At 60.9% G+C, this 55,827-nt stretch carries 54 protein-coding genes, 2 tRNA genes and 1 pseudogene (2 of these 57 running past the window's edge); 25 read left to right on the top strand and 32 right to left on the bottom strand.

The genetic code is table 11. The annotated features are described in order from the left end of the window. From MIC97_RS06605 to MIC97_RS06580, 6 genes are all read right to left on the bottom strand, one after another. Positions 1-730, bottom strand: the 5' portion of a protein-coding gene (locus MIC97_RS06605; RefSeq protein WP_239799362.1) for an ABC transporter permease. The gene continues 107 nt to the left of window position 1, outside the view; only the first 730 of its 837 coding nucleotides appear in the window; the start codon lies at positions 728-730; its stop codon lies off the left edge, out of view. 9 nt (positions 731-739) lie between these two features. Beyond that, a complete protein-coding gene (locus MIC97_RS06600; RefSeq protein ID WP_239799361.1) occupies positions 740-1,708 on the bottom strand; it encodes an ABC transporter permease in 969 nt (322 codons plus the stop codon). Between the two features lie 96 nt (positions 1,709-1,804). Continuing rightward, positions 1,805-3,397 carry an ABC transporter substrate-binding protein gene (locus MIC97_RS06595; RefSeq protein WP_239799360.1) on the bottom strand — a complete coding sequence of 531 codons (1,593 nt, stop codon included), beginning with the start codon at positions 3,395-3,397 and terminating at the stop codon, positions 1,805-1,807. Between the two features lie 497 nt (positions 3,398-3,894). After that, positions 3,895-5,346: an aldehyde dehydrogenase family protein gene (locus MIC97_RS06590; RefSeq protein WP_239799359.1), complete on the bottom strand. Its 1,452-nt coding sequence runs from the start codon at positions 5,344-5,346 to the stop codon at positions 3,895-3,897. 113 nt (positions 5,347-5,459) lie between these two features. Further along, entirely contained in the window at positions 5,460-6,905 is a 1,446-nt protein-coding gene (locus MIC97_RS06585) for an aldehyde dehydrogenase family protein (RefSeq protein ID WP_239799358.1), read from the bottom strand. A 77-nt stretch (positions 6,906-6,982) separates the two neighbouring features. Continuing rightward, the gene (locus MIC97_RS06580; RefSeq protein WP_239799357.1) at positions 6,983-8,362 is read right to left on the bottom strand and encodes an aspartate aminotransferase family protein; all 1,380 of its coding nucleotides are present in this window, start codon (positions 8,360-8,362) and stop codon (positions 6,983-6,985) included. Between the two features lie 285 nt (positions 8,363-8,647). Between MIC97_RS06580 and MIC97_RS06575 the strand changes: the two genes are divergently transcribed. Further along, positions 8,648-9,610, top strand: a complete 963-nt coding sequence (locus tag MIC97_RS06575) for a LysR family transcriptional regulator (protein ID WP_239799356.1) — start codon at positions 8,648-8,650, stop codon at positions 9,608-9,610. A gap of 15 nt (positions 9,611-9,625) precedes the next feature. Here MIC97_RS06575 and MIC97_RS06570 read toward each other — a convergent pair whose 3' ends face one another. After that, positions 9,626-11,218 carry an AMP-binding protein gene (locus MIC97_RS06570; protein WP_239799355.1) on the bottom strand — a complete coding sequence of 531 codons (1,593 nt, stop codon included), beginning with the start codon at positions 11,216-11,218 and terminating at the stop codon, positions 9,626-9,628. A 162-nt stretch (positions 11,219-11,380) separates the two neighbouring features. Here MIC97_RS06570 and MIC97_RS06565 point away from each other — a divergent pair, with 162 nt between their 5' ends. The 7 genes from MIC97_RS06565 to MIC97_RS06535 all read left to right on the top strand — a co-directional run bounded on the left by MIC97_RS06565 (position 11,381) and on the right by MIC97_RS06535 (position 17,293). Further along, the gene (locus MIC97_RS06565) at positions 11,381-12,118 is read left to right on the top strand and encodes an enoyl-CoA hydratase/isomerase family protein (protein WP_239799354.1); all 738 of its coding nucleotides are present in this window, start codon (positions 11,381-11,383) and stop codon (positions 12,116-12,118) included. Positions 12,119-12,190: 72 nt separating this feature from the next. After that, positions 12,191-13,393 carry an ABC transporter substrate-binding protein gene (locus MIC97_RS06560; protein WP_239799353.1) on the top strand — a complete coding sequence of 401 codons (1,203 nt, stop codon included), beginning with the start codon at positions 12,191-12,193 and terminating at the stop codon, positions 13,391-13,393. Between the two features lie 10 nt (positions 13,394-13,403). Next, positions 13,404-14,201, top strand: coding sequence for an ABC transporter ATP-binding protein (locus MIC97_RS06555; RefSeq protein ID WP_183831726.1), 798 nt, complete (start codon positions 13,404-13,406; stop codon positions 14,199-14,201). Positions 14,202-14,253: 52 nt separating this feature from the next. Continuing rightward, positions 14,254-14,943, top strand: a complete 690-nt coding sequence (locus MIC97_RS06550; protein WP_239801054.1) for an ABC transporter ATP-binding protein — start codon at positions 14,254-14,256, stop codon at positions 14,941-14,943. 1 nt (position 14,944) lies between these two features. Then, a complete protein-coding gene (locus MIC97_RS06545; RefSeq protein WP_183831724.1) occupies positions 14,945-15,832 on the top strand; it encodes a branched-chain amino acid ABC transporter permease in 888 nt (295 codons plus the stop codon). A 31-nt stretch (positions 15,833-15,863) separates the two neighbouring features. Continuing rightward, a complete protein-coding gene (locus tag MIC97_RS06540) occupies positions 15,864-16,805 on the top strand; it encodes a branched-chain amino acid ABC transporter permease (RefSeq protein ID WP_239801053.1) in 942 nt (313 codons plus the stop codon). After that, entirely contained in the window at positions 16,802-17,293 is a 492-nt protein-coding gene (locus MIC97_RS06535; RefSeq protein ID WP_239799352.1) for a thioesterase family protein, read from the top strand. Before MIC97_RS06540 ends, MIC97_RS06535 begins: the two co-directional genes overlap by 4 nt. Positions 17,294-17,359: 66 nt before the next feature. Here MIC97_RS06535 and MIC97_RS06530 read toward each other — a convergent pair whose 3' ends face one another. Genes MIC97_RS06530 through MIC97_RS06515 form a run of 4 tightly spaced genes read right to left on the bottom strand, consistent with a single transcriptional unit; the run spans position 17,360 to position 20,411 of the window. Then, positions 17,360-18,562, bottom strand: coding sequence for an acetyl-CoA C-acyltransferase (locus tag MIC97_RS06530; protein ID WP_239799351.1), 1,203 nt, complete (start codon positions 18,560-18,562; stop codon positions 17,360-17,362). A 14-nt stretch (positions 18,563-18,576) separates the two neighbouring features. Then, positions 18,577-19,032 carry a thioesterase family protein gene (locus MIC97_RS06525; protein ID WP_239799350.1) on the bottom strand — a complete coding sequence of 152 codons (456 nt, stop codon included), beginning with the start codon at positions 19,030-19,032 and terminating at the stop codon, positions 18,577-18,579. 18 nt (positions 19,033-19,050) lie between these two features. After that, positions 19,051-19,965 carry an SDR family NAD(P)-dependent oxidoreductase gene (locus MIC97_RS06520; protein WP_239799349.1) on the bottom strand — a complete coding sequence of 305 codons (915 nt, stop codon included), beginning with the start codon at positions 19,963-19,965 and terminating at the stop codon, positions 19,051-19,053. After that, a complete protein-coding gene (locus MIC97_RS06515; RefSeq protein WP_239799348.1) occupies positions 19,965-20,411 on the bottom strand; it encodes a MaoC family dehydratase in 447 nt (148 codons plus the stop codon). Before MIC97_RS06515 ends, MIC97_RS06520 begins: the two co-directional genes overlap by 1 nt. 182 nt (positions 20,412-20,593) lie before the next feature. Between MIC97_RS06515 and MIC97_RS06510 the strand changes: the two genes are divergently transcribed. Together MIC97_RS06510 and MIC97_RS06505 are read left to right on the top strand one after the other, a co-directional pair. Then, entirely contained in the window at positions 20,594-21,310 is a 717-nt protein-coding gene (locus MIC97_RS06510; RefSeq protein WP_239799347.1) for a TetR/AcrR family transcriptional regulator, read from the top strand. Between the two features lie 104 nt (positions 21,311-21,414). Beyond that, positions 21,415-22,581, top strand: a complete 1,167-nt coding sequence (locus MIC97_RS06505; protein WP_239799346.1) for an iron-containing alcohol dehydrogenase — start codon at positions 21,415-21,417, stop codon at positions 22,579-22,581. Positions 22,582-22,825: 244 nt separating this feature from the next. Here MIC97_RS06505 and tig read toward each other — a convergent pair whose 3' ends face one another. Then, positions 22,826-24,298, bottom strand: coding sequence for a trigger factor (tig, locus tag MIC97_RS06500; RefSeq protein WP_239801052.1), 1,473 nt, complete (start codon positions 24,296-24,298; stop codon positions 22,826-22,828). A gap of 363 nt (positions 24,299-24,661) precedes the next feature. Between tig and MIC97_RS06495 the strand changes: the two genes are divergently transcribed. From MIC97_RS06495 to MIC97_RS06460, 8 genes and pseudogenes are all read left to right on the top strand, one after another. Next, positions 24,662-24,746: transfer RNA gene (locus MIC97_RS06495), tRNA-Leu, on the top strand. 119 nt (positions 24,747-24,865) lie between these two features. Beyond that, a complete protein-coding gene (locus tag MIC97_RS06490; protein WP_239799345.1) occupies positions 24,866-25,570 on the top strand; it encodes a hypothetical protein in 705 nt (234 codons plus the stop codon). Between the two features lie 357 nt (positions 25,571-25,927). Continuing rightward, positions 25,928-27,027, top strand: a protein-coding gene (locus MIC97_RS06485; protein ID WP_239799263.1) for an IS3 family transposase whose coding sequence is annotated in 2 segments (ribosomal slippage) — positions 25,928-26,180 and positions 26,180-27,027 — 1,101 coding nt in all. Because the reading frame shifts where the segments join, the coding sequence is not laid out codon by codon here. A 69-nt stretch (positions 27,028-27,096) separates the two neighbouring features. Next, entirely contained in the window at positions 27,097-27,984 is an 888-nt protein-coding gene (locus MIC97_RS06480; RefSeq protein ID WP_239799344.1) for a LysR family transcriptional regulator, read from the top strand. 264 nt (positions 27,985-28,248) lie between these two features. Beyond that, positions 28,249-28,494: a type II toxin-antitoxin system prevent-host-death family antitoxin gene (locus MIC97_RS06475; RefSeq protein ID WP_019173848.1), complete on the top strand. Its 246-nt coding sequence runs from the start codon at positions 28,249-28,251 to the stop codon at positions 28,492-28,494. Continuing rightward, entirely contained in the window at positions 28,491-28,946 is a 456-nt protein-coding gene (locus MIC97_RS06470; RefSeq protein ID WP_019173847.1) for a PIN domain-containing protein, read from the top strand. Before MIC97_RS06475 ends, MIC97_RS06470 begins: the two co-directional genes overlap by 4 nt. A 122-nt stretch (positions 28,947-29,068) precedes the next feature. Next, positions 29,069-29,314, top strand: a complete 246-nt coding sequence (locus MIC97_RS06465) for a hypothetical protein (protein ID WP_239799343.1) — start codon at positions 29,069-29,071, stop codon at positions 29,312-29,314. A gap of 18 nt (positions 29,315-29,332) precedes the next feature. Beyond that, a pseudogene (locus tag MIC97_RS06460) lies at positions 29,333-30,346 on the top strand (recombinase family protein); the annotation flags it as partial. A 96-nt stretch (positions 30,347-30,442) separates the two neighbouring features. Here MIC97_RS06460 and MIC97_RS06455 read toward each other — a convergent pair. Together MIC97_RS06455 and MIC97_RS06450 are read right to left on the bottom strand one after the other, a co-directional pair. After that, positions 30,443-30,682, bottom strand: coding sequence for a hypothetical protein (locus MIC97_RS06455; RefSeq protein ID WP_239799342.1), 240 nt, complete (start codon positions 30,680-30,682; stop codon positions 30,443-30,445). Positions 30,683-30,914: 232 nt separating this feature from the next. Next, positions 30,915-30,991: transfer RNA gene (locus MIC97_RS06450), tRNA-Met, on the bottom strand. Between the two features lie 226 nt (positions 30,992-31,217). On the opposite strand from MIC97_RS06450, the gene MIC97_RS06445 reads away from it, so the two are divergent. Further along, positions 31,218-32,180 carry a Gfo/Idh/MocA family oxidoreductase gene (locus tag MIC97_RS06445; RefSeq protein WP_239799341.1) on the top strand — a complete coding sequence of 321 codons (963 nt, stop codon included), beginning with the start codon at positions 31,218-31,220 and terminating at the stop codon, positions 32,178-32,180. Positions 32,181-32,259: 79 nt separating this feature from the next. Here the strand turns inward: MIC97_RS06445 and mnmA are convergent, their stop codons facing one another. Then, positions 32,260-33,447 (bottom strand): tRNA 2-thiouridine(34) synthase MnmA, encoded by a 1,188-nt coding sequence (gene mnmA, locus MIC97_RS06440; protein ID WP_239799340.1) that lies wholly within the window; start codon positions 33,445-33,447, stop codon positions 32,260-32,262. A 291-nt stretch (positions 33,448-33,738) separates the two neighbouring features. On the opposite strand from mnmA, the gene MIC97_RS06435 reads away from it, so the two are divergent. Continuing rightward, positions 33,739-34,014, top strand: coding sequence for a DUF1153 domain-containing protein (locus MIC97_RS06435; RefSeq protein ID WP_183831664.1), 276 nt, complete (start codon positions 33,739-33,741; stop codon positions 34,012-34,014). Positions 34,015-34,354: 340 nt separating this feature from the next. Here MIC97_RS06435 and MIC97_RS06430 read toward each other — a convergent pair whose 3' ends face one another. Beyond that, positions 34,355-34,735 carry a flagellar export protein FliJ gene (locus MIC97_RS06430; protein ID WP_183831663.1) on the bottom strand — a complete coding sequence of 127 codons (381 nt, stop codon included), beginning with the start codon at positions 34,733-34,735 and terminating at the stop codon, positions 34,355-34,357. A 442-nt stretch (positions 34,736-35,177) separates the two neighbouring features. Between MIC97_RS06430 and ctrA the strand changes: the two genes are divergently transcribed. Continuing rightward, the gene (gene ctrA / locus MIC97_RS06425; protein WP_183831662.1) at positions 35,178-35,873 is read left to right on the top strand and encodes a cell cycle two-component system response regulator CtrA; all 696 of its coding nucleotides are present in this window, start codon (positions 35,178-35,180) and stop codon (positions 35,871-35,873) included. 78 nt (positions 35,874-35,951) lie between these two features. On the opposite strand, the gene MIC97_RS06420 is transcribed toward ctrA, so the two are convergent. Both MIC97_RS06420 and MIC97_RS06415 read right to left on the bottom strand, forming a co-directional pair. Next, the gene (locus MIC97_RS06420; RefSeq protein WP_345773539.1) at positions 35,952-36,356 is read right to left on the bottom strand and encodes a response regulator; all 405 of its coding nucleotides are present in this window, start codon (positions 36,354-36,356) and stop codon (positions 35,952-35,954) included. Positions 36,357-36,505: 149 nt separating this feature from the next. Next, positions 36,506-37,135 carry a histidine phosphotransferase family protein gene (locus tag MIC97_RS06415; RefSeq protein ID WP_239799339.1) on the bottom strand — a complete coding sequence of 210 codons (630 nt, stop codon included), beginning with the start codon at positions 37,133-37,135 and terminating at the stop codon, positions 36,506-36,508. Positions 37,136-37,434: 299 nt separating this feature from the next. Here MIC97_RS06415 and MIC97_RS06410 point away from each other — a divergent pair, with 299 nt between their 5' ends. Together MIC97_RS06410 and MIC97_RS06405 are read left to right on the top strand one after the other, a co-directional pair. Continuing rightward, complete coding sequence (locus MIC97_RS06410; RefSeq protein WP_239799338.1) at positions 37,435-38,016, top strand: EipA family protein; 582 nt, start codon at positions 37,435-37,437, stop codon at positions 38,014-38,016. 206 nt (positions 38,017-38,222) lie between these two features. Further along, complete coding sequence (locus MIC97_RS06405) at positions 38,223-39,326, top strand: hypothetical protein (RefSeq protein WP_239799337.1); 1,104 nt, start codon at positions 38,223-38,225, stop codon at positions 39,324-39,326. Between the two features lie 43 nt (positions 39,327-39,369). On the opposite strand, the gene MIC97_RS06400 is transcribed toward MIC97_RS06405, so the two are convergent. The 5 genes from MIC97_RS06400 to MIC97_RS06380 form a co-directional block, all read right to left on the bottom strand. Next, entirely contained in the window at positions 39,370-40,173 is an 804-nt protein-coding gene (locus MIC97_RS06400) for an RNA methyltransferase (RefSeq protein ID WP_239799336.1), read from the bottom strand. Between the two features lie 138 nt (positions 40,174-40,311). Then, positions 40,312-40,635, bottom strand: coding sequence for a metalloregulator ArsR/SmtB family transcription factor (locus MIC97_RS06395; RefSeq protein ID WP_183831657.1), 324 nt, complete (start codon positions 40,633-40,635; stop codon positions 40,312-40,314). Between the two features lie 151 nt (positions 40,636-40,786). Continuing rightward, positions 40,787-41,548, bottom strand: coding sequence for a HugZ family protein (locus MIC97_RS06390; protein ID WP_239799335.1), 762 nt, complete (start codon positions 41,546-41,548; stop codon positions 40,787-40,789). A gap of 135 nt (positions 41,549-41,683) precedes the next feature. Then, positions 41,684-42,445 carry an SDR family NAD(P)-dependent oxidoreductase gene (locus MIC97_RS06385; protein ID WP_239799334.1) on the bottom strand — a complete coding sequence of 254 codons (762 nt, stop codon included), beginning with the start codon at positions 42,443-42,445 and terminating at the stop codon, positions 41,684-41,686. 78 nt (positions 42,446-42,523) lie between these two features. Further along, entirely contained in the window at positions 42,524-43,036 is a 513-nt protein-coding gene (locus MIC97_RS06380; RefSeq protein ID WP_239799333.1) for an N-acetyltransferase, read from the bottom strand. A gap of 262 nt (positions 43,037-43,298) precedes the next feature. On the opposite strand from MIC97_RS06380, the gene MIC97_RS06375 reads away from it, so the two are divergent. Further along, positions 43,299-44,294 (top strand): glutathione S-transferase family protein, encoded by a 996-nt coding sequence (locus MIC97_RS06375; protein WP_239799332.1) that lies wholly within the window; start codon positions 43,299-43,301, stop codon positions 44,292-44,294. On the opposite strand, the gene MIC97_RS06370 is transcribed toward MIC97_RS06375, so the two are convergent. Further along, complete coding sequence (locus MIC97_RS06370) at positions 44,285-44,785, bottom strand: NUDIX domain-containing protein (protein ID WP_239799331.1); 501 nt, start codon at positions 44,783-44,785, stop codon at positions 44,285-44,287. The genes MIC97_RS06375 and MIC97_RS06370 overlap by 10 nt on opposite strands. Before the next feature lie 78 nt (positions 44,786-44,863). Here MIC97_RS06370 and MIC97_RS06365 point away from each other — a divergent pair, with 78 nt between their 5' ends. Beyond that, positions 44,864-45,829, top strand: a complete 966-nt coding sequence (locus MIC97_RS06365; RefSeq protein ID WP_239799330.1) for a metallophosphoesterase — start codon at positions 44,864-44,866, stop codon at positions 45,827-45,829. On the opposite strand, the gene MIC97_RS06360 is transcribed toward MIC97_RS06365, so the two are convergent. The 8 genes from MIC97_RS06360 to MIC97_RS06325 all read right to left on the bottom strand — a co-directional run. Next, on the bottom strand, positions 45,804-46,424 hold the full coding sequence (locus tag MIC97_RS06360; protein ID WP_239799329.1) for a hypothetical protein: 621 nt from the start codon (positions 46,422-46,424) through the stop codon (positions 45,804-45,806). The genes MIC97_RS06365 and MIC97_RS06360 overlap by 26 nt on opposite strands. Positions 46,425-46,551: 127 nt before the next feature. Next, a complete protein-coding gene (locus MIC97_RS06355; RefSeq protein WP_239799328.1) occupies positions 46,552-48,246 on the bottom strand; it encodes a hypothetical protein in 1,695 nt (564 codons plus the stop codon). Between the two features lie 133 nt (positions 48,247-48,379). Next, entirely contained in the window at positions 48,380-50,095 is a 1,716-nt protein-coding gene (gene leuA / locus MIC97_RS06350) for a 2-isopropylmalate synthase (protein ID WP_239799327.1), read from the bottom strand. Between the two features lie 378 nt (positions 50,096-50,473). Next, a complete protein-coding gene (locus tag MIC97_RS06345; protein ID WP_239799326.1) occupies positions 50,474-51,571 on the bottom strand; it encodes an AbrB family transcriptional regulator in 1,098 nt (365 codons plus the stop codon). A gap of 152 nt (positions 51,572-51,723) precedes the next feature. Continuing rightward, entirely contained in the window at positions 51,724-52,017 is a 294-nt protein-coding gene (locus MIC97_RS06340) for a putative quinol monooxygenase (protein ID WP_239799325.1), read from the bottom strand. Positions 52,018-52,138: 121 nt separating this feature from the next. Then, positions 52,139-53,071 carry a cation diffusion facilitator family transporter gene (locus tag MIC97_RS06335; RefSeq protein ID WP_239801050.1) on the bottom strand — a complete coding sequence of 311 codons (933 nt, stop codon included), beginning with the start codon at positions 53,069-53,071 and terminating at the stop codon, positions 52,139-52,141. 11 nt (positions 53,072-53,082) lie between these two features. After that, positions 53,083-55,272 (bottom strand): anthranilate synthase, encoded by a 2,190-nt coding sequence (locus MIC97_RS06330; RefSeq protein ID WP_239799324.1) that lies wholly within the window; start codon positions 55,270-55,272, stop codon positions 53,083-53,085. A gap of 262 nt (positions 55,273-55,534) precedes the next feature. Then, positions 55,535-55,827, bottom strand: the final stretch of a protein-coding gene (locus MIC97_RS06325; protein WP_239799323.1) for a formate--tetrahydrofolate ligase. It continues 1,387 nt past the right edge of the window; the window shows 293 of its 1,680 coding nt (coding positions 1,388-1,680); its start codon lies off the right edge, out of view — the gene reads right to left on this strand; its stop codon occupies positions 55,535-55,537.

Below are 55,827 nucleotides of genomic sequence, written 5' to 3'. Positions count from 1 at the left end.
TCATCCACCACGCTTCCCGCAACATGGTTCGGGCCGCACCGATCATGAAGCCCCAGCTCATCGTGTTGCGGTCTCCGAGACCAAGGAAAGAAAGGGCGCTTTCGGTCAGAATGGCAGTTGCGACCATTAGCGAGGCGGTGACGATGATGGGAGAGACGGCGTTCGGCAGGATTTGTGTCAGGATGATGCGCGGGCCGCTCTGCCCGATGACCACCGCTGCCTGCACGAACTCACGCTGGCGCAGGGAGAGAAACTCCGCGCGCACCAGCCGGGCGACACTTGGCCAGGATACCACCGCTATGGCGAGTGTGATGGAGATGAAGCTGGGGCTGAAGATCGCCACCAGAACCACCGCCATGGCAAAGGCCGGAATGATCTGAAAGAACTCGGTGAAGCGCATGAGCAGATCGTCGACGAGGCCGCCATAGAAGCCGGCCAGCGCGCCGATCGTCACTCCGATCAGCACTGCAACAAGCGTGGAGACCACGCCGATGAGCAGCGAAACCTTGGCTCCGTGGGCTATGCCGGCCGCTATATCGCGCCCCAGCATGTCTGTGCCGAGAAGATAGCTGGGGTCCTGCATGGGACGCAGGAGCGGCATGGCAACCGTCTTCCACGGGTTGCCCGGAAACAACAGGGGTGCGGTTATCGCCATCAGGATGATGAGGGTCAGAATGAGTAGCCCGATGACCGCGCCATAGTTGAGCGAGAAGCGTTTCATGAAATCCATGATCTGTCCTCAGGAGATGCCGATACGCGGATCGACGAAGCGGTAAAGAAGATCGGTGATGAAGTTGACCACCACCACGACCATGGCGGTGATCAGGAACACGCCGAGCAGCACCGGATAATCGCGCTGCATCAGCGCATCGAACATGAGGCGTCCGATCCCCGGCCATGCGAAAACGGTTTCGGTTAGAATGGCGCCGCCGACGAGCTGGCCTGTCTGCATGCTGGCAAAGGTGAAAACCGGCAGGACCGCATTGCGCAGCACATGACGTCTGATGATCCGGCTGTTGGGAACGCCCTTTGCATGCGCGGTCTTGACGAAGTCGAGGCTCATCACCTCCAGCATCGATGCGCGGGTCAGGCGGGTGTAGACGGCGGTGTAGAACAGGCCCAGCGTGATGGTGGGCAGCACCATGTGATGCGCGATGTCCAGAACCCGGCGCCAGCCTGTGTAGCCCGCACCGATGGTTTCCATGTCGAAAGGTGGCAGCCAGCCGAGATTTATGGAGAACAGCAGCACCGACATCAGTGCAATCCAGAAGAGCGGCGTGGCATAGAAAAGCAGAGCCAGTGCAGTGATCACGCTGTCGAGTACCGAACCCCGGTGGCGCGCGGCCAGCACACCAAACAGAACGCCTGTGATCAGAGAGAAAATCAGGGCTGCGCCAGTCAGCAGCAATGTCGCAGGCAAACGGCCCAGAATGAGATCGAGAACGGGAACCTGATTACGGTACGAGAAACCGAGATCTCCCGTGAGAACGCCAGACAGATAGTTCCAGAGCTGGACCACGACAGGCTTGTCGAGCCCGAACTGCTGGCGCAGGTTTTCAACATACTGAGGATCGCCCGAGCCGGCTTCGCCAGCCAGAATGGCAGCCGGATCGCCGGGTGCCAGCTTGATCAGGAGGAAGTTGAGGACAACCACGGCGACTATTACGACAAATGCCTTGCCTGTTCGCTGCAAGGTGAAATTGAGCATAGGAAGTGGCTCCGAGATTGTCGTGAAATGGGGATGAGGGCATCCCGAAAGGAAACCCTTCGGGATGCCAGATGCATGATCTGAGGGATGCAGGAATTACCTGGCGATCCAGACCTCATCCATCGGCTCGTTCAGGCCGATGGCCGTGCGAACCGGGTTCCTGATCTTGTCGCGGTAGATGGTGGTGTTCTTCATATCGAACATCCACAGCACCGGCACTTCTTCCGCGAGGATCTGCTGGACCTTGGTGTAGGCCTCGGCGGCTTCGGCCTCATCGATGGCGTCGGCGGCTTTGCGGAACATCGCATCGACCTCGGGGTTCTCATAGCCGCCATTGTTGCCGGCATGGGTGCCCTTGACCTGATTGTCGCTGAAGTAAATGCGCGAGACCCCCTGAGCCGGATGGCCGAACTGGTAGAGGAAGCTGAAAGCAAGATCGAAGTCGAAGTTGCCCATGGCCTGCAGCCATCCGCCGGCATCGACGGCCTGAATGCTGACCACGAAACCGAGTTCCTCAAGCTGCTGCTTGACGTACTCCGTCATGCGATCCCAGGTCGAACCGTAAGGCAGACCGAGAAGGCGAATGGGATGCTTCGAAAGGTCCACGCCCGAGTCAGCGATCAGCTTCTTTGCCAGCTCCATGTCATATGGATATTGCTGGATGTTCGGATCGTGGAACAGCATGCTTTCCGCAAAGGGGCCGGTAGAGACCTTGCCCTGCCCGAAGAAGATCGCATTGACGATGAAATCGCGGTCAAGGGCATGATAGACCGCTTTGCGGACATCCTTGTTCTTGAAGACCTCAAGGCGAAGATTCGGCTGCAGGAACATCTGCGGGGAGAAATATTCCCATCCGGCTGTCGTCGTCTCCACGCCCGGCAGGGACGTCAGGCTATTGATGGTGAAGCCTTCGACGTCACCGCCGCGCAGCAGATCGACAGTGCCCTGTTCAAAGGCGATGGCGCGTGACGCGGCGTCCGGGATCACACGGAAGTAGAGATCATCGATGTAGGGCTGGCCTTCCTTCCAGTACTGTTCGTTGCGAACCAGATGGATGTAGCTGCCGCGCTGCCAGTCCGCAAATTTGTAAGGGCCGGTACCGATCGGGCGGGTGTTGTTCGCATTGGTGCGGTAGTCGGTGCCCTGGTACAGGTGAGCCGGCATGATCGGGAACGAGCTCAGTTCGAAACCGTACAGAAATGCCGAGAAAGGCTTCTTCAGCCTGAAGACCACGGTCAGGTCGTCAGGGGCGGTGACACTTTCGACATAGGCCTCCCGGATGAGGCGCCAGCGAGGATGGGCGTCCACCAGAAATTCCTCAGCCGCGAACACGACGTCCTTTGATGTGAAAGCTTCCCCATCATGCCATTTTACACCTTCCTGCAGATTGAAGGTGTAGGTCAGGCCGTCTTCGGACACGGTCCAGCTCTTCGCAAGCTGCGGCAGGGGCTTCAGGTCTTCACGATATGTCAGCAGGCTCTGATAGATCTGGCCCGCCACATAGAGGGTGGGACCCTGTGTGTTCAGGCCCACTATCAGCATCGGAGGCTCGGGCTGAACGATCATGTTGAGGGTTCCGCCACGGGTGATTTCGGCGGAGGTGGCGCCATCCTGCGCCATGGCCACGCCGGACATCGACGCGCAGCCCAAGAAAACGGCTGCAACCAGCCGGGTAAGTGTTTTCCTCATGTAATTTTCTCCCAGCAAGAGGCGTTTTTGACGAGTCCTTGCTGTCACCCCTTGTTGGCCCAGATTAAGATGCATCTTAATGTGCTGTCAATGAGTGGCTGAGAACTTTGGAAAAAAGCTGTTATTCGCCAGTTTCAACCGGGATTTGATCTGTTTTGAACAGTTCATGAGTGAACATTATTCGTTTTGATGCATCATCCTGATCGAGGGCAGTTTGCATCCAGGCGGATACCGCGAAAAGCGGGTTCCAGACCCTGCAAAACATGCATCTGCGTGATGAGGCGCCGATCCGGATTCTGCGATCGCAGATCACCGGGAAATCGGATCTGAGGATACCGTATGGCACGGTTTAAGGCCGGTATGAGGTTCTGTTTTCCCTACCGAATTGAGGCAGATATCGATGCGATATATGCCAGGGACCGCAGCCCGGATGTCGGGCTGCGGTCCCGGAAGGTCACGTTTTCATTCAGGGCCCGGGTCTTCCGGGCCGCAGCTCATCAGTCGTTCAGGCTCCAGCCGGAGATGAACTTGGAGTCCATGAACTCCTCAAGTCCCATCCAGCCGCCTTCGCGCGCCCGGCCGGACGCCTTGACGCCACCGAAGGCCGAGCCAGCACCGCGCGACTCTCCGTTCATCTCGATCATGCCGGCGTTCAGCTGACGCGCCAGTCGGTTGCGGCGGGCGCCGTCCTGCGTCTGCACGTAGTTGGTGAGGCCATAGGGCGTGTCGTTGGCGATCTCGACGGCTTCCTCTTCGGTGTCGAAGGGGATGATCGACAGGACAGGCCCGAAAATCTCCTGCCTTGCGATGGTCATGTCGTTGTTGACGTCCGCAAACACGGTGGGCCGCACGAAATAGCCACGGTTGACGTTTTCAGGCAGGCCGGGGCCGCCGGCGACCAGACGCGCACCTTCCTCGATGCCTTTCTGGATGAGGTCCTGAATCTTGTCCCACTGTTGCTTGCTCACCACCGGGCCGATATGCGCGCCGGGCAGATGCGCGCTGGCCACGGCGGTCTCCCCGGCAACGCGGGCAGCCGTTTCCACCGCCTTTTCGTAAACCTCGCGCTGCACCAGCATACGGGTGGGCGCGTTGCAGGACTGGCCGGAATTGTTGAAGCAATGGCGGGTGCCCCGCACCACCGCGTCCGCATCGGCGTCCGCGAAGATGAGGTTCGCGCCCTTGCCGCCGAGTTCCAGCGCCACCTTCTTCAGGGATGCCGCGGCCGCCTTGGAAATGGCGATACCGGCACGGGTGGAGCCGGTGAAGCTGATCATCTCGATGTCGGGATGGACCGAAAGCTGCGTTCCGACACCTACGCCATCACCATTGACGAGGTTGAACACGCCGGCGGGCAGGCCAGCCTCATGCACGATCTCGGCAAACAGCATGGAGGAGAGCGGGGCGATTTCGGATGGCTTCAGAACGGCCGTGTTGCCGCCCAGTATGGCCGGAATGACCTTGAGGGTGACCTGGTTCATCGGCCAGTTCCACGGCGTGATCAGGCCGACAACGCCGATCGGTTCCCATGCGACCATGGTGGTCGGTGCATGCGGCCCCAGCGGGCGGATGAACTCGAAATTCCTGTAGGCTTCGATGAAGGTCTCGATATGATAGGTGCCGGCGCCCGTCTGCGAGGCAAGCGACATGTCCTGCGGGGCGCCCATTTCGAGCGTCATGGACTGGGCCATTTCCGCTGCCCGGCGCTTGTAGATGGCGAGAATTTTTTCGACATAGGAAAGCCGCTCGGCCGGCGAGGTCTTCGACCATGATGCGAAGGCTGCTTTCGCAGCCGCGACCGCACGGTCGGTGTCGGCCTGCGCGCCAATGCTGATGACCGCGACGGGCTCTTCGGTCGAGGGATCGATCACTTCAAGGTCATTCGCAGCGACAGGGTCTACCCATTTGCCGTCGATATAGAATTTGCGCTTGTCCAAAAGCTCACTCATGTCTTCCTCCATGCTGCGTACGACAGATAACGATATAGGCTTGTGTTCGGTGTGACACAAATCGACCGGCAGCGAAAATCCCCTGGGAGGGCTCCGCTGCCGGTCCGTTTATATCAAAGCGGGTTGGTGTAGGCCGTTTTGGAGCTGGTGAAAAATTCGCGCGCGGCGCGGCCCTGCTCGCGCGGGCCATAGCTCGACGCCTTCTTGCCGCCGAACGGAACATGGTAGTCGACGCCTGCGGTCGGCAGGTTGACGAACACCATGCCCGATGCGGAGCGGGTCTTGAAGTCCTCGGCATATTTCAGCGATTTCGTGCAGATTCCCGAGGAAAGGCCAAGGTCCGAATCGTTGGCGATGGCGAGCGCTTCCTCATAGTCGGCGGCCTTGATCACGCTGACGACCGGCCCGAAGATTTCCTCGCGCACATGCACCATCTGATTGGTGCAGTTGGCGTAGACCGCCGGCGACAGGTAGAAGCCGCGCTGCGGCCGTTCCAGAATCTCGCCACCGCAAAGACGCTCGGCGCCCTCGTCATCGGCGATCGCGATGTAGCGCAGGTTGGTGTCGAGCTGCTTCTGGTCCACCACGGGGCCGATATGGCTTGCGGGATCGAGGGCATTGCCGACCACCAGCGCACGCGTGCGCTTCGCCATTCCTTCAACCAGCGCATCGTGAATGGCCGGGGTGGCGATGATGCGGGTGTTCGACGTGCAGCGCTGGCCGGTGGAAATCACCGAGCCGCCAATGGCGCAGTCGATGGCGTTGTCGAGATCGGCATCGTCGAGCACCACGAGAGGGCTCTTGCCGCCCATTTCCTGCTGCACCTTGCCGCCGCGCTCGGCAACGATGCCGCGAATGCCGCGGCCGGTTGCTTCCGAACCGGTGAAGGTGACGGCATCGACGAGCGGCGAACGGGCGATGGCATCGCCAACGATACGGCCCTTGCCCATGACGAGGTTGAAGACCCCGGCAGGCAGGCCGGCGCGCGAGAGGATTTCAGCCAGCGCCCATCCGCAGCCGGGTGTCAGGTCGGCGGGCTTGAAAACCACCGTGTTGCCATAGGCGAGGGCGGGCGCGATCTTCCATGCCGGAATGGCGATGGGGAAATTCCACGGCGTGATCATGCCGATGACGCCGACTGGCTCGTGGCGTACCTCGACGCGCACGCCGGGCCGGATCGAGGCGATGGCGATGCCTTCCACGCGCAGGGCTTCCTGCGCATAGAACTTGAAAAGCTGTGCTGCACGGGTGGCTTCCCCGATGCCTTCGGCGCGTATCTTGCCTTCCTCGCGGGAGAGCAATTCGCCAAGCTCTTCGCGGCGTGCCATCAGCTCGGTGCCGACCCGCTCCAGAATTTCCGCGCGGAACTGCGGCGTTGCCGCCGCCCATTCCGGCAGTGCAGCGCGCGCGGCGGCAATGGCATCCCCGGTCTGTTGTGCACTCGCCTGAGCGTAGTGGCCGATCACGTCATCGAGATCCGACGGGTTCCGGTTTTCGGTGAATTCGGCGGCGGCCACCCATTCCCCGGCGATGTAGTTGTGCTTTTCGTTGCGGGACATTCGACGGATCCTGTTCCTGAAAGCGCGGCGCCATCCCGGACAAGGACGTGCCGCGCTATGGTTTGCTGGCGGCTTCTTCAGGCTGCGCCGATTTCGCTTTCGACCTCGCGCAGAGACTTGGCGATGATCTCAAACATCTCGTCGGCCTGGGCCATCGTGATGATGAGCGGCGGGCAGAAGGCGACCGCGTCGGCCATGTTGCGGGAAATCAGGCCGTTGCGCTGCATGGCGGCATTCATCAGCCCGCCGAGCTTGCCGACCGTGCTGACCGATTTCGTCGCCTTGTCGTTGACCAGCTCGATGGCCGAGATCAGGCCGACGCCGCGCACTTCGCCGATCAGCGAGCTGTCCTTTAGCGTTTCGAGGCGCTGCAGGAAGTGCGTGCCGATCTCGCGGGCATTGGCGACGAGATCGCGTTCCCTGATGACGGCGATGTTCTCCAGCGCCACGGCAGCGCCAAGCGGGTGGCCGCCGCCGGTGAAGCCATGGCCGAAGGTGCCGATGCTGTGGCTCTCGTCGGCAAGCGGCTGGTAGAAGCGGTCGTTCATCATGATCGCGGAGAAGGGGACGTAGCTCGATGTGATCTGCTTCGACATTACGATCACGTCGGGGCGGATGTCGTAGGTGATCGAGCCGAACATCTCGCCGGTGCGGCCGAAGCCGCAGATGACTTCGTCGGCGACGAAGATGATGTCATACTTTGCAAGAACGGCCTGGATCTTCTCGAAATAGGTTTTCGGCGGAACGACGACGCCGCCCGCACCCATGACCGGCTCGGCCCAGAAGGCGGCGACGGTCTCGGGACCTTCCTTCTGGATCAGTGCTTCCAGATCGTTGGCGCAGCGGGTGGCGAACTGCTCCTCCGTCTCGCCGTCGCGGCCTTCCTTCCAGTAATGCGGCGCGGTGGTGTGCAGCACGCGGTCGATCGGAAGGTCGAAGGAGCGGTGGTTGTTCGGCAGGCCCGTCAGGCTTGCCGAGGCGATGGTCACGCCGTGATAGCCGCGCGTGCGGGCGATGACCTTCTTCTTTTCCGGCTTGCCGAGCGCGTTGGAGCGATACCACACCATCTTCAGCACGGTGTCGTTGGCCTCGGAACCGGAGTTCGTATAGAAGACCTTGCTCATAGGCACATGGGCGAGTTCGACCAGCTGGTCGGAAAGCGCGATGGCCGCCTGATGGCTCTTGTGCCCGAAATTATGATAGTAAGGCAGCTGTTTCAGCTGCTTCGTGGCAGCGTTGATCAGGCGATCCTCCTGAAAGCCGACGCCTACGCTCCACAGGCCCGAAAGACCCTCGATATAGCGCTTGCCGCTGTTGTCGGTGACATAGATGCCCTGACCGCTTTCGATGATCATCGGCCCGACTTCCTGATGGCGGCGGGCATCGGTGTAGCCATGGAAATGGTGGGCGATGTCGCTTGCTTCCGGCGTTTTGTCGAAGTTCTTCAGTTCGGTCATCGTTTCTGTTCCTGTGGTTGCCGCGCGCCCGATGGGCGCTGGTTTCGCCTGGTCCGGCCGGCGCTACGCCAGCCAAAATGGTTCAGAAGGCAGGCCGCGTACGCGCTTTCCGGCGACCGGCCCTGCCGGACAGGGGCAGAGGTACAGCCTGCAAGGCTGCCTTGCGCATCATCCGCCAGCTTCTTCCTTCCCTTGCGCTATCCGATCGGTCGCTTCGCGTCGATATCAGTTTGCTTGACCAAAGTTTGATGAAATGAAAACTATTGGCAAATCGAGGACAAAGACATGACACCGCTCAGCAAGCCGTTCCGCGGCAATCTTTCCGACGCCGATATCGCAAGTCTGCGCGAGTTCGTGGAGATCGTCGAAGCCGGTGGCATCACGGCGGCGCAGGCCCGGCTGGGCAAGGGAAAATCCGCCATCAGCCTCGGTCTGAGCCGGCTTGAGGGGCGTCTGGCGATGCGCCTTTGCGAACGTGGCAGGTCCGGGTTCCGGCTGACGGAGCAGGGGCAGATGGTGCACTCCGCCGCGGTGCAACTGCTGGGCGAAATCGGCCGGTTCAACGATTTCATTGGTGCAGCCACGCAGAAACTGGAAGACAAGGTCACGCTGTTCGTGGACGACAGTTTCCTGTTCGAGTTCGGTGAACCCATGTCGCGCGCCATTGGCCGCATCAGCGACCGCTATCCCGGGTTGCGGCTGACCATTCGCATGAGCTCACCCGATCACATCTATGCGTCGGTTCTCGAAGGTGTCGCCGATCTCGGCTTTACCGCGCTCAGCCGTCACACGGATGCGCTCGCTGCCACCCCTGTCTGCACAGAGTGGATGGGCATTTTCTGCGGCCGCCAGCATCCTTTGTTTGACATGGAGGATGCCATGATCACTCCCGCTGAACTGCGCAGGCATAGTTTCGTCGCCACGGAGGTCACGCAGGAGGAGGCTTATTCCGAGTTTGTCCGGGGGCTGATGATCAGGGCGACGGCGCCAACCATCCTGTCGCGCATGCTTTTGGTGCTGTCCTCACGCTATCTGGGCGTCGTGCCCATCTCCTTTGCGCAGCACTGGGTGGAGAAAGGCGATATACGCGAATTGCGGGCGGAAGGCAGTCGCACTGCCAACACCTGTTATCTCATCCATCGCAGGGCTCGTCCACTCGGCCTTGGCGGAACCATTTTTCGCAACATGCTGATCGACGAGCTTGCTCTTGCCGGCGCCACGACCGGCACAGTTCCGGACGAAAGCTGAGGACGCAGCCGTCCGTCAGCGCCTCACCTCGCCATCATAGGTGTCGGAGGTCACGCCTTCCTTGCGCAGCAGATGCTTCTGCACCTTGCCAGAGGCCGTCTTGGGCAGGTCGTCCAGAATGCGAATGTAACGCGGCACCATGAAGCGCGGCAGTGCCTTTTCCAGCTCTGCCTTCACGGCGAGGGGATCGATGGTCGCGCCTTCGACCGGCGTGACGACGATCAGCACCTCGTCCTCGGTGAATTCGCTCGGAACGGCGACTGCCGCGCATTCGCGGATGGCCGCGATGTTCAGCACTTCGCTTTCAAGCGCAAAGGAGGAGATGTTTTCGCCACGGCGGCGGATGACGTCCTTCAGCCTGTCGACGAAGAAATAGGTGCCGTCCGGTGCGCGGCGGAAACCGTCGCCGGTGTGGAACCAGCCGTTGCGCATGGCCTCCACCGTGGCGGCCGGGTTGTTGTAGTAGCCGCTCATCAGGGCCCATGGACGGTGGGTGCGCACGATCAGTTCGCCCACCTCTCCGTCAGCAACTTCCATGTCGTTCCCGTCGACGATGCGCAATTCGTACCAGCGCCGCGGTTTACCGGCGATGCCCTTTTCCGTGATGCCGGGGCCGGCCACCATGGGGCTGGCGATCTCGGTCATGTTGTAGATCGTCCATGCATCGACGCCGAAGCGCTTTGCAAACAGCGGTCCGTCCTCGCCGAAGGGGGTGATGAAGGCACGGCGCAGCGGATGGTCGCGCTCGCCTTCGGCCGGCGGCTGCTTGAGCAGGAAGCTCGCCATGACGCCGAGCAGCAGACAGTAGGTCGAGCCGGTTTCACGCACGGCCTGCCAGAAGGTGCCGGTCTTGAACTCGCGCATCATGCCGATGGAAAGCCCGCGCGCCAGCATCGCATAGACGAACAGTGTCGAGCCGCAATGGAAGATCGGCCCGCAGATCATGCAGCGGTCGTCCGCCTCCACGCAATCGAAAGCGTCAGGGCCCATCGTATAGAGTTGCGTATAGCTGCTCATCACGCCCTTGGCGTTTCCGGTGGTGCCGGACGTGTACATGATGGCGTAGAGATCCCACGGCTCGATCGGCTGCGAAAGCTCCAGCAAGGCGGGTTCCTCCGCCTCAGCATCGACCAGCGGGCGGATGTCGAGACCTGCGATGGCGGGCGCGTCGCCCTCGCACACCAGAACGGTCTGCACCTTGCCGGGTGAAACCTCCCCGAGGCGCTCGACCAGCGGCGCTGCGGCAATCAGCAGCGGCGCATCGGCATCTTCGAGGATGTGTTCCAGCACGCGTCCCCGCGCGCCGGTGTTGATCGGCACATAGACCGCGCCAAGATAATTTATGGCGAACCAGGTGCACAGAAGGTCGGGCCCGTTGCCCATCAGGCACAGCACATGGTCGCCGCGCTTCACGCCAGCGCGGGCGAGCGTGGTGGCGCGTATCCGCACCCGCTTCAGCGTTTCCGAATAGCTCCACTGCGGGCCCGGCCAGAAATGGACGAAGGGCGCATCCGGGTTCGATTGCGCATAATTTTCAAGGATATAGCGGAGTACCGCGCGATTGTGATCAAGCGCGGGTTCAGGTGCGAGCGCAGGGCCGGTCGTCATCTATCCGGGTCTCCTTCCTGGGGGGCAGCGGGACTTTTGCACCGCAATATGCCCGATGAAAATATGCCTTGCAAAGTTCAAACCGGATATGCAACATACTCGGTAGTATGTCAAAGCGGTTTCTGCACAGAACCGCGAAGAAGGCCCATTTTGGGAGGATTCATGTCTGGAGTAACGACGGTGTCGGAAGGCGCTGTGGCAACGCTGCGCTTCGATCGCGGCGGCAAGGCCAATGCGCTAAATGCCGAGCTGATTGCCGGTCTGGAGAGCGCCGCGCTGGCGCTCGCGCAGCGGGCCGACATTGCTGTTGTCGTGCTGACCGGAACTCCTTCCATCTTCGCTGCGGGTGTCGATCTCAGGGATGAGGCTCTGTGGAAGCCGGGTGCCGGCGATGTCGAGCGGGCGCAGGCCATGAATGCCGGCGGTCGCATGACGGATGCGTGGCGCCGGGTTCCTCAGCCGGTCATCGCTGCCCTTGAAGGGCCGGTGATTGGCGGCGGTGCCATTCTGGCGCTGACGGCGGATTTCCGCGTCATGGGCGCTTCCTCCTATCTGCGCTTTCCTGAAATCCGTCTCGGCATGACGCTTGGCTGGGGTGGTCTGCCGCTTCTGGTCGAGCGCGTCGGTTCGACGCGGGCCAAGCGCATTCTGTTCTGTGACGAGAAGATCGGCGCCGACGAAGCGCTGTCGCTCGGCCTGTGCGACCGTGTCGTGGCTGATGGCTCGACTGAGACGGAAGCACGAAACTGGGCTGCCGGGGTGGCAGAGGCACCTTCGCTTGCCCTGCGCATGACTAAGGCCGCGATCGATGCTGAAACCCGCCAGAACTGGGCGGCGGCCAGCGAGGGCGATCAGTTTTATCTCGCCCGGCGCGTCCTGGAGGATGCCAGTCATTCATGATTTCGGGGGATGTGCGGCGGTTCGCGCATCCGGGTTCTGGCACGCCTGTGTGCCTGATGGAGGAGTAGTGGAATGAAAAATCTGAAGACCATCATTGTGTCGACGGTGTTTACTTTGTCGGCAACGGCGGCTTTCGCCGAGCCTTACCGCATCGGTGTCCTGACCGACATGTCGGGCATGAATTTCGACCTTGCGGGGCAGGGCTCTGTCGTGGCCGCGCAGATGGCGGTCGAGGATTTCGGCGGCAAGCTGCTGGGCGAGACGGTCGAGGTGATCGTCGGTGATCACCAGAACAAGCCCGATGTCGGCTCGACGCTGGCCCGCACCTGGATCGACTCTCAGAACGTGGTCGCTGTCATCGACGTGCCGACCTCGTCGGTGGCGATGGCCGTGCAGGAAATCACCCGCCAGACGGACACCGCCTTCCTGATCTCGACGGCCGGTTCCTCGGCGCTGACCGGCGAGGCCTGCTCGCCCTCCACCGCGCAGTGGACCTGGGACACCTTTGCCATGGCTAACGGCACCGGCCGCGCCATGACGCTGGAAGGCGCGAAGAAGTGGTACTTCATCACCGTGGACTACACCTTCGGCCACGCGCTTGAGGCTGATACCACGCAGGCCGTTCTGGCCGCTGGCGGCGAGGTTGTGGGTTCCGTGCGTCATCCGCGCGAGACCACCGACTTCTCGTCCTACATCCTCCAGGCGCAGGCTTCCGGCGCCGATGTCATCGCGCTTGCCAACTCCTCCGGCGACACCATGACCGCGCTGAAGCAGATGCAGGAATACGGCATCACCGATGCCGGGCAGAAGATTGCCGGCATGCTTTTGTTCCTCACCGACGTGCAGGGCGTTGGCCTCGATATCGCCAAGGGCCTGACGCTCACCACCGCCTTCTACTGGGATATGGATGACCAGACCCGCGAGTGGTCGGCCCGCTACAGCGAGCGCATGGACGGCAAGAAGCCCACCATGGTTCATGCCGGCGTCTACTCGGCCGTCACCAACTATCTGAAGGCTGCCGAAAAGGCCGGTGAAGCCAAAAGCGGCTCGAAGGTGATGGAAACCATGCGCGGCATGGACATCAACGACTTCTTCAACCGTAACGCCTATCTGCGTGAAGACGGCCGCGTCGTCCACGACATGTTCTTGGTCCGCGTGAAGAAGCCGGAAGAATCCACGTCTGCCGGTGACCTTTACGAAGTGCTCGCCACCATCCCGGGCAAGGAAGCCTTCGCTTCCGTGGAAAACAGCGCCTGCCCGCTCGTCAAGAAGTGATCGGATAACGATGACCACCCATCCAGCCGCGGTTCGTTCCGATGCTGGCGCCTCCCGTGCCGTTCTTTCGGCACGGGGGCTGACCAAGCGCTTCGGGCCCTTCCTTGCCGTGAACAATGTCGACATCGACATTCATCATGGCCGGGTGCATGCGCTGATCGGCCCGAACGGCGCCGGCAAGAGCACGGTGTTCAACCTGTTGACCAAGTTCTATACACCGACGGCCGGGCGTATCGTGCTGGACGAAACAGATATCACGGCGATGGATCCGGCGCGCGTTGCGCGCATGGGCATGGTCCGCTCGTTCCAGATCTCCGCCACCTTCGGCGACATGTCGCTGCTCGACAATGTCTGTATTGCCCTGCAGCGCGCCAACAATCTCGCGGTGCAGTTCTGGCGGCCGCTTTCCAGCCTCGACAGGCTGCGTCCGCGCGCCATGGAACTGCTCGACCGTGTTGGCCTTGCCGATATGTCGCAGCGGCGCGCCGCCGACCTTTCCTATGGCCGCAAGCGCGCGCTGGAGATCGCCACGACGCTGGCGCTCGAACCGCGTGTGCTTCTGCTCGACGAACCTCTGGCCGGCATGGGCCATGAGGACGTGGAGAACATGGCCTCCCTGATTTCGACCGTCGCACGCGACTGCGCGCTGCTCATGGTCGAGCACAATCTCAAGGTGGTTGCCGATATCGGCCACGAGATCACCGTTCTGCAGCGTGGCGAAGTTCTGGCGCGCGGCGATTACGCCACCGTCAGCACCGACCCGCGCGTGCGCGAAGCCTATATGGGGTCTGAAGATGGCGGGCACTGATCCGGTTCCTGCGGCCGGCGCCGCTCCGCGCGGCGGGGGCGCGGCTGCGCAGCTGAAGGTACGCAACCTCGAAGCGTGGTATGGCGAGAGCCATGCCCTGCACGGCGTCGATCTCGACGTTTTTGCGGGCGAGACGGTGACGCTGCTTGGCCGCAACGGCGTGGGCAAGACCACGACGCTGCGCGCCATCATGGGCATCATCCGCAAGCGCAAGGGCGACGTCGAGTTCGAGCAGCGCTCCATCATGCGCCTGCCGCTGCATCGCGTGGCCCGCACAGGCCTCGGGTTCGTGCCGGAAGAGCGCGGCATCTTCGCCAGCCTTTCCGTCGAGGAAAACCTGCTGCTGCCGCCGGTGGTGGCCAAAGGCGGCATGAGCCTTGAGGAAATCTACAACATCTTCCCGAACCTGCTGGAGCGGCGCACCAGCCCCGGCACCAAGCTTTCCGGCGGCGAGCAGCAGATGCTGGCTATCGCCCGCATCCTGCGCACCGGCGTGCGCATGATCCTGCTGGACGAGCCGACCGAGGGGCTCGCGCCCGTCATCGTGGAGCGCATCGGCGAAATGCTGAAGGTTCTGAAGTCGCACGGCCTGAGCGTGCTTCTGGTCGAGCAGAATTTCCGTTTCGCAGCACGCATCGCCGACCATTTCTACGTGATGGACCACGGCAAGATGATCGACAGTTTCTCCGTGTCGGAATTGCCTGCGCGCACCGAGGCGCTCAACACGGCTCTGGGGGTGTGAGATGACGATGATCTTTGGAGTGCCTTTGCCTGCCCTTATGGGGCAGTTGCTGATCGGATTGATCAACGGGTCGTTCTACGCATTGCTGTCGCTGGGACTGGCCGTCATCTTCGGCCTTCTGCGGGTGATCAATTTCGCCCATGGCGCCTTTTATATGCTCGGTGCCTTCGCAGCGTGGATGCTGCTGGCCTATGCCGGCATCGGCTATTGGGGCGCGCTCATTCTTGCGCCGCTGATCGTCGGCATCGTCGGAATGGCGATCGAACGGCTGATGCTGCGCCGCCTCTATGGTCTCGACCATCTCTACGGCCTGCTGTTCACCTTCGGTCTGGCGCTGCTGCTGGAAGGCACGTTCCGCCATTTCTTCGGCACATCCGGCCAGCCTTACACCGCACCGGAAGCCTTGAGGGGCGCAACCAATCTGGGCTTCATGGTGCTGCCCAACTATCGCGGCTGGGTCGTCGTTGCCTCTCTGGTCATCTGTCTCGGCACCTGGGCGGTGATCGAGAAGACCTCGATCGGCGCCTATCTGCGCGCGGCGACCGAGAATGCCACGTTGGTGCAGGCTTTCGGCGTCAACGTGCCGGTGTTGCTGACCGTGACCTACGGGTTCGGCTGCGCGCTTGCCGGCATTGCAGGCGTGCTGGCTGCTCCCGTGTTTCAGGTCAGTCCGCTGATGGGCTCGAACCTGATCATCATCGTGTTCGCCGTGGTGGTTATCGGCGGTATGGGCTCCATCCTTGGGGCCATCGTCACCGGCTATATGCTCGGCATCATCGAGGGCCTGTGCAAGGTCTTCTATCCGGAGGCGGCCAACATCGTGGTGTTCGTCATCATGGCCATCGTGCTCCTGCTGCGCCCGGCCGGGCTTTTCGGAAAGGAGACCTGATATGAGCGCCATTCCTACCGAAGCCGCCGACATGCCGTCCCGTCGCAGCCCTCGTTCGGGGTTCATCCTTCTTGCGCTCGTGGTCGCGGCGCTGCTCGTCGCGCCCATGTGGGTCTATCCGATCTTCATGATGAAGCTTCTGTGCTTCGCGCTGTTCGCCGCCGCCTTCAACCTGCTGCTCGGCTATACGGGGCTTCTGTCCTTCGGCCATGCCGCCTTCTTCGGCGGCGCTGCCTATGTGACGGCCCATGCCATGAAAGTGTGGCAGGTGACGCCGGAAGTGGCGATCCTTGCCGGCGTCGGTGCGGCCATCGTGCTGGGTCTGATCATCGGCGCCATCGCCATCCGCAGGCAGGGCATCTACTTCGCCATGATCACGCTGGCCCTGGCGCAGATGTTCTACTTCTTCTGCCTGCAGGTTCCGTTCACCAATGGAGAGGACGGCATTCAGGGTTTTTCGCGCGACAAGCTGTTCGGGCTCATCGACCTCAACGACACGATGAACCTCTATTACTTCATCGCCGTGATGACGGTGCTGAGCCTGATGCTGATCTGGCGTATCGTGCATTCGCCTTTCGGACAGATCCTCAAGGCCATCCGTGAGAACGAGCCGCGCACCATCTCGCTTGGCTATTCCGTGCAGCGCTACAAGCTCGCCGCCTTTGTTATGTCGGCTGGTCTCGCCGGTCTCGCTGGTAGTCTCAAGGCGCTGCTGTTCCAGTTCGCGACGCTGACCGACGTGGCATGGAACATGTCGGGCGAGGTGATCCTGATGGCGTTGCTGGGCGGCATCGGCACCATGGCGGGGCCGGTGGTCGGCGCAGGCATCCTCGTCGGATTGCAGAACTTCTTCGCCACCTCCGGCTTCCCGGTTACCATCGTTCTGGGCGCTACCTTCATGATCTGCGTGCTTCTGTTCCGGCGCGGCGTGGTGGGTGAAGTCCGGCACTGGCTGGACAACCGCAAGGCATGACCGACAGGCGCGCTGCGGCGAGCTTCACCCGCAAGACGCGGGTGGGGCGGGAATGGGTGGACTATAACGGCCACATGGCCGATTTCGCCTATGCCATTGCCTTCTCCGAGACCATGACCGCCTACATGGATGAGATTGGTCTCGACGCTGCCTATCGTGCGGCTACATCCGCCACTCTTTATACGCTCGACATGCGCACCGGCTATCTGCGCGAATGTCATGAAGGCGATGCGCTGAACCTGTCGCTGCATGTGCTGGCGGCGGATTCAAAGCGTCTGCATGGCTATCTGGAAATGCACAATGCCGGCGGCGCGCTGCTTGCGTGGAGCGAGCTGATGATGCTGCATGTCTCGCAGGCGGGCGGGCGGCCGAAGGCGGCGGCGTTTCCGGCGGAGGTGGCGTCGCTGCTTGATCTGGCCGCGGCCGACAGCGCTGAAATCCTCCCGCTTCCTCACCTTGAACGGCGGATCGGCCTTTCCCGCACCTGAATGAACCACAATGAAAAAGGGGCGGTGGACATTTCCACCGCCCTTTTTTATTTTCGATGCCGGTGCTCAGAGCACTTCGAACAGGCCGGCAGCGCCCATGCCGCCGCCGATGCACATGGTCACGACCACATAGCGCGCACCGCGCCGCTTGCCCTCGATCAGGGCATGGCCCACCATGCGGGCACCCGACATGCCATAGGGATGGCCGATGGAAATGGCGCCGCCATTGACGTTGAGCAGTTCATCGGGGATGCCGAGCTGGTCGCGCGAAGGGATGACCTGCGCGGCGAAAGCCTCGTTCAGCTCCCACAGGCCGATGTCTTCGACCTTGAGGCCATGGATCGCCAGCAGCTTGCGCACGGCCGGAACCGGGCCGATGCCCATTTCCTCGGGGCCAACGCCAGCCACGGCAATGCCGCGATAGAGGCCGAGCGGGGCAAGGCCGCGCTTTTCGGCTTCGCTGCGTTCCATCAGTACCGAGGCGGAAGCGCCGTCGGAAAGCTGCGAGGCGTTACCGGCGGTGATGAAGCGGCCTTCGGCAATGCGCTGGCCGTCCCGGAATACCGGCTTCAGGCTGGAAAGGCCTTCGAGCGTGGTTTCAGGGCGGTTGCCCTCATCCTTCGCCAGCGTCACTTCCTTCTCGGAAACGGCACCGGTCGCCTTGTCCGTCACCTGCATGACCGTGGTGAGCGGCACGACTTCCGCATCGAGACGGCCGGCGGCCTGTGCGGCGGCGGTGCGTGCCTGCGATTGCAGCGCGTATTCATCCTGCGCCTCGCGGCTGACGCCATAGCGGTCGGCCACGATCTCGGCGGTTTCCACCATCGACATGTAGGTCTGCGGCAGATGCGCGTCGATCCACGGGTCGTGCCAGTGCGAGGTGTTCATCTGAGGCGTCTGCACCAGAGAAATCTGCTCGACCCCGCCGCCAACCGTGATCTTCATGCCGTCGGCAAGGATCTGCTTGGCCGCAATGGCGATCGCCATCAGGCCGGACGCACACTGGCGATCGACGCTCTGGCCGGGAACCGTGACCGGCAGGCCGGCGCGCAGCAGGCCGGTGCGGGCGATGTTCATGTGGGTGGTGCCCTGCTGGAGCGCTGCTCCGACCACGACATCCTCGACCTCCGCCGGATCGATGCCGGCGCGGGCGACGGCATGTTCGATGGCGTGGCCGATCAGGCGCGGCGCGGTCGTGGCGTTGAAGGCGCCGCGATAGGCCTTGCCGATGGGCGTGCGCGCGGTCGAGACGATTACGGCTTCTTTCATCTGCTTCTCCTGATTCAGATATCGGTCGGTGCGGCGAGCGCGCGGGCGCAGGCCAGCAGCGGTTCGGTCAATGGTACGGGGCGGCGCGTGGCGCGGTCCACATAGACATGCACATAGGTGCCACGCGCCGAGCACAGCTCGGAGTCGGCGGAAAACAGGCCAAAACCCCAGTTCATGCTGGTGCGCCCGACCTTCTCGACCCGTACGCCGACCCACAGTTTGGTGGGAAAGGTGATTTCGCTGAAGAACTGCGCGCCGTTCTGCACAACGAGGCCGATGGGATCGGTCGCGTCAGGCGAAAGGTCCAGCGCGCGATGTTCGATCAGCGACATGTTCAGCGCCGTGTCGAAATATTTCAGATAGGCCACGTTGTTGAGATGGCCGTAAATGTCTGAATCCGCCCATTGCAGCACCGTTTCCTGATGCCATGGGTAGGCGCTTCGGGTGAGAGGGGTGAGGCGTTCGCTCATGGCTTTTCCTCTGTCGCCTCAGGCCCTGCCGAGCGCAGCGCGGGCGTTGGCGAGAATGCGGTCGACGTGACGCAGGCCTTCCGGCGGCTCGATCGGATTCTCAAGGTTGGCGATGCGGTCGAAATTCGCGCCGACCTCATCCGGCGTGAACGGCTTGCCGGTGAAGCAAACGCCTTCGCTCTCGACCACGGCAAGGCGCGCCACGGTGCCGGCACCGGCCAGCAGCGCGGTGCGCGAAGGAGCATCCCGGCTCACCAGCCAGACGGCGGCGGGCGAGACAAGTTCGGGTGCCAGCAGCTCCAGCATTTCCTCGCTCATCATGTCGCCGGTCATGCGCGTGGCGGCGGTCGGCAGGATGGCGTTGACGTGAATGCCGTATTTCGCGCCTTCGAGGTGCAGCGTGTTCATAAGGCCGAGCACCGCCATCTTGGCCGCGCCGTAATTCGCCTGTCCGAAATTGCCGTAGCTGCCAGACGTGGAGGAGGTGACGAGCACGCGGCCGTAATTCTGCTCGCGCATGGTCGCCCACACCGCTTTGGTGGCGATGGTCGTGCCCATCAGGTGCACGTCGACCACAGCGCGGAAATCGTCGATCGTCATCTTGGCGAAGGTCCTGTCGCGCAGGATGCCGGCGTTGTTGACAAGAACGTCCACGCGCCCGAACGCCGAGAGCGTGCGCGCAACCATGGCTTCCATGTCGGCTTCGGAGGTGACGTTGCCGCCATCGGCGATGGCGCGGCCACCGGCCTCGGTGATCTCACGCACCACGGCTTCGGCGGCTTCGGTCGATCCGCCCGAACCGTCGCGCGCGCCGCCGAAATCGTTAATCACCACGGCTGCACCATGTGCGGCCAGCATCAGCGCGTGCGAGCGCCCGAGCCCGCCGCCTGCGCCGGTTACGATTGCGACCTGATCCCTGAAGCTGACCGACATCAATTCTCTCCTTCCATAACCAGCACGAGCCATTCGGCTATCATGGCCGGCTTTTCATTGCCTTCGATTTCGACCTCGACGCTGAAGCGCCTGAGCTTTCCCGCGCCCTTCGGCTCCTGCGAGAGCAGGGTGAACTTGCCCCGGACCCGTGCGCCGACCGGAACGGGAGCCAGAAAGCGAACTTTTTCAAACCCGTAATTGATCTCGACGACGCCCGCGGCCGGGCGGGGCAGGGCGGTGTGGGTAAAGTGGGTGAGCAGCGAGAGCGACAGGAAGCCGTGGGCGATGGTGCCGCCGTAGGGGCCTTCGGCCTTCGCGCGTACAGGATCGACATGAATGAACTGATGGTCCAGGATCGCATCCGCGAACCGGTCGATGAAAGGCTGGTCGACGTCGATCCAGTCGGATATCAGCGGCGTGCCGGGAGTGTGGATCCGGTCATTCATCCGGTCTTTCCTTTGATTTAATGTGTGTTTCGCCCTGTCGGCAATTGCAACATACTCAGTAGTATGTTTAATTGTGCCCGTCCAGCTTATATCGCCATCGCAAGATGGATGAGCGCCAGATAATTGCGCAACATTCCAAAGCCGGCGATATTTCGGGGCGAATGAAATTCGGAGGATATTCCATGGCCAGATCGGATCACGAAGCCGAAGGGCAACGCGATCTCGGTGCGGATGCAGCCGTGGTGGAGGCCGGGCGCCCGCGCCGCCCGACACGCTCGCGCCGCAAGGCCGGCGAGGCTGCCGGAGCGGACAACAATGTCGACATTCTCGACTGTGCTGCTCAATGCTTCATGGAAATGGGCTTTCAGGGCACCAGCATCGACGATGTGGCCCGCCGGCTTGGTGCGACCAAGGGCAGGATCTACCATTATTATGCGTCGAAGACGGATCTGTTCTTCGATGTCCATCGTGAGGGCATGCGACGGTTGAACGAGGCGGTCAATGCGGTGATGGACAATGACGGCAACGGGCGTGAAACCCTGCGCGCGATGCTCGAAGCCCACGCGCTTACCATGCTGCAGAACATCGCCTATCTGGCGGTCGTGGTGCAGGGAGTGCATATGCACCGACTGGCCGCCACCACGCTGGCGCAGCGTCAGGTGCTGGATGAAATCATGGCCATTCGCCGCGATTTCGAGAAGCTGTTCGCCGATGTTTTTCGCCGCGGGCAGGAGGACGGCAGCATCCGCGCTGAGAATACATCGATCGCGATCAAGGGCATGCTCGGCGCGGTGAACTGGACCGCGGTCTGGTATCGCCCGCGCGCGAACGAGACGCTTGCCGACAAGCAGAAGATCGCGCGTGAGCTTGCCACGCTTCAGGTGGAAGGCGTGGCCTGAGTCCTCCTTGTGTCGATTAATCATTTTGACCCGGCGCACCTGGTGCCGGCTTTCATGTCTCACCCGGCGCTGACGCGCCGGCACAGCGCATAAGGAAAGCAGCCATGAGCTTTACACCCTTCTCCTTTACCACGGTCGGGCAGATACATGTCGAATGGGGGGCGGCCTCGAAGCTTGGTGCGCTGCTTGGCCAATGGTTTCCCGCACGCAAGCTGCTGCTGGTGACGGACAAGGGCTTGCACAAGGCCGGTGTGCTGGAGGCGGCAAAGGCGTCTCTGGCTGCCGAAGGCTTTGCCGTCACCATATTCGATGATGTGGTGGCTGATCCGCCCGAGGCTGTGCTGTTCGATTGCGTGGCTGAGGGCCGCAAGGCCGGCGCGGATATCGTGCTGGGGATCGGTGGCGGCTCCTCCATGGATGTCGCCAAGCTGGCCGCCGTGATGCTGACGACCGATCAGCCGCTGAAGGAGCTTTACGGCATCGGCAAGGTGCAGGGTGCGCGCCTGCCGCTGGTGCAGGTGCCGACCACGGCCGGAACCGGCTCCGAAGTCACCAACATCACCATTCTGACCACTCCGGACGATTCCAAGATGGGCGTGGTGGCGGATCAGCTCTATGCTGACCGCGTGCTGCTCGATGCCGAACTGACCACAGGTCTGCCGGCGCTGCACACTGCCGCCACCGGCATCGACGCCATGGTCCACGCGATCGAGGCCTACACCAGCCGGCACAAGAAAAATCCGCTTTCGGACGCGGCCGCGCGTGAGGCATTGCGTCTGCTTTCCTCCAATCTCGTTGCGGCCTGCAAGGATGGCAAGGATCGCGCGGCGCGCGAGGCCATGCTGCTGGGCGCTACGCTTGCCGGGCAGGCCTTCGCCAACGCACCGGTGGCGGCGGTGCATGCGCTGGCCTATCCGCTGGGCGGCCGCTACCACATTCCCCACGGGCTCTCCAATGCGCTGATGCTGCAGCCGGTGCTGGAGTTCAACATGAAGGCGGCAGAAGCGCTGTATGCCGAACTCGCCGGGCCTGTCGGGGCCGATGTCGCGCCCGATGCCGGCATGGCTGAAAAGGCGAAGGCCTTTGTCGAGCGGCTGATCGCGCTGATGGATGCCTCCGGTGCGCCGCGCCGACTGCGCGATGCAGGTGTCGCGGAAGAAATGCTTCCGCAGCTTGCTGCCGACGCCATGCTGCAAACAAGGCTTCTCGGCAACAATCCCGTCGAGGTTACGGAAGCGGATGCGCTGACGCTCTATCGCGCCGCCTTCTGAAAACTGCGATGACTGAGTAACCCAGCCTATCCCGAAGATCTTGTTTCATCAGCTTGCATGCAGCGGGCTGGTGAAATCTGGTCTCATGAAAAGGTTTTAGGCGAGAGAGCTCAGGCCGACTGGTTGATTGAGGCCGAAGTGCCGGAAAGCAGCCGCCGATAGCAGGAAAGAATGCCCCAAAAGAAAAGGCCGCCTTTCGAGGCGGCCTTTTCTTTTCGTATGCAATGCGTGGCGCAGATAAATCTTACTCTGCGTCCTTCTCCGCCTTTTTCTTCGGAGCGGCCTTCTTCTTGGGAGCCTCGGCTTCGCTGTCCTCGGCCTTGGCCGCAGCCTTCTTCGGCGCAGCCTTCTTCTTGGCCGGCTTGGCTTCGGCCTCGCCCTCTTCATCTTCGGCCAGCAGCTCTTCCTTGCTGACCTTGGTGTCGGTCACGGAAATCTGGCCAAGAAGATGGTCGACGACCTTTTCTTCGAAGATCGGAGCGCGCAGCGAGTTCAGCGCCTCGGGGTTGCTGCGGTAGAACTCGAACACTTCCTGCTGCTGGTTGCCGGGGAAGCGGCGAACCTGCTCGAACAGACCGCGCTGCAGTTCTTCATCTGAAACGGTGACGCCTGCCTTTTCGCCGATCTCGGCAAGCACCAGACCAAGGCGCACGCGGCGCTCGGCCAGACGCAGATACTCGGCGCGGGCGTCTTCCTCGGTGGTCTCTTCGTCCGCGAAGGTGCGACCGGCGGCTTCGAGGTCGCGGTTGACCTGATTCCAGATGTTGTTGAACTCGGCCTCGACCAGCCTGGAAGGCGCTTCGAAGCTGTAGGAAGAGTCAAGCTGGTCCAGAAGCTGGCGCTTGACCTTCTGGCGGGTGATGGAGCCGAACTGGTTCTCGATCTGGCTGCGCACGATTTCACGCAGGCGCTCCAGCGACTCCAGACCCAGAGACTTGGCGGTCTCGTCGTCGATCTTCAGTTCGCCGGGCTTCGCCACTTCCTTGACGGTGACGTCGAAGGTCGCTTCCTTGCCGGCCAGCTGCGCGGCCTGATAGTTCTCGGGGAAGGTAACGACAACCTGCTTCTCATCGCCGGCCTTGGTGCCGATGAGCTGGTCCTCGAAGCCGGGGATGAATTCCTTGGAGCCCAGCACAAGCGGCTGGTCGGAGCCAGTGCCGCCCGCAAAGGCTTCGCCGTCGATCTTGCCGACATAATCAATGGTCAGACGGTCACCATCGGCGGCCTTGCCGTCCTTCGGCTCGTAGCTGCGGGTGGATTCGGCCACGCGCTGCACCTGCTCGTCGATCTCGGACTCCGGCACGTCGTAGACAGGGCGCTCAACCTTGATATCGGCGAAATCCCTGATCTCGATCGGGGGTATGACTTCATAGTTCAGGCTGAACTCGAAATCGACGCCGCCATCGAGAATCTTTTCGGCTTCCTTCTCGTCCTCGGTCATCACGACCTCGGGCTGCATGGCGGCCTTTTCGCCGCGCTCGGTGATGATGCTGCGCGCGTCGTTGAGGATTTCGTTGACGACCTCGGCCATGAAGGATTTGCCGTAGACCTTGCGCAGGTGCTGGACCGGCACCTTGCCGGGACGGAAACCGTTGATGCGGACCTTCCCCCTGGCATCGGTGAGCCGGGTCATGAGCCTGGCTTCCATGTCGGTAGCCGGCACGACGACCTTGATCTCGCGCTTGAGGCCGGAGTTGAGCGTTTCGGTGACCTGCATCATCAAACCTTTATCTAGACCCGTAGGGCCGTAAAACGGATTCTACCGTTCACAGCCCGCCGGTACATTATTCCGGAGTTGGCTTCGGGGCGAAGCCGGATGAGCTGGCCATCTCCTGACCCAATCACCCGAAACGCTCCACAATGTGAATAAGTCCTTGTTGTTCCAGCTTCTTTTCACATGTTGCAGAAGCGGATCGTCGCATCCCGTCACATTCGACCCGCCTTTTGTCACAGGCGAGGCCAATTTTCAACTATCTTCGCATCCTGCGGGGCGCTTGCGAAATATGGGGGCAGGCTTGTCGGTCGGGCCCGGGTGAGTGGATTGACAGAGATTGGCCTTCGTGGGATTGGCGGGTTGCATGCGGATGTGGCGGAACTGGTAGACGCCCCGGATTTAGGTTCCGGTGCCGAAAGGCGTGGGGGTTCGAGTCCCTTCATCCGCACCAGTATTTCATGAAGTGTTCATGTGGCTGCTTCAGTTATCTCGGCAGGAAGCGGTATCAGAGCGCAGACTTTCACAGATAGTTGTTGCCGTACCTTGGTTTATGTTGTCGGGAGGGCCGAAATGGCCGGCGAACGATTTGAAGCTGCCATTCGAAACGCGATTGCAAAACGCCGCGCTGAAACCCCGGAGCAGAGGCAACAGATTTATCAGGCTGCAAGGGCAAGCTTTCAGCGCCTGGCCAGAGGTGCTGAAGACGCCGCAGCGCTGGACAGCGCGATTGCTAAAATCGAGGCCTCATTCGCAGACAACAGTGTGCAGCTCGAGAAAGCACAGAAGCGCAGGCATCTGGCAAGCGCAGCTTTTCTGCTTCTTGCAGGGATAGCTGCAGGTGCGCTGGCGGCTGTCTATACCATCTCCCCCTCGTCATCAGCAGCAGAGGAGGAGATCGGTGCGAGGTTTTCTCGGCAGTATACTAGCGATCTGCAGCATATGCCGACTGTGATCGCCTATCTGCGTGAAATCACCGATGCGATAGTTGAGCGTCAAAGGAACAATCGCGAATCGCTTGACCCAGCTAAAGGAAAACTTGTCGCTCTTTCGATGATCGATCCGGATCTTGTAAAAAAGATGCCGGAGTCTCTTCCGCGGGGAACCCAGTTTATCGTGAGGGCCGATCAGAAAGACCTTAAGGTTCTTGCCAACTGGACGCTGTGCGGGGTTGCCATGTTCTCCAATCCGGAAATGCTGGATCCGGTCAGGAGTAGAACTGATAGTATAGGCTGTCCCTTTTTCGGCATGTGGACATCCGGGGCGGTCAAATGGTGACCGATCAGTTTTGTCCACTTGCTCTGAAGAAGGGCGGGGCGATTGGCGCTCAGGGCTATATTCATCCCCATACGTTTCCTTAGGATGACGCAAGCCGCTGATCAGGTGAGATACTCATCACCCACAATGTCGGAATTCGTGGAATAAGAGCTTTATTCAGGGTGGTGGGGTTTAAGAGAAGCACATTCTGACAAACATAGCAGGATTGTCGATGGTAGCGGAGGAGCGTCGCCGCCAGTATCTCCCGGTGGTCAAGTTCCTGTGCTGATGATCGTTTCGCCAAGAACAAAACTTGACCTGAGCCCCTGAACTTCCTCCAGATTTTGGTAGAGTCCGTCGCAATGAGGAGACGGACGAATGAAGCGTTCACGGTTCACGGAAGAACAAATTATCGGGATACTGAAGGAGCAGGAGGCGGGCGCGAAGACAGTCGATGTCTGCCGCAAGCACGGCATCTCGGACGCAACCTTCTACAAATATAAAGCAAAGTATGGCGGCATGGACGTGTCGGATGCCCGCAAACTGAAGGCGCTTGAGGACGAGAACGCCAGGCTGAAGAAGCTGCTCGCCGAGGCCGTGCTGGACAATGCGATCCTGAAGGATGTTGCTGCAAAAAAATGGTGACGCCCGATGTGAAGCGGGATGCGGTGGCTCACGTCTGTGCGCAGCACGGGGTGAGCCAGCGTCGGGCGTGCGAGGTTCTGTCGGTGGATCGGTCGAGCATGCGATATCGCAGCGTGCGGCCTGACGATGCATCCATCCGCGAGGCCATGAAGAAGCTGGCGTCCGAACGGCGGCGCTTCGGTTATCGCCGTCTCCACGTCATGCTCGACCGGCAGGGGATCGTCATGAACCTGAAGAAGCTTCGGCGTCTCTACCGGGAGGAGAAGCTGACGGTGCGCAAGCGTGGCGGCCGAAAGCGGGCCTTGGGCACGAGACGTCCTCTGGCTTTGCCGTCGCGTCCGGGCGAGCGCTGGAGCCTGGACTTCGTCAGCGATGCCTTCACCGACGGTCGCCGCTTTCGGGTCCTGGCCGTCGTCGACGACTTCACCCGAGAATGCCTATGCCTGGTTGCCGATACATCCCTGTCAGGCGCAAGGCTTGCCCGCGAACTGGACAGTCTCATCGCCAGACGCGGAAAACCGAGGACGATTGTCTCGGACAACGGGACGGAGATGACCAGCATGGCCATCCTCAAATGGTGCCAGGAGGCCAAGGTGGAATGGCATTACATCGCCCCCGGCAAGCCGATGCAAAACGGCTTCGTCGAAAGCTTCAACGGCAGCTTCCGCGATGAGTGCCTGAACGAGACGCTGTTCTCGTCGCTCGCTCAGGCCCGCGCCGCAATCACTGCATGGAAGGAGGATTACAACAGAAACAGACCGCACTCGTCGCTGGGCAACATCACCCCCAACGAGTTCGCAATGAAAATAGCTATGGAAAAACAGGCCGCATGACGCCAGATTGAAAACCCAAGACTCTCCTGAAAACCGGAGGGAAGATGGGTCTCAGGTCAACGTGTCCCAATGGCCGCTCTTATCCAGACGCTTGCCGTCGCTGAGTATCTAAACTTCCGCCACGCTGCCAATGCGCTCGGCGTGGCACAGTCCAGCATCAGCGCGCGCGTAAAGGCGTTGGAGGAAGACCTTGGCATCCTCCTGTTCGAGCGCTATGCGCGAGGCGTCCGGCTGACCGAGGCTGGACGCCATTTTGTTGCGAGCGTATCCACTGGCATCGACCAACTTGACCATGCCGTGAAAACCGCCGGCGCATTGGCGCGCGGCGAGGAAGGATGCTTGCGGATCGGGTTGCATATGCCGCCCTTGGCTGGCTTCCTCCCCGATATGCTGGCCCTTCACCACGAGCGGCATCCGCGTATCGGCATCGAGGTAACGGAAGGCCGATCCGCCGACATCATGCAGTTGGTGCGGCAAGGTCAACTCGACATCGCCTTCGTTATCGGCCTACCGAACGCCGAAGACTGTCATTCTCGCTTGCTATGGTCGGAAGCGTTGATGGCTGCTCTTCCCACCAACCACCCTCTTGCAGAACGCCCTACGATTACATGGGCGGACTTCACAGCGGAAACCTTCCTTATCCGGTGTGGCGGAACCGGCCCACAAGCGCATGACCATGTGACGCGGCGATTTGCGGAGTTGGGTTGTCATCCGCAAATAATTCGCTGGGAGGTCGGCCGCGAGACACTGTTCCACATGGTCATTCAAGGCTGGGGCGTGACGATCACCACGGAGTCAACGGCATCCATTCCCGTTTCCGGTCTTGTCTTCCGCCCCATTGCAGACGAGCAGGAACAGGTCGAGTTTTATGCCGTGTGGTCGCCCCACAACCAGAGCCAAACACTTCGGAATCTGCTCGACTTGGCAGACCAGATGAAGCGTGAGGCGGGTCAATGATCCGGCAGGAAAGCCTTTCTGCTTCGGACAGGAGGCCGGAGCGTTGTCATCCCCTCAAGGCCAAGCCGCTACGCGGTGGCGCTGCGCGCCAGCCTTGACCGGATGCCAACGCCCCGGCGGGGGCTTGGGAAGCAGATAAGGCGAGGGGTGAGCGCTGGCGCTCCCCTTCCGACAGCGAAAGCCACACAACTTGAAACATCTACACTTGCAGAACGTTTCCTTTTCTCTTATTGTAGGTAATATAACTACTCAACAGGTGTTGCCATGGAAGAAGCCGTTTCGGCAGCGGATGCCAACCGCAAATTCTCTCTCATCCTGCGCAGCGTGCGCGAGGGACACAGCTATGTCGTGACGAGCCACGGACGGCCCGTTGCGCGGATCGTTCCCGCCGACAAGCGCGAAAGCGTGGTGTCCGGCGCGCGCGCGGCATTGCTGTCGCGCCTTGAGCGTCAGCCTGTCGTCAATGCCGGACGCTGGACACGCGACGAGCTTTATGAGGACGAGCGGTGAAGGTTGCGTTTGATACCAACATCTTGGCCTATGCGGAGGGTATCAACGGCATCGAGAAGCGGGATGTCGTTCTCGAGTTGGTGCGCAACCTGCCGCAAGAGGCGGCCGTCATTCCGGTTCAGGTGCTTGGCGAACTGTTCAACGTTCTCACACGCAAGGCCGGTAGATCACGAGCCGAGGCCCGCGAGGCCCTTCTGGGCTGGCGCGACACCTTCCCGGTCGTCGAAACCGCGCCCGAGGTCATGCTGGCGGCCGCGGACCTCGCCACCGATCATCATTTCAGCATCTGGGATTCTGTCATCCTCTCCGTTTCCTCACAGGCCGGTTGTCGATTGCTCCTGTCCGAAGACCTACAGGACGGCTTCACATGGGGTGGGGTAACGGTTGCGAATCCCTTCGCCTCTCCACGCCATACGCTGCTGGAATCCCTGTTGGGAGGGAACGGTGCATAGAGCCAATCCGTCCTATTTACCGCCGATTGCCCGCTATGGCCGCACGGTCTTCGATTTCGTTTCCATTCCTGATCTTCGCGCTGCTCATGCCTGTCTGAGTTCAATCAGGAACAGGCATCCGCATGGAAAACGAGAACAAACCGCCACCGGATGAAGGGTGGAAACCGGCCAACGACAACTACCAGCGGCTGGCGCTGGACGACGACAGCGACATTCCGCCTTGGCAGCGGTTGGACAGGGTTGTGCTGTCCATCGCCCGGCTGATCGGCAGGCAGATGGTGCGAGAAGATTTCGAGCGGCTGCGTGTCGCCAATGACAATGATCCCGGAACGTCCGATGCGGCGGAGGACGGGGCCGAGAAGGATTAGATCGAACGGAGATTCCCCATGACCCGCGTTGCGCTCTATGCTCGCTATTCCACCGACAACCAGCGGGAAGCCTCTATAGAGGACCAGTTGCGGCTATGCCGTGAGCGGGCGCAGCGCGAAGGCTGGCAGATCATCGAGACTTATGCGGATGCGGCAATCTCCGGCGGGAGCATGGTCCTGCGGCCGGGCATCAAGTCACTTCTCGCGGATGCACAGGGCGGCCGGTTCGATGTGGTCATGGCCGAAGCCCTCGACAGGCTGTCGCGCGATCAGGAGGACATTGCCGCCTTGTTCAAGCGCCTGCGCTTCGCGGGCGTCCGCATCGTCACCTTGTCCGAAGGCACGGTGGACGAGTTGCATGTCGGCCTCAAGGGCACCATGAACGCGCTTTTTCTTCGCGACCTTGCCGCCAAAATCAAGCGCGGCCAGATCGGTCGTGTCGTCAACGGCTATTCGGCCGGTGGCCTGTCCTACGGCTATCGCGTGGTGAAGAAGCTGGACGAGCGCGGCGAACCGATCCGTGGACTTCGCGAGGTGGATGAGGAGCAGGCCGGAGTTATCCGGCGCATCTTCCATGAGTTCGTGTCGGGTATGTCGGCGCGGATGATCGCGGCCAGCCTCAACCGCGACGGCATCCCGTCTCCTGTCGGCGGGACGTGGGGAGCTTCCACGATCAACGGCAATCTTAAGCGGCGCAGCGGCTTCCTCTACAACGAAGCCTATATCGGGCTGCTGGTCTTCAACCGCGTCCAGATGGTCAAGGACCCGGAAACCGGCAAGCGTGTCTCGCGACCGAACCCGCCCGAGCAGTGGCAAGTGGTGGAAGCTCCGCATCTGCGCATCGTCAGCGACGAGCTTTGGGACGCCGTGCAGGCTCGCAAGAAGCTCTACGGCGGCACGCGGCTGCATGAGCGGCGGCGGCCTAAGCATATGTTCTCCGGCCTTGTGCGGTGCGGTTGCTGCGGCGCGTCCTATACGATCAAGAACCGCGAACAGCTTGCGTGCGCCGCGCATCGCGAGAAGGGAACCTGCACGAACAGCCGCACCATTCGGGTGAGCGAGCTTGAGCGCCGCGTTCTGGACGGTATCAAGCATCGGTTGCTCGCCCCCGAGGCCATCGCGGAGTGCCTAGCCGAATACCATGCCGAACGTCGCCGCTTGATGGCAAAGGCGAGGCAGGAGCGGCAGAAGATCGACAAGAGGCTGGCAGCCATCGACAGGCAGATCAAGAACATCATCTATGCCATTGCCGACGGCATCGCCACGGCTGGCATGAAATCGCGATTGATCGAGATCGAGGCGGAGAAGGAGCGCCTTTCCGCCAACCTTGCCGCCATGGCCGAGTCGAGCAATGTCGTGGAGCTTCATCCGGCTTCCATCGAAGCCTACCGCCGCAAGGTGGCCGAGCTACAGGATGCCTTGCAGACCGGCGACAGCGAGCGCCGGGAGGCAGCAAACATCGTCCGCTCGCTGGTCACATGCATCGAGGTCATGCCGCGCGAAGGACGGGGAGAACTGAAGCTGAGCGTCCACGGCGCGCTGGCCGAACTGCTCAATCTGCCGAACCGGAAAACGGGAGAATTGCCACGCACTGCATTGATGGTAGCGGAGGACGGATTTGAACCGCCGACACAAGGATTATGATTCCTCTGCTCTAACCAACTGAGCTACTCCGCCCCGGTGCAAAGGTTCGTTACCGCAACTCGCCGCTGCGATGCCCTCTGCCAAGGTCGCGCGGATATAAGGTGGCCATGGCAATTGTGTCAAGCAGGCAAAAGCACTTGCCGGGGGATTTGACGCTGTTTTCTGCCGCAGTGAAATTTGCCGGCGTGAACGGGTGGGGTTGAGTTCGATCCGGGCCGCCGCTATGTGTCAGCCACCTGAATCTTCGAGTTTATGATTGATGAAACCGCGTATTGCCGTCCTTGGATGCGGATATTGGGGCAGCAACCATGTCCGCACCCTGAAGGGGCTTGGTGCCCTTTACGCGGTCTCCGATGCCAATCGTGACCGTGCCGAAGGTTTTGCCAGCGAACAGAACTGTCTGGCGCTCACTCCCGACGAGCTTTTCCAACGTGAAGATGTCGATGCCATCGTGATGGCACTTCCGCCGCAGTTCCACGCCGAGGCGGCTATCCGCGCTGTCGGGGCGGGCAAGGATGTGCTTGTGGAAAAGCCTGTTGCGCTCACCGTAGAGGACGCGGAGCGGGCCGTGGCTGCGGCGAGGGACAAGGGCCGCGTTTATATGGTCGGTCATGTGCTGCGCTTTCACCCGGCCTTCGAGAAGCTCAAGGCGCTGGTCGATGCCGGCGAACTGGGAGAAATCCGCTATATCCATTCGCATCGTCTGGGCCTCGGAAAATTCCATACCGAAAATGATGCGCTGTGGGACCTTGCCCCGCACGATCTTTCCATGATCCTGGCCATCACCGGCGCTGCGCCGGTAGAGGTCCATGGAGAAGGGGCAGCAGCGCTCGACCATCTCAGCGATTTCGCGCATCTGCATATGCGTTTTCCCGGAAATCTGCGCGGGCACCTGTTCGCGTCGCGGCTCAATCCGTATCGCGAGCGGCGTTTGACGGTTGTCGGCACGAAGGGAATGGCAGTTTTCGACGATGTCGAGCCGTGGGAGCGCAAGCTGGCCGTTTATCACCACTCGATCTGGCAGGACAGCGGCCAGTGGGCCTTCACAGCAGACGAGCCGCACTACGTTCCGGTGGAGCAGGGCATGCCGCTGACGCGGGAGCTTGAGCACTTCATCCAGTGCATCGAGACCCGCGCAGAGCCGCGAACCAATGGCGAGGAGGCCATAAGGGTTCTGCAGGTTCTGACGGCCGGAACCGTACGCCACCAACGGATTGTGTAAGGCTCCGAACGGGATGTTCAGCCAATAAAAAAGGGCGGCACGGGCTGCCCTTTTTTTATTGGCTTCTTTGTTTCAAAGGTCAGCCGGCCACCTGTGCAGACCGCGCGCCGAGACGCGACAGCATGGCTTCGGCTTCTGCTCCGCGCTCGGAGCGGCCGATGAAGCCGCCCCCCAGAACGCGGGCTTCGTTGCCGTCATCGGAATAGAGAACGCAGGCCTGTCCCGGCGCGACGCCGGATTCGCCATCGACCAGTTCAACGACCGCAGTGTCATTTTCGTGGCGCAGGATGGCTGGGCGGGGCGGGCGTGTGGAGCGAACCTTGGCAAAGAGTTCCATGCCTGCAGACGGAATTTCGCAGAGGGCTTCATCTCCCAGCCAGTTCATGTCGCGCAGATAGACCTTGTGGGTTTCCAGTGCCTCACGCGGGCCGACGATGACACGTGCATGCTCGGAATCGAGATGCACGACGTAAAGCGGCTCGCCGGAGGCGACGCCGATGCCCCGGCGCTGGCCGATCGTGTACCGCAGAATGCCGTCATGGCGACCGAGAACACGCCCATCGATATGCACGATATCGCCGGGGGTGGAGGCGCCGGGCTTCAGCTTTGCGATGATGTCGGAATATTTGCCCTGCGGCACGAAACAGATGTCCTGACTGTCCTGCTTGGTGGCGACGGACAGTCCCATCTCTTCGGCCATGGCGCGAACAGCCGGCTTGGGCAAATCGCCCAGGGGAAAACGCAGGTAATCGAGCTGATCCTGTGTCGTGGCAAAAAGAAAATAGCTCTGATCCCGGTCGGCATCGAGCGGGCGATACAATGCGCGGTGAGCACCGTTCGCGCGCGAGCGGATGTAGTGGCCGGTGGCCAGAGCATCGGCGCCCAGTTCCTTCGCCGTGGCGAGAAGATCGGCGAACTTGACCGTCTGGTTACAGGAAACGCAGGGGATCGGCGTTTCGCCATGTACATAGCTTTCGGCGAAGGGATTGATCACCGCCTCGCGAAAACGCCTCTCGTAGTCGAGCACATAATGGGGAATGCCGAGCGTTTCGGAAACGCGGCGTGCATCGTCTATATCCTGCCCGGCACAGCAGGAACCCGGCCGGTGCGTTGCCGCACCATGGTCATAGAGCTGGAGCGTGACGCCGACGACATCATAGCCTTCACGTTTGAGCAGCCCGGCCACAACGGAGGAATCGACGCCGCCGGACATGGCGACGACGACACGCGTGTCCTGCGGGCGTGCGGGAAGGTCAAGGCTGTTCATGTCATTGTTCCAAAAGGATGCGACCGCATTTCGGTCCGGTATGCCGGAAACAGGCCCGTCAGGCAAATATAGGTCAGGCTTCGATGGCTTGCCAGACCCGTTTTGCCTTCAACTCAGGCCTTCAGGAACGTTCGGTGGCCTTTGAATCGCATTTGAATCAAAGGCCCGGCCGTTCCCTAACGTGACGTTCATGTTCGTTACTTATCCATTAGGAACCGCTTAGGCAATTTTTAAAGCTGTGGCGGTAGTGTGGCAGTGATTGGTTCTTGCGTTTTTTTAGTAGAGAGTATGATGACCGATCTTGTTAGACCGCGAGTCAAATACGTAATCGGGCCGGACGGCAGCCCGCTTACAATTGCCGACCTGCCGCCAACGAATACGAGACGCTGGGTCATCCGGCGCAAGGCTGAAGTTGTGGCAGCCGTGAGGGGAGGTCTTCTAAGCCTTGAAGAAGCCTGTCAGCGCTATGCCCTGACGACCGAGGAATTTCTTTCCTGGCAGGCGTCGATCGATGAATACGGGCTTGCGGGCCTTCGCACCACGCGAATTCAGCAATATCGGCACTGAAGTCTTTTCTGATCTTTTGGATCCGTTTCCGTCGCTTCAGACTTTTGTTCTGAGAGAAATCTTAATCCCGGGACCAGGTAATGGTTTCGGGACAGAACATGCTCCGACACAATGATCTGAGGCCGTCCCGCCATGTTTTCATGGCTGTTTGCGAACCATCGGCGGAAGGTCCCGGCCCGAAAGGGCGGGGCCTTTTTGCTTGTTTGCAAGCAGCTGTTCGCGATTTTCATCCGCAGACTTCAGGTTTCCTGCAGCAGTTGGTGAGGTTTCGGGCGGATATGAAAACGGCCCCGCGGCGAAGCCGGCGAGGCCGTTTGAAATCTGACCGTCTGAATAAGGATCAGCCGATCATTGCGCTGCGCGGTGGGGCAGGTTCCGGCTCGCGCGCCTTGCCGTCGCGCATTTCGAGCATCTCAGCTTTGGCAAGCTCGGCTTCAGCTTCATGAAGCAATGTTTCGGCGGTGCTGCGCTGTCTGGCCAGATCGGATTGGGAATCCCTGAGATTGTCGCGCCGCTGGCGCGCGGCCTTCGCGAAGGTGGGATAGGCGAAATGGGTGATATCTGTGATGCCGGCTTTTTTTTCCTCGGCGGTGATCTGCATCTCCAGCTCGTTCGCCATCCGGTCGAATTCGGCGATCATCGCGTCGAGCTGCGCCAGCTGCCGCCGTTTCTCGTTCACCTGAAATTGCTTCAGACGAACGAGGCCCTCACGTGACTTCATGACCCTCAACTCCGCACATACTCTTTACGCTCACACTGATCCGGCGGAACGAAAAAAGCCTCCCACCGGTGTTTTCCACTGAGAGAGCCAATGGAAAACAAATTCCTAAGATTCTTTGCGCCCGGTAACCATTCGTTTACGGGCATTGTTAATCATAAGGGGCAGGACTTAAGAGCCGGTAAAAATTCTGATGCGAATTGATACCGGCGAATGAGCCTGCTGAATCACTTACGTCGGTTTTTTGACGTACGCGACGGTTTGGGGCTTCCCTCGAATCATCTTTGGATTCAACAGAGTATGGAAAGAGGTTAAAAGTTCTGGTATCGTCCGAAGCACGAAATTAGGATTTGTTAACCATTCGGTGGCAGTTTCGATTCAGGCAATCGCTGCCGCGGGCCAGGACGGGTCGTACACAGGTTCGGCGGCAGAAAAGGGGAATGAGATGCGCGTTCTGCTGATAGAAGATGACAGTGCAACCGCACAGAGCATCGAGCTTATGCTGAAGTCTGAGAGCTTCAATGTCTACACCACCGACCTCGGTGAGGAAGGTGTCGATCTGGGCAAGCTCTATGACTACGATATTATTCTCCTCGACCTGAATCTGCCCGACATGTCGGGCTATGAGGTTCTGAGGACACTGCGCCTTTCCAAGGTCAAGACACCCATCCTGATCCTGTCCGGCATGGCCGGCATCGAGGACAAGGTGCGCGGCCTCGGCTTCGGCGCCGACGATTACATGACCAAGCCCTTCCACAAGGATGAGCTTGTCGCCCGTATTCATGCCATTGTGCGCCGCTCCAAGGGCCATGCGCAATCGGTCATCACCACCGGCGATCTCGTGGTCAACCTCGATGCAAAGACCGTCGAAGTGGGTGGCCAGCGGGTGCATCTGACCGGCAAGGAATACCAGATGCTGGAGCTGCTCTCGCTGCGCAAGGGCACCACGCTCACCAAGGAAATGTTCCTCAACCACCTTTATGGCGGCATGGACGAGCCGGAGCTGAAGATCATCGACGTCTTCATCTGCAAGCTGCGCAAGAAGCTCGATGCCTGTTCCGGTGGTCAGAATTACATCGAAACGGTCTGGGGACGCGGTTATGTGCTGCGCGAGCCGGAAGAAATCCGCGAAAGCGCCTGATCTCTGCATTTGCGACGAGACAAGAAAAGACCCGGCTTTGCCGGGTTTTTTGTTTTCAGGCAATATTGCAGCGGCGAATCAGGCTGCAATCTCTATGGTGCGAAAGCTGCCGAGAAGCTGCTCGCGCACGAAGGGCTTCAGCAGATAGCTGTCGGCGCCCGCACGTCTGGCGCGCATGATCGCCGCCACGTCCATTTCAACAAGCGAAAGAAGGATCCGGGGCGTGACTGCCCCTTTGATGGACCTTATCGCGCGAATGAGATCCGGTGCGCTCATGTCCGGCAGATTGTTGGAAACAACAATGATATGCGGCATCGACCGGCGGCACATTTCCAGTGTCTCGGCGGCAGTGCTGCTTTCAAAAACAGTCATCTCAGGGGTGGCGAGAATTCGCTTTGCAACCCTGCAGATCACATTTGACCCGTCGGCAAAGATGCACAGTTGTTTCATCTGTTTTTCCCCCGGCTTGCTCCGCGGGTGCACAAGTGCCGCGAAGCTTCAGCCATGGTAGTGCCAACGGGTAAAGAACCGGGAAATTTGCCGGATAAAAATTATGTCAAATGCAGTTTGGCTGGTTGCCGATACGATCGGCAAATGGCGCTGATCGCGCCTTTGCCTCATCGGCGCAACCCTTATGCGGCGGTCAGGGTGATCTCTTCGGCTGTTGCGTGAATGGAGATTGTCATGCCGGCTTCGCGCGCCAGAAGAAGCGTATAGTAAGGCTGCACGGCATGGGCATCGATCGGCTCTTCCGGCTTGCCGCCCGAATGCAGTTCGAGGAATTTCGGCGGTACCCGCAGCATGGGACCGCTGGAGGAAATGACGAAGCGTGGCGCGGTCTCGAGGTCTTCCAGTTTGACCGAGATCTTGCCGCCGCGGGGGATCGCGGCATTGGCGATCAGGATGAGGTTGAGCAGCAGCTTGACCTTGTTCTTGGGCAGCAGCGCACGACCGCCTTCCCAGACCAGTTCCGGCTTTTCATTCTTGAGAAATGCGATGGCGACAGCCTGCGCATCTCCGGTGTCGATCTGCATTCCGGCCGAACCGGCTGCACCAAAGGCAATGCGGGCGAATTGCAGGCGGGCCGAGGCGTTGCGCGCGCTCTGGCGGATGAGGTTCATCGCGTCTTCGTCGGCGCCGCCTTCATCGAGCAGTTCGAGGCCGTTGTTGATGGCCCCAACCGGAGAAATGATGTCGTGACAGACCCGGCTGCACAAAAGGGCGGCGAGATCAGGCGCGGAAAGCGTGAAAAGGTCTGTCATGAGCGGCGGTCCCTGCAAGAATCGGTCTGTCGACGTGAATACGCCAGCTTGCGCCGCCACCCTATAGTCTGCGATGTCGAATCCGGCGAAGGCGCCGGCCGAAATGCAGGGTATGGAGTGTTGCGCAGGCGGACGTCCCAACGGCAGTTTCGGCCTTCGAACTGCCATCTTCATGTGAAAGCTTAATGGTTGAAAAAGAATTACGGCATAGGTTGCCGTGATTGGTATGATAAGCGATCGATTCAGAATCGCGGATGCCCGAGGCGCAGACGGAGTGCTCCGTTACGGAGATGTACTGCATGATTTCCCGATATCTCAGGCCGGATTTCGTCCGCGCTGTGGCTACGACCATCATTCTCGCGAGCGCGCTCGCCTTTTCGGTGTCGGCCTCGCGGGCCCAGGAATACACGGCTCAGGAGATTGTCGATTCCGGCCATCGCTTTTTCGGCTCCACCTCGGGTGGGCTGGCAAGCGTCGTCGAAAAGGTTTTTTCCTCCTACGGCCTGCCTAACGGCTACATTCTGGGAGAAGAGGGGTCGGGCGCGCTGATTGGCGGTCTCACCTATGGCGAAGGCACGCTCTATACCAAGAACGCCGGAGACCACCGGGTGTTCTGGCAGGGTCCTTCGCTGGGCTGGGATTTTGGCGGACAGGGCTCCCGCGTCATGGTTCTGGTCTACAATCTGGACGATATCAGCAATCTTTATACGCGTTACGGCGGTGTTGCTGGCTCTGCCTATGTGATCGCAGGCGTCGGCTTCAACGTGCTCAAGAACAACCAGATGCTGCTGGTCCCGATCCGCACCGGCGTGGGCGCCAGACTGGGTATCAATATGGGCTATCTGAAGCTGACCCAGTCCCCGACCTGGAACCCATTCTGATGCTCCTGTGTCCCGTAAGGCCTGAGTGTTCTTGCCGGTTTTGCGCGATCGGTTCAGCTCATGGCGCAGTGGCCCTGATCTGAAACACATCTCCCCGGGGCCGGACGCGTTTGCGGAGCGGACCTTTCGCAGGCATTCTTGAGAAGCGCCGGGTAGGACTTTAAGATAAGGTTCGGCTCTGCGACATTTGGAACGGATAGCGTATCTTGGTCCAGTCGATCCTTTTCTTCCTGCTTGGCTTCCTGTGCGCAGGCTTTATCGCGCTTTTGCTGGGGCCTCCGATCTGGCGGCGCGCGGTCACGCTCACGCGCAGGCGTCTGGAGGCGGCGCTGCCGTTGAGCCGCACCGAACTGCAGGCCGAAAAGGACAGGGTGCGTGCCGAATTTGCCATGCAGGCGCGGCGACTGGAGATGACGATCGCTTCTCTTGAGGCCAGACAGGCCGAGCAGAAAGTCGAAATCGCGCGGCTCGAACAGAAAGCCGCCGCGCTGGACGTGGACAAGGCACAACTGTTGCACACCATTTCCGGACTGGAGGAGCGTAACGGATCGCTTGCGACGCAACTCGAAGAAGCTGAGCAGAATGCGACCAGATTGCAGGCGGCGCTGGACGACGGCGGCAAGACGCTTAAGGAGCGGGATGAAGAAATCCGGCAACTTTCGCATCAATATGAGGAAGCCTCCTATCTGGCCAGCAGCCGGCAGATAGAGCTCGTCGGCCGCGAATCCGAGGTGGACAAGCTGGCGGCAGAAATTTCGCGTCTGCGTGTCGAGATCAGACAAGCCGAGCAGAAGGACAAAGAGCTTCTGGCACAGGCAAACGCGGCGCGGGAGGCGCTCAGGGTGGAACAGCAGCGGGCAGGCGATCTTGGTGTCCGAATCGAGCGCCTGCTGGCAACGGTCGCCGACCGTGACGAAACGCTGGAACGGCGCGAGCGTGAGTTGGCGCGTCTGCGTGAGACATCCAAACCCTCCACACCGGAACGGGCTTCGAAGAAAGCAGGTTCAGGTAAACGCGGTTCTGCCAAGGCGATCTCGGGGGCTGATGTGACACTTGCGCGGATCAAAGCCGACCGGGACAGGCTCGAACGGCGACTTGCGCAAGCCAGGGGCAAGGAAGCCGAGAGCGGTGTGGAACTGCGGGACCAGATGGCGGCGCTGGCTGCCGAGGTTGTTCAGATGACTGCACAGAGAGAGGGACCGGATTCTCCCATCACCCGGCTGCTGGCAGAAAAGGGAAGCGAGAACTCCGACCGGGCAAGCCTCGCAGCACGGATTACGTCACTGCAAAAGGCGGATGCCGAAAGCTGAGCGCCAACTCCGAAAGGAGGAGGGAAGGCTGTGACGGTGTTGCTTATTCCGTATTTCTGGTGAAGGCGTGCAGCGCGATCGCCGAGGCTGCGGCGACGTTCAGGCTGTCGAAGCCCGGCGCCATGGTGATGCGCGCTGTGTGAAGGCGGGACATGAGGTGTTCGGGCAATCCCTCGCCTTCGGTGCCGAGGTAGAGGGCAACAGGTCCGCGGGGCTCGACGTTGCGTATATCCGTCTCACCGCGCGGAGACAGGGCAAACTGCGTAAACCCCTTTTTCTCCAGCAAATCTGCGATGATGGTTGCATCGTCAGCCATGGCGAACGGCACCTTCAGGGCTGCTCCGACTGAAACGCGGATTGCCTTACGATAGAGCGGGTCGCAGCTGGCCTTGTCGAGCAGGACCGCATCTGCGCCGAAGGCGGCGGCGTTGCGGAAGATCGAACCCACATTGTCATGGTTCGAAATGCCGACCAGGACGGCGACAAGCGCATTTTGCCCGACAGCGCCAAGAAGCTGGTCGGGAGACGCCAGTTCGCCGCGAAGGCCGATGGCCAGAATGCCCCTGTGCATGTGGAAGCCCGCAATGCGATCCATCACCGCTGCGCTGACCACATAGACCGGAACCCCGGCAGGCAGGCGCGCCAGCACCTGCTGCATGCCTGCCAGACGGTTTTCCAGTACCAGCACGGATTCGACCCCGAAACGCCGGGTTGCGGTCAGAACGTCCAGAACCACTTTGCCTTCGGCTACGAAGCGTCCTTGCCTGCCGACGAGATCACGCTCGCGGATGTCAACATAGGCTGCTACCCGCTCGTCCAGCGGGTCGTCGATGCGGACAGGTTCCATGCCATCACCGTTCTGTTTCGATGGTGCGAGATAAAGCATTCAGCACGAAAATAAAAACCGCCTGAAGCGAAACCGTGGGCTTCAGTCGATCCAACGGGAGTGTGGCTTCGGAAAAGTGTGCTTCCGGCTGCCGACCTGTCAGGTTCCGGTATCAAGGCTGCGAACGGCTTTCCGGTCTGCGAACAGATCTTCCATCAGGCACAGCAGACGTTCCACCGAACGGCAATTGCAGGAATAATAGATTGTCTGGCGCTCGCGCCGCGTTTCGACCAGACCGCCACAGCGCAACTTTGCCAGATGCTGGGAAAGCGCCGACTGGCTCAGTCCCACCAGTGAAGCGAGGGTATTCACGGAGAGTTCCTCGCGCATCAGAAGCGAAAGGATCTCAAGGCGCTTGCTGTTTGCCGTCAACGCCAGAAAAGCAGCGGCCTGTTCAGTGAGGATATTTTTCATCGCCCGCATGCACCCTCCTTCACGCCGATCCTGCACTATGGGTGCGGTGGAGCAAAGGTATAGCCTGCAACTTTTCCGTTATCAGGCATCAAATGTCTCAACCGATACAAAGCCTAAGCTATGCGCACCAGATCAAGAGACTGGTTCGGCGAACGGCCCGCTACCCGGCAGCACGGCCGGTTTTCGCCATTTCAGCCAGTACCCGGCGCAAATCATGCGCGGATGAAAGCGGTTCGGGGAAGAATATGCGCAGGCACTGATCGCCCGCGGCCAGATCCATCCCCTCGGAATCGAAACCGGTCACCAGCCAGCCGTCGCCCTTCGCCTTCGCAAAATGCTGCGCATAAACTGCAATGGCGTCGCGGTGATCTTCGTTCATGTGCTCGATGGCGGATTGCTCGCGTGCCCCGAATTCCTCATTCGCCGCGTTTTCAGTGACGATGTCGGATCGTTCGAGCAGGTAAGCCTTGCCGAAGCCTCCATTCATGCTGGCCCGCTCGACTTCCAGCCGGAAGAACGCAAAGTCGCCCAGCCCCACATAGAGCTTCGCCTTGGGATTGCGGTTGAGATAACGGCGCGCGATCCGCTCATTCTCAGCAGATTCCCGCTCGATGCGCCGGGCGTGGCAGACAATGCTGATGCGCGGGTGCGCCATGGCATCGCCCTTGCCGGGTTCGCCCACGAGCAGAGCGCAGCGCGGATCGGCGCCAAGGCCCTGCGTGTGGCCGGACAGGCCGGAAATCAGGGTGATCGGCGTTCCGTCGATGTCGGTGGCTATGCCTATGCGACTGATCATCGGCACACCCGTAGCCTTTTCGTTGAAGGCAAGCGCACCGAAGCGGGCGCTCCGCAACAGCGTTTTGGCAAGCCGGATCGCCTCTGCATCCGTTTCGCGAATCACGTCTTTTTTGATCTCGTTCAAAACAAGTCTCCTGTTGCGCGCACAAAGCGCGCTCCGACATTTTGACCGGAAACCGCGACAGTCTGAAAACTTCCGGGTGTTTTGGTCCGGTGCTTCGGAACACCGCATCACAGGATACGGATGCTCCCGACGGGTTTATTTCGGCGCCATGCGGATGGCGCCGTCAAGACGGATTGTTTCGCCATTCAGCATCTGGTTGTCGACGATGTGGAGCGCGAGGGCCGCATATTCGGCAGGCTCGCCCAGACGCGAGGGGAACGGCACGGCAGCGCCGAGCGAATCCTGCACTTCCTGTGGCATGGCCGCCATCATCGGCGTCTTGAAGATGCCGGGAGCGATGGTGCAGACGCGGATGCCGGAGCGGGCGAGATCGCGGGCAATGGGCAGCGTCATACCCACCACGCCGCCCTTGGAGGCCGAGTAGGCAGCCTGTCCGACCTGTCCGTCATAAGCAGCGACGGATGCAGTATTGACGATCACGCCACGCTCGCCGCCCGCCAGCGGTTCCAGCTTTGCGGCTGCGTCGGCAAACAGGCGGATCATGTTGAACGAGCCGATGAGATTGATCTCGATGACCCGGCGGTACTGGTCGAGCGGATGCGGCCCGTCCTTGCCGATGGTCTTCACTCCGATGGCGATGCCGGCGCAATTGACCAGTATGCGGGCGGTACCCAGCTTCCCGGTGACCTCGGCCATGGCTGCCACGCCGCTTGCGGCATCGCTGACATCGCATTTGACGGCAATGCCGCCAATGTCGGCAGCCACAGCCTGAGCGCGCTCGATGCCGACATCGAATATGGCGACCCGGGCGCCTCTGGCAGCCAGCGCGCGGGCGGTTGCCTCGCCAAGGCCGGAACCTGCACCGGTAACGATCGCAATTTGTCCTTCGGCGTTCATGGGCGGGGCTCTCCGTGAAAACTGAGCTTGCTTTACGAGGTCCTCCGCATGCCTGCAACCATATCGAGCATTATGCTACTAAGGTCGGGCAAGAGCGGCGTGCGTTACCTCTCCCGTAAGGCTTGTCACCGCCCCGGGGACGATCTCGTGGATCAGCAACCGGTTGCGGTCGACAGGGCGGGGCATGGAGATCTGACCATAAGGAATGCGGGTGAAACCCAGCGGGCCGTAATAGGGCTCGTCGCCGACAAGAAGAACCGATTGCCATCCAGCGTTTCTTGCTGCTTCCAGCGCCATGGCGACAAGATGCCTGCCGATCCCCAGATTCTTGTGGGCCGGGCGAACCGCGAGCGGCCCGAGCATGAGCGAGCGGCCCTTTCCCGCGGCAATGGGTGTCATGCGGACAGACGCGATGACCATGCCATTCCTGATGCCGACAAAGGACAGATCACGCTCATGCGGTCCGCCCTCGCGGATCTTGTAAGCGGCACGCGCGAAACGACCGGGCCCGAAAGCCTCTTCGTTCAGCGTATCGATTTCAGGGTCATGCGCCGGGGTTTCCGGCATGTATGTGACGTCGGCAAGGCTCATGTCTTTGCAGTCCGGTATGCGAGAAAAGGGTGCCGCCACAGGCAGCGTTCGCCAATGCGCTCAGGCGCGGGCGTCCTTTCGTCGTCGGTCGAACCGGATGGCTGCAAAGAAATCCAACATGAAAGTTCCGCTAGCATCAAACGCCGGCGGCTGCAATCGGCCTTGTGCCGGTGTGCATTGGTTGACGCTGTGTTTCCCGTTCACAATGGTGCCTTCAACCGACGGCCGCCCTATATGCGAACCTGACCGGAAAGGAATTGTGATGGGTTTGCTTGTCGACGGAAAATGGGAAGACAACTGGTACGATACCAGCGCGAGCGGCGGCCGGTTCGTGCGCTCGCAGTCGCAATGGCGCGACTGGATCACAGCCGATGGCCTGCCCGCTCCGGGACGGGAGCGTGGCTTCAGGGCCGAACCCGGCCGCTATCATCTCTATGTGTCGCTGGCCTGCCCGTGGGCGCACCGCACACTGATCTTCCGGGCGCTGAAGAAGCTTGAGAAGGTGGTCCCGGTTTCCGTGGTCGATCATTTCATGGGCGAGGATGGCTGGACCTTCCGCAAGCGTGATGGGGCGACCGGCGACACGCTTTACGGGCTGGAATTTCTCCACCAGATCTACACCCGCGCCGATCCTGCTTATTCCGGCCGGGTAACGGTGCCGGTTCTGTGGGACAAGCAGGAGCAGACCATTGTCAGCAATGAATCGGCGGAAATCATTCGCATGCTCAATTCCGCTTTTGACGAATGGGGCGATGCGGGCGTGGATTTTTATCCCAAGGCTTTGCGGAATGAGATCGACGCTCTCAACGATGCCATCTATCCGGCAGTAAACAACGGCGTTTATCGTGCAGGTTTCGCCACCACGCAGGAGGCGTACGAGGAAGCTTATGGCGAATTGTTCGCCATGCTGGACACGCTGGAGGACAGGCTGTCGCGACAGCGTTACCTGACAGGTGCGGGCATTACCGAAGCCGACTGGCGACTTTTTACCACGCTTGTGCGCTTCGATCCGGTCTATGTCGGCCATTTCAAATGCAACCGGCAGCGCATCGCCGATTATCCCAACCTGTCAAATTATGTGCGTGACCTGTTTCAGGTTCCGGCTGTGGCAGGCACCGTCGATCTGCACCACATCAAGTGGCACTATTACGGAAGCCACAAGACGATAAATCCGACTGGCATCGTGCCGCTGGGGCCGGACGTGGATTTTGCGGCCCCGCATGATCGGGACCGCTTTGAGACACGGGCTCACCAATAGGGTGAAGCTGTCTCGCCAGCGAACACTTCGGAAAGCCGCTTGCGGGTGGCCGGTGTCGTTTCTTCCGGAAGCGCGTCGAGCGCGAAGAAGCCAGCCTCGGCTATTTCCCGGTCGGGCAGTTTTGACGATGTCTGGCTGAAGTTCTCGATGAGATAAAGGCCAACGTGGTCACGCCGGCTGGACCGGCGGTTGAAGTGCATCGACATCAGGGCCGGCGGGCCCGACATGACGATGTTGGCTTCTTCGGAAAGTTCACGCTCCAGCGCTTCCAGCATCGTCTCGCCCACTTCCACGCCGCCGCCGGGCAGCTGCCAGCCGGGAACATAGGTGTGGCGCACGAGCAGAACGGTGCGCGCCTGAGGGTCATGGACGAGACCGCGCACACCCAGCGTCATCGGACGCCGCAGCAGGAAATAGAAATGAAACAGCCGCGTCGTCAGGCTGGGACGTTTGTTTTCATGCGAAACGGCGGGCGGATCGGAACTGTTCATTTCACTTTCCGTTTCCTGTGAGTTTTTTTGACGGGCGGCGAGTGGAAAGAGCCGCTCACCTCGCTTATGAAGACGGCCATGTTCAGGCTTGCGCATCTGTCCGACGCTCATCTCGGTCCGCTCCCCGATGTAACCTATCGCGAACTCGCCTCCAAGCGGGCGGTCGGCTACATCAACTGGCAGAGAAATCGCCGGCGTCACATGCATGACTCGGTTATCGACACGATTGTCGCAGATGTCAGGGCGAGTGGAGCCGATCATATCGCGGTCACCGGTGATCTGGTCAATCTGGCGCTGGACGGCGAAATCAGGATGGCCCGTCAATGGCTTGAAACGCTGGGCGAACCCCGCGACGTCTCGGTGGTGCCCGGCAACCACGACGCCTATGTGCCGGGAGCCTTCGCCAAGGTCTGCCGCGAATGGGCGCCATGGATGAGCGGGGATGAGATCAGCGGGGATCATCATGCCGGGCCGCGAGATCACCGCGACTTTCCCTATTTGCGGATACGTGGAGATATCGCGCTGATCGGTGTGTCTTCCGCCCGTGCCACAGCGCCCTTCATGGCCAATGGCTATCTGCGGGAAGGGCAGGGGCGGCGTCTGGCCGCTCTCCTGGACGAAACAGCGGCCAGAGGTTTGTGCCGGGTGGTGATGATCCACCATCCGCCAGTGCGCAACGCCGTGCCTCAGCATAAACGGCTGTTTGGCATCGGGCGGTTTGGCAGGATCATGAAGCGTCATGGGGCAGAACTCGTCCTGCACGGTCACTCCCACGACCCGTCGCTGAACTTCCTCGATGGCGCCAACGGCCCGGTTCCCGTTGTGGGCGTGGCCGCGGCGGGACAGGCACCCGGCGGCAAGCATGCGCCCGCGCAGTATAATCAGATCGACATCGCCGCTGATGGAACCGGATGGAACCTGAAGCTGACGCGGCGCGGTCTGGAAGGGGCGACTTTGCCTCCTGCCGATCTCGAAGTTCGTGATCTTGTGGCCAGGCCGGGTGAAAAGGTTATTTCGGTTAAAAGCGCAGAGCGATCTGCCTGATGTGATCCCAGAACAGCACCAGCGATAAAAGCACACCCGTGAGCGCGCCGGCGGCAATGAAGGCGAGGGCGGAACGAAAGGCTTCCCGTCGCTGGCTTCGGTGTCCGGCCTTTGCCTGCGGTTCTTCTGCCGGGGTTTCGGGCTGGGAAGGGGTGGCGTACAGCTGACCGCCAGCGTCAAGCATGCGCTGCCGCTCGACGATGCGTTCGGCGATATAGCGCGTCACCTGATCCGCAACGGGTTTTATCTCGGTGGATTCAGCCAGGACGATCCGTCCGAGGCGGGTGTCGCGCAGGAAGCGATAGGTGCGCCGGTCGCGACCCATGGCGATGTGGGCCACGGCGTCGATCCACAGCCGGGGCTGCAAGCCGGACGAAAGGGCGAAATCGAAAATTTCGATGTCGTTCGGAACTTCAGCGAATACGGGAGCCAGTTCGGTGGCGAGGAGTTCGAGGCGCGCATGCTGCGCATCGCGCATGTCGATCACCACGTCATCGCGGTCGGCAAGATTGTTCTTCACCTCGCGGATGGCAGATGCCAGCGCCGAGGGGGCGCCATCCGGTGATGACGCGATTTCTTTGCTGTTGCCCGCCATCGTCTGCCCGCCCGCATCCGGTTGCAGCACTGGAAACCGAAGCTGTTTCCGGACATCCAGTACCCGATCAGCGTATCAGCAATATCAATTGTGGCGAAAGAGCGGAATGCGTCTTTTCAGATGAGCATCAGCGGGCGTCGCCGAGACCGGCGGCCTGCAGCGCGCCAAGCAGCTTGTCCACCATATCCGGCGGATATTTCCTCTCTTCCAGCACACGCCTCGGTTTCGCGGAGAAGTAGGGGAACCTGTCCTTCAGCGTGGTCAGCAACTGATCGCGTGTCCTCACATCTCCTGTGTGATGGGCGGCGATCAGTCGTGCCACGAGATAATGCGAACGTTCGGACGCCGGATTCAGCCCCGCGGCGGCATTGGCCGCCTTATCCATGTCGCCCTGCATGAAATAGGAGAGGAACAGTCCAAAGTCCCACCAGGCCGGCCGGGCGCTCGACCCGTCGACGGCGCGCGCCATGATCGGGGTCGCGGCCGCATATTCGCCTGCGAAGATCAGGACGTAGGCATAGGCAGCCGCCATCGACAGATCATAGGTGTTCAGCTCATAAGCCTTCCGCATCCAGTGTATGGATTCCTCGGTGTTTCCGAGGCGCGAGTTGAGATAGCCATAGGCGCGGTGTGCATAGGAGCTGGTGGCGCCCATCTGCACCGCTTTTCGACCCATGGACAAAGCCCGTTCCCGCGATGCATCTGCGGGGTAGCTGTATCCGCTGGTAACTGTCTGGAGATCAAGGACCGCCATTTCCGAATAGATCAGCGGCGACTTGCCTCCCTGCTCGATGAGTTTCTCAAAGCAGCTGTAGGCGGCCCTGTGCGTCTGCTCTCTCGGATCCTGGTAATAGTCGTCATTGAGAAGCAGGCATTTGGTGAGGCCTGCCTGAACGCCGGCCTGTTCGATATAGGCGTATATGATTCCGGAGGCGGTGTTGGTGGTGCTGAGCAACGCGGCAACGCTGTCTTCGATGCGTTCGGGCGACAGTTCCTGCGGAGAGAAAGTGCGCGAGTGAAGCACGCGGCCGTTGCCGATGTTCTGCAGCTCGACCGTGACGCTGCCCTGCTGGTGCCCCGAGGTTATCTTGAAAGCAAAACTCGTGGCATTGGCGACGGGGTCGGGAGTTCCCTGAAAATCGCGGCCGATGAAATCGAGCGTATCGAAACCTGAAAGACCGCTGCGAAGTGTCGCCAGCATGGAAACCTGCTCGGGAGTGTCCGCGCTGGCCTCAATGTAAATCACGGGCAGAGCGTCCGGGCCCTGTCCCGCGATGCTGCCCGTGCGGGAGTTTTCGATAAAACCCGACAGGTCTGTCTGGCGCAGAAACAGCATTGCCATCATGAGCGTCACGACGCCGATGGCGGCCCACATCAATGCGATATGCAGGGAGAAGGAGCGGGTTGCAGCAACCGCTGGAGATTTCACCTCATGTGATGGTTCCGATGCAATGGGCTCGTCGCCGGAGCCTTCCCCCGTTTGATTTTCGACGTAGCTGGGAATGTAGCTTCCGCGCGGAATGACGATCTGAAGCGGATCGGATGCTCCTTCGGTGGCGAAATATTGCTGGAGAAGATCACGAAGCCGTCCGGCCTGCACACGCACCACCGCATCGGTGGACGGGTCGAATTCCGTATCCTTGCCGAAGACATCCACGGCAATGGCGTAGCCCTTCAGGCGGTCGGCCTGACCCGCCTGTTCGCGTTCAACAAGATATCTGAGGAGGTCGCGGGCGCGCTCGGACCGGCTGAACGTGTTGCTGGCGAGAACGCGTTCCAGTGTCGTGCGCACTGCGGGGGCAGCAGGCGTGGTGGGCTGCAAATGTCGAACCTCTCCTCGGATCGGCAGGAAGGTCGATCATATAGAGTTCCGCTCCCGGGGGACAAGCGCCGGCGCGGAAAGCCAACAGGCTGAAGGGCCGGTTGCGCGGGGCAACCGGCCCGGTGGTTAACAATTACTTACCGGCTACGATTCGATTTGCTGCCGATACGATCGCTTCGAGTGACGCGGCAACGATATTGGTGTTGATGCCGACGCCGAACAGCCGTCCGCCCGGATGCTCGATCTCGACATAGGAGATGGCGGAGGCGTTGGAACCGCTCTGGAGCGAGTGCTCGGAATAGTCGAGCACCGACATCGGCACGCCGATATGGCGCGAGAGCGCATCGACGAAGCCGTCGATCGGACCGGTGCCGACGCCTTCGATCTTCGTCTCCCTGCCGTTGTCGATGATCGTGGCTTCGAGAATACGGCGGCCCTTCACGGTGCTGTCGGGGAACGTGTGATGGTCGACAAACTTCATCCGACCTGCCGGCTGCTCGACATAGATGCGCTGGAATTCATCGTGGATGCGGCGTGAGGGCAGCTCCTTGCCTTCCTCGTCGGTGATTTCCTGAATGACCTCGCGGAATTCCACCTGCAGGTTGCGCGGCAGATTGATGCCGTAGTCGGTCTGCATGATGTAGGCGATGCCGCCCTTGCCCGACTGCGAGTTGATGCGGATGATCGCCTCGTAGGAGCGGCCGACATCCTGCGGGTCGATCGGCAGATAGGGCACTTCCCACACAGGCGAATTGGCCTTCTTCAGGGCAATCATGCCTTTGTTGATGGCATCCTGATGCGAACCGGAGAAGGCCGTGTAAACCAGCTCGCCGACATAGGGGTGGCGCTCGGCGATCCTGAGCTGGTTGGAGTATTCGTAGACGTCCTTCATCCGGTTGATGTCGGTGCAGTCGAGCTGCGGATCCACGCCCTGCGTGTACATATTGAGCGCCAGCGTCACCACATCGACATTGCCGGTGCGCTCGCCATTGCCGAACAAGGTGCCTTCGACGCGGTCCGCGCCTGCCATCAGGCCGAGCTCGGTGGCGGCGATGCCGGTGCCACGGTCATTGTGCGGATGCAGCGAGATGATCAGGCTGTCGCGCCGATCGAGGTTGCGACACATCCATTCGATCTGGTCCGCGTAGACATTGGGCGTGTTCATCTCAACGGTCGAAGGCAGGTTGAGGATCAGCCTGTTGTCCGGGGTCGGATTGACGATTTCCGTGACCGCATTGCAGATTTCCAGAGCCACTTCGAGCTCGGTGCCGGTGAAGCTTTCCGGCGAATACTGGAAACGATAGCCGCCACCGGCCTTTGCAGCCATGTCCATGATCATCTTTGCGGCGTCGGTGGCAATCTGCTTGATGCCGCCGACATCCTTCGCGAAGACGACGCGACGCTGCAATTCGCTGGTTGAATTGTAGAAGTGGATGATCGGCGTGTTGGCGCCTTCGAGTGCCTCGAACGTGCGGGTGATCAGTTCCGGCCGGCACTGCACCAGCACCTGCAGATCGACATCATTCGGCACATTGCCTTCTTCGATCGCCCAGCGGCAGAAGTCGAAATCGGTCTGCGAGGCGGAAGGGAAGCCGATCTCGATTTCCGGGAAGCCCATGTCGAGCAGCAACTGGAACATGCGGGCCTTGCGGTCCTGACCCATCGGGTCGACCAGCGCCTGATTGCCGTCGCGCAAATCCACCGAGCACCAGATCGGCGCCTTCTCGATGCGCTTCGAGGGCCAGGTTCGGGCTGACATGTCCGGTGCGGGGAAAGGATGGTATTTCTGTGCCGCGTCCGGCATGCCCTTGCGGCTGGAACTGGTGGCAACGGGTTGCTTTGCGTTCATCGTCATCTTCTCCGGTTTCCACCGACCTGCCACAGAAATGGCTGTCATCGGATCGGCGGTGCCTTAATAAAAATCGGTCGTAGGGTACAGGTTTGCCAAGGAGCATCATGCCGGGCGGCGGTATCGACCGCCGGGCGCTCCTTCAGCGAACCCGGCGATCGCCGATAAGGCCGAGAAGAAGGAGAGTGGAGGCAAGCGCGCGCAACGTCTCGCCGGAGAAGCCGGTCGAGCGGTTGGAAGCGGATGCAGGGCGCTTGGTCATGGAGGCTCTCTTACAGGAGCCGTCCCTCAGAGGCAAGACACGGGCAGAACTTTCCGTCCATTCCAGCCTGCCATGCAATGGCTGAGCGCTTGATCGGGGTAACATGAGCCGAGGCTTCAGGTGACCATCCTGCGTGCAAACAGCCTCGCTATGGGTGGCCCGATCAGCAGCACGATCATGAAGCGGGATGTTTGCATGGCCATCACAAATGACAGATCAACCTTGTCGGTGGCAGCTGCGATGATGGCAATCGTTTCCATGGCGCCGGGGCTGGTTGCGAGATAGGCCGTCATCGGATCGATGCCCAGCATCCGGCTCATGAGCCAGCCGAGCCCGGCGCAGAATATCAACAAGGCAGCGATCGAGCCGAGGATCTGGGGCAGGGCGCGCATGGCATGGTGAAGGGCAGGTCGGGTGAAGCCAAGCCCGATGTGCCAGCCGATCATCGCGTAGCTCATGCCCAGCAGCCATGGCGGCAGATCGAATTCCAGGCCGGTGCCGAGATGCAGCGCCATGCCGATGAACATCGCCCCAAGAAAAAACGGCGAGGGCAGCCGCAGCATCTTGCCGAGGCTGGCTCCACCGATCGCCACGGCCAGGGTGATCAGCAAGCCGGTTTGCAGCGGCGGAAACCAGATGATGTCCGGCACGTCGATCCGGGTCGTATCGATCCACAGCCCGGCAATCAGAGAAGCGGATATGGAAATGATGATGACACGCAAATACTGCATGACAGCGACAAGGCGCTGATCAGCACCGAAGGAGCCCGCCATCAGCACCATCACCGCTGCCGCACCGGGGGCAGATCCCCACAGTGCCGTGGTTCCCGGCAGTATGCGCAGCCGGCTGATCAGCCATCCGAGAAAGCCTGACGCGGCAAGCGTGGCCACAACCGCGCCGAGGATTAGAGGCCAGCTTGCGTAGAAAAGGCCAAGAATGTCAGCGGATACGGAGTTGGCGATGAGACAGCCAATCACACCCTGCGCGAGGCCGAAGGCAGGGGTTGGTACGCGCACCGTGGTGCCGCTCACGCCGATCACGATGCCGGCCAGCATCGGTCCGATCAGCAGGGGGGCGGGAACACTGGCGAGTTCGAGCAGCACCACCACCGAGGCAGAAAGGGCGAAGAGCAGAGCCCACTGGAGAGGCGGCGAAGCATGCGACAGGCGCGATCCGGTCTGTTGCTCCTGAGGCTTTTGGCTTGTCTGATCCATGGACTGGCTTTGCAGAAAGGATTGAGGGCGCAGCCATCGGCCGGTGCCTGCGCAAATCGCCGATCCGATCGGATCAGCGCATCCCTGATAGAATCAAATTCAGCGAAAGCGAACCTGCAAAACACGAAATGCCGCGAAGGCACAAAGGCTGATCAGGGAAGGCCAATGCCTCCGGCCGGTTCTGTCTCGACTTGAAACTCAAAGCCCGAAACCAGAGGGCGGGCCCTGGCAATGGTTTCCTGAACGTGGGGAAGTTGCAGCGAAGCCTGATGGCTCTCGGCGTCGGCCCACACCTCTGTCACCCAAAGAGCCGAAGAGTCGGCCGGGTCGCGGGAAACCACATAGCTGAGGCAGCCCGGCAGAGCGCTGGCGGTTTTCAGGATGAGCTCCAGAAGCTCGTCGCGCTTGCCCGGCGCTGCGCGCAATTTTCCGATCAGCCCATACATGAGCAACCTCCCTGTCTGCCTGCTTACAAGCCGCCACCACATATGCAGGGTGATTCAGATCGCGCGAATGCGCAACCATGAATCTTTACAAGGCTCTGCGGGTTCCGGCTGAGGAAGTGATTCAGGCGAAGGGAACCGCCACGCTGCCCTTTGGCAGCTTGGCTTCATCATCCGGTTCGACGTGAATTGTTACGCGCACGGAAGGGTTATCGGCTTTCAGCGCGTCTTCGATCCGGTCACAGATGATGTGCGCTTCGCCGACAGGCATGTCGGAATCCACCACCATGTGAAACTCGATGAAGGTGGCGCGTCCGGCAATGCGGGTCTTGAGATCGTGGACTTCCAGCGCGCCCCTGGAGTTGACCGAGATGATATCCCGGATGCGCATCTGATCTTCGATGTCGACGCTGCGGTCCATGAGGCCGTTCAGGGATTCGCCCATCACCTTCCAGCCCTGATAGAGGATGTTCACGGCGACGATCAGGGCCAGCAGCGGGTCGAGCACATGCCAGCCGGTAAACACGGCGGCGACAAGGCCGATGATGACACCCGCCGAGGTTACGACGTCGGTCATGATGTGCTGGCCATCGGCAACCAGAGCGGGCGATCTGGCGCGGCGGCCCGAGCGGATCAGGACCGTCGCCCATATGCAATTGATGAGAGCGGCAAAACCATTGATGGCCATGCCCTCCCATGGCTGTTCCATGGCCTGCGGAGCCTGGATCGTGTCCCAGACCTGAGCCATGATCAGCAGCGCCGCCACCACGATCAGTACACCTTCGAGCACGGCCGAGAAATATTCGGCCTTGTGATGCCCGAAGGGATGGTCGCTGTCTGCCGGCTTGTGGCTGACGCGGATGGCCCACAGGGCCGCGCCTGCGGTGATGAGATTGACGATGGATTCCAGCGCATCAGAATAGAGCGCCACGGAGCCGGTCATGCGCCAGGCGAGGAATTTCAGCCCCATGACACCGAGGGCGATCAGGATCGACCAGACGGCAAGGATCTGCACCCTGCGCTTCGATGAATTCCGATCCTGATGCACCTGGTCCATTTCCATCAAAGTCAGGCCATCTTTTCCCGCGCCTTGCGGGGCAGGTGAACGACGATGTTCTCGATGATGCGCATGCCGGCGTCGCCGCCCAGCGTCATGATCGATTCGGGATGGAACTGGACGGCCGCAACCGGCTCCTTCTGGTGCTCGAAAGCCATGATGGTGCCGTCCTCGCTGGTGGCCGTCACCTCGAATTCGCGGGGAAGGCGGGCGGGATCGGCAAAGATGGAGTGGTACCGGCCGACTGTGACTTCCTTTGGCAGGCCGGAGAAGATGATGCCTTGCTTCGACACGCGAATGCGCGACGGTTTGCCGTGCATCGGAACGGCAAGCTGGCGCAATTCTCCGCCATAGGCTTCGGCAAGCGCCTGCAACCCCAGGCAGACGCCGAAGATCGGCAGCTTGCGCTGGCGCGCCTTGCCGATGGTGGCTGCGCAGTCGAAGTCCCTGGGCGTACCCGGACCGGGCGACAGAACCACCAGATCCGGCTTCAGCTCGTCGAACACCGAATCGGCTACCGGCGTGCGCACGGTGGAGACGTTCGCGCCGGTCTGGCGGAAGTAGTTCGCCAGCGTGTGGACGAAGCTGTCTTCATGGTCGACCAGCAATATGTTCAGCCCCTCACCGACGCGGGCGGTGGCCCGTTCGACAGCGGCGCTGTTGCCGGCCCTGGCGTCACGGATGGCGGAAAGCATGGCGGAGGCCTTCAATTCGGTTTCGGCTTCTTCGTCCTCAGGGACGGAATCGAACAGAAGTGTCGCGCCGGCGCGCACTTCGGCAATGCCGTCATTGATGCGGATGGTGCGGAGCGTCAAGCCGGTATTGAGATCGCCGTTGAAATGCACCATGCCGATGGCCCCGCCATACCAGGCGCGGGGGCTTTTCTCGTTGTTCTCGATGAAACGCATAGCCCACAATTTCGGCGCCCCGGTGACAGTGACGGCCCAAGCGTGGCTGAGAAAGGCATCAAAGGCATCCATACCCTCGCGCAGGCGGCCCTCGATATGGTCGACGGTGTGGATGAGACGCGAATACATCTCGATCTGGCGCCGTCCGATCACGCGTACCGAGCCCGGCTCGCACACCCGGCTCTTGTCGTTGCGGTCGACATCCGAGCACATGGTCAGCTCGCTCTCGTCCTTCTTGGAGTTGAGCAGTTTCAGGATCTGCTCCGAATCGGAGATCGCGTCCTCACCGCGCTTTATGGTGCCGGAGATCGGGCATGTCTCGACCCGGCGGCCGTTGACCCGTACGAACATTTCCGGCGATGCGCCGATCAGGTATTCGCCTTCGCCGAGATTGATGAAGAAGGAATAGGGCGAGGGATTGGTCGTCTTCAGGCGGCGTGCGATGTCGGAAGGCGCACTTTCGCAACGCTCGTAGAAGGTCTGGCCGGGCACCACCTCGAACAGGTCGCCGCGCTTGAAGCTCGCCATGGCGCTGCGCACCAGCGCCGCATATTCGCCGGGCTTGTGGTCGCCGCGAGGCGGTGTGCGGTCCGACGGGGTGAAGGGGGCGGCCGGAGTCGCGCGCGCCAGGCCCTCGGTGGAAAAATCCTTGCCCGCATAGTCATAGCGGTCGGTCCACGCCTTCGCCGAATAGTGGTCGACGACGAGGATCTCGTCGGGCAGGAACAGCACGAGGTCGCGCTGGCTGTCCGCGCGCTTCAGCTTGTAGTCCACCGGATCGAACTGGAAGGCGAGATCGTAGCCGAAGGCGCCGTAGAGGCCGAGATTGCTGTCGTCCGCGGTGTGGAAGAGGGCGGTGATGGCGCGCAGAACGGTGAAGACGGAGGGCGCGCGGCTGCGCTCTTCCTCGGTGAATATGCGGTCCGGCTTGTTTACCTCAAGCAGGATGAGTGCACCGGTCACTTCCGTGATGTGAACTTCGGCCAGACCGGCAAGAGCGGCGTGAAGTGTCGGCAGCAGGGCTGTGCCGCGCTCGTTGAGCGCCTCAATGCGCATGGAACGGTTGCGAGCGGAAATGACCACTGGCGGATCGATGATGGCGGTGTCCCAGCGTGTATAGCGACCGGGATATTCATAGTTGGAGGAAAAGACGGCGCCGCGACGTGAATCCAGCCCGTCGATGTAGGTTTCGATCGCGCCGGCATAGGGCCGGTCATGGCGCTGGCGGGTAATCTCAATCCCCCCCGAGGTGATAAAGCGTTCCGCTCCGTTATCGAGAATTTCCACCGTCATTGCCGTCTCCGTTTTTGACTTCTGGCAACGGACCTGGAGGCTGAAATGTAAAATGGCCGCCCGGACATCCGTTGCGGCCACCATTCATTTTCGCGCGCACGCGTTCAGAAGGCCGCTGTCAGCAGGCCCACCACCACGCAGAGCTCGAGGAACGCATATTCATGGGCACTTCAATAGCCGCCTTCGGCAAGGGCGGCAAGCTGTTTTGATGTTGTCCGGAACATGAACCTGCGAGGGCGGAATCGGGGAATCTTCTCCGCTCTCAGCTGAGCCCTTCGATATCGCCATTGTCGTTGAGATAGATGTTCTCGGATGATGGCTTTGAGGGCAGGCCGGGCATGGTCATGATCTCGCCGCAGATGGCCACGACGAAGCCGGCGCCGGCCGAGAGGCGAACCTCGCGCACCGGAACGCTGTGGCCCGTCGGCGCACCGCGCAGGTTCGGATCGGTCGAGAACGAATACTGCGTCTTGGCCATGCACACCGGCAGATGGCCGTAGCCCTGCGCCTCCCACTGCTTCAGCTGATCGCGCACGCTCTTGTCGGCGGTCGCCT

The sequence above is a fragment of the Aquamicrobium sp. NLF2-7 genome, from assembly GCF_022359935.1.
Lineage (GTDB): Bacteria > Pseudomonadota > Alphaproteobacteria > Rhizobiales > Rhizobiaceae > Mesorhizobium > Mesorhizobium lusatiense.
The sequence above is the reverse complement of the archived record's forward strand: the minus strand, read 5'-3'. Positions and strand labels throughout refer to the sequence as shown.

What these genes read in the sequence shown, in the direction of transcription:
- MIC97_RS06445 (WP_239799341.1), top strand. Translation starts at nt 31,218, where the DNA reads ATGAAACCGCGTATTGCCGTCCTTGGATGCGGATATTGGGGCAGCAAC.
- MIC97_RS06330 (WP_239799324.1), bottom strand. Translation starts at nt 55,272, where the DNA reads ATGACGGTGGAAATTCTCGATAACGGAGCGGAACGCTTTATCACCTCG.
- MIC97_RS06410 (WP_239799338.1), top strand. Translation starts at nt 37,435, where the DNA reads ATGATTTCCCGATATCTCAGGCCGGATTTCGTCCGCGCTGTGGCTACG.
- MIC97_RS06590 (WP_239799359.1), bottom strand. Translation starts at nt 5,346, where the DNA reads ATGAGTGAGCTTTTGGACAAGCGCAAATTCTATATCGACGGCAAATGG.
- MIC97_RS06435 (WP_183831664.1), top strand. Translation starts at nt 33,739, where the DNA reads ATGACCGATCTTGTTAGACCGCGAGTCAAATACGTAATCGGGCCGGAC.
- MIC97_RS06560 (WP_239799353.1), top strand. Translation starts at nt 12,191, where the DNA reads ATGAAAAATCTGAAGACCATCATTGTGTCGACGGTGTTTACTTTGTCG.
- MIC97_RS06455 (WP_239799342.1), bottom strand. Translation starts at nt 30,682, where the DNA reads ATGAAGCTCCACGACATTGCTCGACTCGGCCATGGCGGCAAGGTTGGC.
- MIC97_RS06335 (WP_239801050.1), bottom strand. Translation starts at nt 53,071, where the DNA reads ATGGACCAGGTGCATCAGGATCGGAATTCATCGAAGCGCAGGGTGCAG.
- MIC97_RS06490 (WP_239799345.1), top strand. Translation starts at nt 24,866, where the DNA reads ATGGCCGGCGAACGATTTGAAGCTGCCATTCGAAACGCGATTGCAAAA.
- MIC97_RS06360 (WP_239799329.1), bottom strand. Translation starts at nt 46,424, where the DNA reads ATGGCGGGCAACAGCAAAGAAATCGCGTCATCACCGGATGGCGCCCCC.
- MIC97_RS06400 (WP_239799336.1), bottom strand. Translation starts at nt 40,173, where the DNA reads ATGGAACCTGTCCGCATCGACGACCCGCTGGACGAGCGGGTAGCAGCC.
- MIC97_RS06370 (WP_239799331.1), bottom strand. Translation starts at nt 44,785, where the DNA reads ATGAACAGTTCCGATCCGCCCGCCGTTTCGCATGAAAACAAACGTCCC.
- MIC97_RS06540 (WP_239801053.1), top strand. Translation starts at nt 15,864, where the DNA reads ATGCCGTCCCGTCGCAGCCCTCGTTCGGGGTTCATCCTTCTTGCGCTC.
- MIC97_RS06585 (WP_239799358.1), bottom strand. Translation starts at nt 6,905, where the DNA reads ATGTCCCGCAACGAAAAGCACAACTACATCGCCGGGGAATGGGTGGCC.
- mnmA (WP_239799340.1), bottom strand. Translation starts at nt 33,447, where the DNA reads ATGAACAGCCTTGACCTTCCCGCACGCCCGCAGGACACGCGTGTCGTC.
- MIC97_RS06535 (WP_239799352.1), top strand. Translation starts at nt 16,802, where the DNA reads ATGACCGACAGGCGCGCTGCGGCGAGCTTCACCCGCAAGACGCGGGTG.
- MIC97_RS06380 (WP_239799333.1), bottom strand. Translation starts at nt 43,036, where the DNA reads ATGAGCCTTGCCGACGTCACATACATGCCGGAAACCCCGGCGCATGAC.
- MIC97_RS06570 (WP_239799355.1), bottom strand. Translation starts at nt 11,218, where the DNA reads ATGACGACCGGCCCTGCGCTCGCACCTGAACCCGCGCTTGATCACAAT.
- MIC97_RS06365 (WP_239799330.1), top strand. Translation starts at nt 44,864, where the DNA reads ATGTTCAGGCTTGCGCATCTGTCCGACGCTCATCTCGGTCCGCTCCCC.
- MIC97_RS06430 (WP_183831663.1), bottom strand. Translation starts at nt 34,735, where the DNA reads ATGAAGTCACGTGAGGGCCTCGTTCGTCTGAAGCAATTTCAGGTGAAC.
- MIC97_RS06385 (WP_239799334.1), bottom strand. Translation starts at nt 42,445, where the DNA reads ATGAACGCCGAAGGACAAATTGCGATCGTTACCGGTGCAGGTTCCGGC.
- MIC97_RS06545 (WP_183831724.1), top strand. Translation starts at nt 14,945, where the DNA reads ATGACGATGATCTTTGGAGTGCCTTTGCCTGCCCTTATGGGGCAGTTG.
- MIC97_RS06525 (WP_239799350.1), bottom strand. Translation starts at nt 19,032, where the DNA reads ATGAGCGAACGCCTCACCCCTCTCACCCGAAGCGCCTACCCATGGCAT.
- MIC97_RS06475 (WP_019173848.1), top strand. Translation starts at nt 28,249, where the DNA reads ATGGAAGAAGCCGTTTCGGCAGCGGATGCCAACCGCAAATTCTCTCTC.
- MIC97_RS06580 (WP_239799357.1), bottom strand. Translation starts at nt 8,362, where the DNA reads ATGACCGAACTGAAGAACTTCGACAAAACGCCGGAAGCAAGCGACATC.
- tig (WP_239801052.1), bottom strand. Translation starts at nt 24,298, where the DNA reads ATGCAGGTCACCGAAACGCTCAACTCCGGCCTCAAGCGCGAGATCAAG.
- MIC97_RS06465 (WP_239799343.1), top strand. Translation starts at nt 29,069, where the DNA reads ATGGAAAACGAGAACAAACCGCCACCGGATGAAGGGTGGAAACCGGCC.
- MIC97_RS06415 (WP_239799339.1), bottom strand. Translation starts at nt 37,135, where the DNA reads ATGACAGACCTTTTCACGCTTTCCGCGCCTGATCTCGCCGCCCTTTTG.
- MIC97_RS06565 (WP_239799354.1), top strand. Translation starts at nt 11,381, where the DNA reads ATGTCTGGAGTAACGACGGTGTCGGAAGGCGCTGTGGCAACGCTGCGC.
- MIC97_RS06555 (WP_183831726.1), top strand. Translation starts at nt 13,404, where the DNA reads ATGACCACCCATCCAGCCGCGGTTCGTTCCGATGCTGGCGCCTCCCGT.
- ctrA (WP_183831662.1), top strand. Translation starts at nt 35,178, where the DNA reads ATGCGCGTTCTGCTGATAGAAGATGACAGTGCAACCGCACAGAGCATC.
- MIC97_RS06480 (WP_239799344.1), top strand. Translation starts at nt 27,097, where the DNA reads ATGGCCGCTCTTATCCAGACGCTTGCCGTCGCTGAGTATCTAAACTTC.
- MIC97_RS06530 (WP_239799351.1), bottom strand. Translation starts at nt 18,562, where the DNA reads ATGAAAGAAGCCGTAATCGTCTCGACCGCGCGCACGCCCATCGGCAAG.
- MIC97_RS06345 (WP_239799326.1), bottom strand. Translation starts at nt 51,571, where the DNA reads ATGGATCAGACAAGCCAAAAGCCTCAGGAGCAACAGACCGGATCGCGC.
- MIC97_RS06375 (WP_239799332.1), top strand. Translation starts at nt 43,299, where the DNA reads ATGGGTTTGCTTGTCGACGGAAAATGGGAAGACAACTGGTACGATACC.
- leuA (WP_239799327.1), bottom strand. Translation starts at nt 50,095, where the DNA reads ATGAACGCAAAGCAACCCGTTGCCACCAGTTCCAGCCGCAAGGGCATG.
- MIC97_RS06515 (WP_239799348.1), bottom strand. Translation starts at nt 20,411, where the DNA reads ATGAATGACCGGATCCACACTCCCGGCACGCCGCTGATATCCGACTGG.
- MIC97_RS06505 (WP_239799346.1), top strand. Translation starts at nt 21,415, where the DNA reads ATGAGCTTTACACCCTTCTCCTTTACCACGGTCGGGCAGATACATGTC.
- MIC97_RS06395 (WP_183831657.1), bottom strand. Translation starts at nt 40,635, where the DNA reads ATGCGGGCGATGAAAAATATCCTCACTGAACAGGCCGCTGCTTTTCTG.
- MIC97_RS06600 (WP_239799361.1), bottom strand. Translation starts at nt 1,708, where the DNA reads ATGCTCAATTTCACCTTGCAGCGAACAGGCAAGGCATTTGTCGTAATA.
- MIC97_RS06510 (WP_239799347.1), top strand. Translation starts at nt 20,594, where the DNA reads ATGGCCAGATCGGATCACGAAGCCGAAGGGCAACGCGATCTCGGTGCG.
- MIC97_RS06595 (WP_239799360.1), bottom strand. Translation starts at nt 3,397, where the DNA reads ATGAGGAAAACACTTACCCGGCTGGTTGCAGCCGTTTTCTTGGGCTGC.
- MIC97_RS06575 (WP_239799356.1), top strand. Translation starts at nt 8,648, where the DNA reads ATGACACCGCTCAGCAAGCCGTTCCGCGGCAATCTTTCCGACGCCGAT.
- MIC97_RS06520 (WP_239799349.1), bottom strand. Translation starts at nt 19,965, where the DNA reads ATGTCGGTCAGCTTCAGGGATCAGGTCGCAATCGTAACCGGCGCAGGC.
- MIC97_RS06340 (WP_239799325.1), bottom strand. Translation starts at nt 52,017, where the DNA reads ATGTATGGGCTGATCGGAAAATTGCGCGCAGCGCCGGGCAAGCGCGAC.